51 protein-coding genes, 1 tRNA gene and 1 riboswitch (2 of these 53 running past the window's edge) are annotated in these 56,496 nt (G+C 71.5%); of the genes, 18 read left to right on the top strand and 34 right to left on the bottom strand.

The genetic code is table 11. From position 1 onward, the window contains the following. The 3 genes from ACFWV8_RS15045 to ACFWV8_RS15035 form a co-directional block, all read left to right on the top strand. On the top strand, positions 1–632 hold the 3' portion of the coding sequence (locus ACFWV8_RS15045; RefSeq protein ID WP_384201153.1) for an HpcH/HpaI aldolase/citrate lyase family protein. It extends 532 nt beyond the left edge of the window; 632 of the gene's 1,164 nt are visible here — the last part of the coding sequence; its start codon lies beyond the left edge, outside the window; the stop codon is at positions 630–632. A gap of 110 nt (positions 633–742) precedes the next feature. After that, the gene (locus ACFWV8_RS15040) at positions 743–3,274 is read left to right on the top strand and encodes a phosphoribosyltransferase (RefSeq protein ID WP_384201150.1); all 2,532 of its coding nucleotides are present in this window, start codon (positions 743–745) and stop codon (positions 3,272–3,274) included. Then, positions 3,271–4,104 (top strand): HAD family hydrolase, encoded by an 834-nt coding sequence (locus ACFWV8_RS15035; RefSeq protein ID WP_384201147.1) that lies wholly within the window; start codon positions 3,271–3,273, stop codon positions 4,102–4,104. Before ACFWV8_RS15040 ends, ACFWV8_RS15035 begins: the two co-directional genes overlap by 4 nt. On the opposite strand, the gene ACFWV8_RS15030 is transcribed toward ACFWV8_RS15035, so the two are convergent. From ACFWV8_RS15030 to ACFWV8_RS15010, 5 genes are all read right to left on the bottom strand, one after another. After that, the gene (locus ACFWV8_RS15030) at positions 4,073–4,699 is read right to left on the bottom strand and encodes a DedA family protein (RefSeq protein WP_384201212.1); all 627 of its coding nucleotides are present in this window, start codon (positions 4,697–4,699) and stop codon (positions 4,073–4,075) included. The genes ACFWV8_RS15035 and ACFWV8_RS15030 overlap by 32 nt on opposite strands. Before the next feature lie 94 nt (positions 4,700–4,793). Next, positions 4,794–5,021 carry a zinc ribbon domain-containing protein gene (locus ACFWV8_RS15025; protein ID WP_329388254.1) on the bottom strand — a complete coding sequence of 76 codons (228 nt, stop codon included), beginning with the start codon at positions 5,019–5,021 and terminating at the stop codon, positions 4,794–4,796. A 9-nt stretch (positions 5,022–5,030) separates the two neighbouring features. After that, complete coding sequence (locus ACFWV8_RS15020; protein WP_384201143.1) at positions 5,031–5,657, bottom strand: DUF4383 domain-containing protein; 627 nt, start codon at positions 5,655–5,657, stop codon at positions 5,031–5,033. A 173-nt stretch (positions 5,658–5,830) separates the two neighbouring features. Beyond that, on the bottom strand, positions 5,831–7,126 hold the full coding sequence (locus ACFWV8_RS15015; RefSeq protein WP_384201209.1) for a hypothetical protein: 1,296 nt from the start codon (positions 7,124–7,126) through the stop codon (positions 5,831–5,833). Positions 7,127–7,270: 144 nt separating this feature from the next. Then, the gene (locus ACFWV8_RS15010; RefSeq protein WP_384201140.1) at positions 7,271–8,074 is read right to left on the bottom strand and encodes a DUF4097 family beta strand repeat-containing protein; all 804 of its coding nucleotides are present in this window, start codon (positions 8,072–8,074) and stop codon (positions 7,271–7,273) included. Between the two features lie 180 nt (positions 8,075–8,254). On the opposite strand from ACFWV8_RS15010, the gene ACFWV8_RS15005 reads away from it, so the two are divergent. From ACFWV8_RS15005 to ACFWV8_RS14990, 4 genes are all read left to right on the top strand, one after another. Beyond that, positions 8,255–8,329: transfer RNA gene (locus ACFWV8_RS15005), tRNA-Val, on the top strand. Positions 8,330–8,557: 228 nt separating this feature from the next. Continuing rightward, complete coding sequence (locus ACFWV8_RS15000) at positions 8,558–10,039, top strand: alkaline phosphatase family protein (RefSeq protein ID WP_384201137.1); 1,482 nt, start codon at positions 8,558–8,560, stop codon at positions 10,037–10,039. A 216-nt stretch (positions 10,040–10,255) separates the two neighbouring features. Beyond that, on the top strand, positions 10,256–11,731 hold the full coding sequence (locus ACFWV8_RS14995; protein WP_384201134.1) for a hypothetical protein: 1,476 nt from the start codon (positions 10,256–10,258) through the stop codon (positions 11,729–11,731). 52 nt (positions 11,732–11,783) lie between these two features. Then, a complete protein-coding gene (locus ACFWV8_RS14990; RefSeq protein WP_384201131.1) occupies positions 11,784–12,239 on the top strand; it encodes a winged helix-turn-helix transcriptional regulator in 456 nt (151 codons plus the stop codon). On the opposite strand, the gene ACFWV8_RS14985 is transcribed toward ACFWV8_RS14990, so the two are convergent. Then, the gene (locus ACFWV8_RS14985; protein ID WP_384201129.1) at positions 12,236–12,700 is read right to left on the bottom strand and encodes a PaaI family thioesterase; all 465 of its coding nucleotides are present in this window, start codon (positions 12,698–12,700) and stop codon (positions 12,236–12,238) included. The two genes, ACFWV8_RS14990 and ACFWV8_RS14985, sit on opposite strands and share 4 nt — an antisense overlap. Before the next feature lie 77 nt (positions 12,701–12,777). On the opposite strand from ACFWV8_RS14985, the gene ACFWV8_RS14980 reads away from it, so the two are divergent. Continuing rightward, the gene (locus ACFWV8_RS14980; protein ID WP_384201126.1) at positions 12,778–13,002 is read left to right on the top strand and encodes a DUF2277 domain-containing protein; all 225 of its coding nucleotides are present in this window, start codon (positions 12,778–12,780) and stop codon (positions 13,000–13,002) included. Between the two features lie 20 nt (positions 13,003–13,022). On the opposite strand, the gene ACFWV8_RS14975 is transcribed toward ACFWV8_RS14980, so the two are convergent. From ACFWV8_RS14975 to ACFWV8_RS14950, 6 genes are all read right to left on the bottom strand, one after another. Continuing rightward, complete coding sequence (locus ACFWV8_RS14975; protein WP_384201123.1) at positions 13,023–13,685, bottom strand: DedA family protein; 663 nt, start codon at positions 13,683–13,685, stop codon at positions 13,023–13,025. A 349-nt stretch (positions 13,686–14,034) separates the two neighbouring features. Then, positions 14,035–14,472 (bottom strand): DoxX family protein, encoded by a 438-nt coding sequence (locus ACFWV8_RS14970; protein ID WP_329388271.1) that lies wholly within the window; start codon positions 14,470–14,472, stop codon positions 14,035–14,037. 288 nt (positions 14,473–14,760) lie between these two features. Next, positions 14,761–16,470 (bottom strand): alkaline phosphatase D family protein, encoded by a 1,710-nt coding sequence (locus ACFWV8_RS14965; RefSeq protein WP_384201121.1) that lies wholly within the window; start codon positions 16,468–16,470, stop codon positions 14,761–14,763. 140 nt (positions 16,471–16,610) lie between these two features. Beyond that, complete coding sequence (locus ACFWV8_RS14960) at positions 16,611–17,276, bottom strand: HNH endonuclease family protein (RefSeq protein WP_384201119.1); 666 nt, start codon at positions 17,274–17,276, stop codon at positions 16,611–16,613. A 652-nt stretch (positions 17,277–17,928) separates the two neighbouring features. Next, positions 17,929–18,609: an HAD-IA family hydrolase gene (locus ACFWV8_RS14955; RefSeq protein ID WP_384201117.1), complete on the bottom strand. Its 681-nt coding sequence runs from the start codon at positions 18,607–18,609 to the stop codon at positions 17,929–17,931. A 158-nt stretch (positions 18,610–18,767) separates the two neighbouring features. Continuing rightward, positions 18,768–19,748 carry a peptidoglycan-binding protein gene (locus tag ACFWV8_RS14950; protein WP_384201114.1) on the bottom strand — a complete coding sequence of 327 codons (981 nt, stop codon included), beginning with the start codon at positions 19,746–19,748 and terminating at the stop codon, positions 18,768–18,770. Between the two features lie 167 nt (positions 19,749–19,915). Between ACFWV8_RS14950 and ACFWV8_RS14945 the strand changes: the two genes are divergently transcribed. Next, positions 19,916–21,964, top strand: a complete 2,049-nt coding sequence (locus ACFWV8_RS14945) for a DHA2 family efflux MFS transporter permease subunit (RefSeq protein ID WP_384201112.1) — start codon at positions 19,916–19,918, stop codon at positions 21,962–21,964. A gap of 75 nt (positions 21,965–22,039) precedes the next feature. Further along, on the top strand, positions 22,040–23,173 hold the full coding sequence (locus tag ACFWV8_RS14940; protein ID WP_384201110.1) for a serpin family protein: 1,134 nt from the start codon (positions 22,040–22,042) through the stop codon (positions 23,171–23,173). A gap of 215 nt (positions 23,174–23,388) precedes the next feature. Here ACFWV8_RS14940 and ACFWV8_RS14935 read toward each other — a convergent pair whose 3' ends face one another. Beyond that, a complete protein-coding gene (locus ACFWV8_RS14935) occupies positions 23,389–24,513 on the bottom strand; it encodes a DUF2330 domain-containing protein (RefSeq protein ID WP_384201206.1) in 1,125 nt (374 codons plus the stop codon). Positions 24,514–24,847: 334 nt separating this feature from the next. Here ACFWV8_RS14935 and ACFWV8_RS14930 point away from each other — a divergent pair, with 334 nt between their 5' ends. Next, complete coding sequence (locus ACFWV8_RS14930) at positions 24,848–26,911, top strand: bifunctional glycosyltransferase 87/phosphatase PAP2 family protein (protein WP_384201108.1); 2,064 nt, start codon at positions 24,848–24,850, stop codon at positions 26,909–26,911. Positions 26,912–26,942: 31 nt separating this feature from the next. Continuing rightward, positions 26,943–27,422 carry a GNAT family N-acetyltransferase gene (locus ACFWV8_RS14925; protein WP_384201106.1) on the top strand — a complete coding sequence of 160 codons (480 nt, stop codon included), beginning with the start codon at positions 26,943–26,945 and terminating at the stop codon, positions 27,420–27,422. Here ACFWV8_RS14925 and ACFWV8_RS14920 read toward each other — a convergent pair. From ACFWV8_RS14920 to ACFWV8_RS14900, 5 genes are all read right to left on the bottom strand, one after another. Continuing rightward, entirely contained in the window at positions 27,355–28,275 is a 921-nt protein-coding gene (locus tag ACFWV8_RS14920; protein WP_384201104.1) for an ECF transporter S component, read from the bottom strand. The genes ACFWV8_RS14925 and ACFWV8_RS14920 overlap by 68 nt on opposite strands. Continuing rightward, positions 28,272–29,984 carry an ABC transporter ATP-binding protein gene (locus ACFWV8_RS14915; protein WP_384201102.1) on the bottom strand — a complete coding sequence of 571 codons (1,713 nt, stop codon included), beginning with the start codon at positions 29,982–29,984 and terminating at the stop codon, positions 28,272–28,274. Before ACFWV8_RS14915 ends, ACFWV8_RS14920 begins: the two co-directional genes overlap by 4 nt. Further along, positions 29,981–31,051 carry an energy-coupling factor transporter transmembrane protein EcfT gene (locus ACFWV8_RS14910; RefSeq protein ID WP_384201203.1) on the bottom strand — a complete coding sequence of 357 codons (1,071 nt, stop codon included), beginning with the start codon at positions 31,049–31,051 and terminating at the stop codon, positions 29,981–29,983. Before ACFWV8_RS14910 ends, ACFWV8_RS14915 begins: the two co-directional genes overlap by 4 nt. 508 nt (positions 31,052–31,559) lie before the next feature. After that, positions 31,560–32,213 (bottom strand): SCO2322 family protein, encoded by a 654-nt coding sequence (locus ACFWV8_RS14905; RefSeq protein ID WP_384201100.1) that lies wholly within the window; start codon positions 32,211–32,213, stop codon positions 31,560–31,562. Further along, positions 32,210–33,523 carry a prenyltransferase/squalene oxidase repeat-containing protein gene (locus ACFWV8_RS14900; protein WP_384201098.1) on the bottom strand — a complete coding sequence of 438 codons (1,314 nt, stop codon included), beginning with the start codon at positions 33,521–33,523 and terminating at the stop codon, positions 32,210–32,212. The genes ACFWV8_RS14905 and ACFWV8_RS14900 overlap by 4 nt, the downstream gene beginning before the upstream one ends. 160 nt (positions 33,524–33,683) lie before the next feature. Next, positions 33,684–33,756, bottom strand: a riboswitch (cobalamin riboswitch). A gap of 401 nt (positions 33,757–34,157) precedes the next feature. Here ACFWV8_RS14900 and ACFWV8_RS14895 point away from each other — a divergent pair. From ACFWV8_RS14895 to ACFWV8_RS14885, 3 genes are read left to right on the top strand one after another with little or no spacing between them, the layout of a single operon-like run. Beyond that, complete coding sequence (locus ACFWV8_RS14895; protein ID WP_384201096.1) at positions 34,158–35,480, top strand: glycosyltransferase family 4 protein; 1,323 nt, start codon at positions 34,158–34,160, stop codon at positions 35,478–35,480. A gap of 50 nt (positions 35,481–35,530) precedes the next feature. Next, the gene (locus tag ACFWV8_RS14890; RefSeq protein ID WP_384201094.1) at positions 35,531–36,265 is read left to right on the top strand and encodes a methyltransferase domain-containing protein; all 735 of its coding nucleotides are present in this window, start codon (positions 35,531–35,533) and stop codon (positions 36,263–36,265) included. 2 nt (positions 36,266–36,267) lie between these two features. After that, positions 36,268–37,356: a prenyltransferase/squalene oxidase repeat-containing protein gene (locus ACFWV8_RS14885; protein ID WP_384201200.1), complete on the top strand. Its 1,089-nt coding sequence runs from the start codon at positions 36,268–36,270 to the stop codon at positions 37,354–37,356. A 37-nt stretch (positions 37,357–37,393) separates the two neighbouring features. On the opposite strand, the gene ACFWV8_RS14880 is transcribed toward ACFWV8_RS14885, so the two are convergent. The 6 genes from ACFWV8_RS14880 to ACFWV8_RS14855 form a co-directional block, all read right to left on the bottom strand. Beyond that, on the bottom strand, positions 37,394–37,687 hold the full coding sequence (locus ACFWV8_RS14880) for a hypothetical protein (RefSeq protein ID WP_384201092.1): 294 nt from the start codon (positions 37,685–37,687) through the stop codon (positions 37,394–37,396). A 116-nt stretch (positions 37,688–37,803) separates the two neighbouring features. Further along, positions 37,804–38,649 carry a hypothetical protein gene (locus ACFWV8_RS14875; RefSeq protein WP_384201090.1) on the bottom strand — a complete coding sequence of 282 codons (846 nt, stop codon included), beginning with the start codon at positions 38,647–38,649 and terminating at the stop codon, positions 37,804–37,806. Between the two features lie 299 nt (positions 38,650–38,948). Further along, entirely contained in the window at positions 38,949–39,941 is a 993-nt protein-coding gene (locus tag ACFWV8_RS14870; protein ID WP_384201088.1) for an N-acetylmuramoyl-L-alanine amidase, read from the bottom strand. Positions 39,942–39,972: 31 nt separating this feature from the next. Further along, the gene (locus ACFWV8_RS14865; protein ID WP_384201086.1) at positions 39,973–40,662 is read right to left on the bottom strand and encodes a class I SAM-dependent methyltransferase; all 690 of its coding nucleotides are present in this window, start codon (positions 40,660–40,662) and stop codon (positions 39,973–39,975) included. Positions 40,663–40,794: 132 nt separating this feature from the next. Continuing rightward, a complete protein-coding gene (locus tag ACFWV8_RS14860) occupies positions 40,795–42,573 on the bottom strand; it encodes an MFS transporter (protein WP_384201084.1) in 1,779 nt (592 codons plus the stop codon). 480 nt (positions 42,574–43,053) lie between these two features. Then, complete coding sequence (locus ACFWV8_RS14855) at positions 43,054–43,671, bottom strand: TetR/AcrR family transcriptional regulator C-terminal domain-containing protein (RefSeq protein WP_384201082.1); 618 nt, start codon at positions 43,669–43,671, stop codon at positions 43,054–43,056. A 67-nt stretch (positions 43,672–43,738) separates the two neighbouring features. Between ACFWV8_RS14855 and ACFWV8_RS14850 the strand changes: the two genes are divergently transcribed. Together ACFWV8_RS14850 and ACFWV8_RS14845 are read left to right on the top strand one after the other, a co-directional pair. Then, positions 43,739–45,001, top strand: coding sequence for a beta-ketoacyl-[acyl-carrier-protein] synthase family protein (locus ACFWV8_RS14850; protein ID WP_384201081.1), 1,263 nt, complete (start codon positions 43,739–43,741; stop codon positions 44,999–45,001). Between the two features lie 390 nt (positions 45,002–45,391). Continuing rightward, the gene (locus ACFWV8_RS14845) at positions 45,392–46,354 is read left to right on the top strand and encodes a GlxA family transcriptional regulator (protein ID WP_384201079.1); all 963 of its coding nucleotides are present in this window, start codon (positions 45,392–45,394) and stop codon (positions 46,352–46,354) included. Between the two features lie 21 nt (positions 46,355–46,375). Here ACFWV8_RS14845 and ACFWV8_RS14840 read toward each other — a convergent pair whose 3' ends face one another. The 10 genes from ACFWV8_RS14840 to ACFWV8_RS14795 form a co-directional block, all read right to left on the bottom strand. After that, on the bottom strand, positions 46,376–47,113 hold the full coding sequence (locus tag ACFWV8_RS14840; protein ID WP_384201077.1) for a D-Ala-D-Ala carboxypeptidase family metallohydrolase: 738 nt from the start codon (positions 47,111–47,113) through the stop codon (positions 46,376–46,378). A 207-nt stretch (positions 47,114–47,320) separates the two neighbouring features. Beyond that, on the bottom strand, positions 47,321–48,016 hold the full coding sequence (gene def, locus ACFWV8_RS14835; RefSeq protein WP_384201075.1) for a peptide deformylase: 696 nt from the start codon (positions 48,014–48,016) through the stop codon (positions 47,321–47,323). Positions 48,017–48,216: 200 nt separating this feature from the next. Next, a complete protein-coding gene (locus ACFWV8_RS14830; RefSeq protein ID WP_384201073.1) occupies positions 48,217–49,221 on the bottom strand; it encodes a tetratricopeptide repeat protein in 1,005 nt (334 codons plus the stop codon). A 106-nt stretch (positions 49,222–49,327) separates the two neighbouring features. Next, a complete protein-coding gene (locus ACFWV8_RS14825; RefSeq protein ID WP_384201071.1) occupies positions 49,328–50,632 on the bottom strand; it encodes an HD-GYP domain-containing protein in 1,305 nt (434 codons plus the stop codon). Continuing rightward, positions 50,629–52,287, bottom strand: coding sequence for an HD-GYP domain-containing protein (locus tag ACFWV8_RS14820; RefSeq protein ID WP_384201069.1), 1,659 nt, complete (start codon positions 52,285–52,287; stop codon positions 50,629–50,631). The genes ACFWV8_RS14825 and ACFWV8_RS14820 overlap by 4 nt, the downstream gene beginning before the upstream one ends. 264 nt (positions 52,288–52,551) lie before the next feature. Further along, complete coding sequence (gene rsrA, locus ACFWV8_RS14815; protein ID WP_189105560.1) at positions 52,552–52,872, bottom strand: mycothiol system anti-sigma-R factor; 321 nt, start codon at positions 52,870–52,872, stop codon at positions 52,552–52,554. Next, positions 52,869–53,528, bottom strand: a complete 660-nt coding sequence (locus ACFWV8_RS14810) for a sigma-70 family RNA polymerase sigma factor (RefSeq protein ID WP_023538783.1) — start codon at positions 53,526–53,528, stop codon at positions 52,869–52,871. Before ACFWV8_RS14810 ends, rsrA begins: the two co-directional genes overlap by 4 nt. A 277-nt stretch (positions 53,529–53,805) precedes the next feature. Then, entirely contained in the window at positions 53,806–54,474 is a 669-nt protein-coding gene (locus ACFWV8_RS14805) for an alpha/beta family hydrolase (RefSeq protein WP_384201066.1), read from the bottom strand. 77 nt (positions 54,475–54,551) lie between these two features. Next, the gene (locus ACFWV8_RS14800) at positions 54,552–55,367 is read right to left on the bottom strand and encodes an SOS response-associated peptidase (protein WP_384201064.1); all 816 of its coding nucleotides are present in this window, start codon (positions 55,365–55,367) and stop codon (positions 54,552–54,554) included. 184 nt (positions 55,368–55,551) lie between these two features. Then, on the bottom strand, positions 55,552–56,067 hold the full coding sequence (locus ACFWV8_RS14795) for a lytic polysaccharide monooxygenase auxiliary activity family 9 protein (RefSeq protein WP_384201062.1): 516 nt from the start codon (positions 56,065–56,067) through the stop codon (positions 55,552–55,554). 348 nt (positions 56,068–56,415) lie between these two features. Here ACFWV8_RS14795 and ACFWV8_RS14790 point away from each other — a divergent pair, with 348 nt between their 5' ends. Then, positions 56,416–56,496, top strand: the 5' end (the start) of a protein-coding gene (locus ACFWV8_RS14790; protein ID WP_384201060.1) for a M50 family metallopeptidase. 657 nt of this gene lie beyond the right edge of the window; only the first 81 of its 738 coding nucleotides appear in the window; its start codon is at positions 56,416–56,418; its stop codon lies beyond the right edge, outside the window.

Here is a 56,496-nt window from a genome sequence, read left to right as displayed (position 1 = left end):
CCGGCATCGCGCGTACGGTCGACAAGTACCGGGACCGGGTGCTGGCGCTGCGGCTCGGCGTCACGGACTTCTGCTCCGCGTACGGGCTCCGCCGCTCGCCCGATATGACCGCGTACGACGTACGCGTCATCTCCGCCGTCATCGCCGACGTGGTGAACGTCCTCGGCCGCTCCGACGGCACCGGCTTCACGATCACCGGCCCGGTCTGGGAGTACTTCCGGGTCCACGAGCGGATGTTCAAGCCGCAGCTGCGCCAGAGCCCCTTCCTCGCGGGACGGGCCGAGGAACTGCGCACGGCGCTCATCGAGCACGACCTCGACGGGCTGCTGCGCGAGATCCAGCTGGACCAGGCCAACGGTCTGGTGGGCAAGACCTGCATTCATCCCTCGCATGTCATGCCCGTGCACGCGCTGTCGGTGGTCAGTCACGAGGAGTTCAGCGACGCCCAGGACATCCTGCGGCCGGAGCGGGGCGGGGGAGGAGTGCTGCGTTCCTCGTACACGAACAAGATGAACGAGGTGAAGCCCCACCGCGCATGGGCAGAACGAACCATGCGGCGCGCCGAGGTGTTCGGCGTCGCGAAGGCGGACATCGGCTTCGTGGAGCTGCTGGCCGCCGGGCTGGTGGCGTGAGCGGGCGGGGCGGCGCGGCGCCGAGGAACGACGGACCGGTCGACGGGCCCGCTGATGGACCGGAAGGGCCGGTCGACGTAGGGACCGAGAAGGCAGAGGAGAACGGCAACGTGACGTGGTCGGGGTCGTGGGTCGCCGAACGGCTCGGCATAGAGCTCGTCGGCGGGGACGAACTGCGTGAGCTGCTGGGCGTGGCCCTGCGGCGCAACCCCAAGCGCGCCCATCTCCTCGTCTCGAACGTCCTCGGCAAACACGTCCCCCAGCGGCCGTCCGTCGTCCACGGCGCCGGTGTCGCCCTCGGCGAACGCGTACGGGACCTGCTGGGCGACGCCGTGGAGGAGACCGTGATCCTCGGTTACGCGGAGACCGCGACCGGTCTCGGACACTCGGTGGCCGACGGGGTGGCGGATGCCCCATATCTGCACTCCACCCGGCGCCCGGTGCCGGGAGTCGCCTCCGCGGGCGGTTTCGAGGAGTCCCACTCGCACGCCACCTCGCATCTGCTGCTGCCGGAGCGGCCCGATCTGCTGGCGGGGGACGGCCCGCTGGTCCTCGTGGACGACGAGTTCTCCACCGGGAACACGGTTCTCAACACGATTCGCGCGCTGCACGCCCGCTATCCGCGCCGGTGGTACGTGATCGTGGCTCTCGTCGACATGCGCTCGGCCGCCGACCAGGGGCGGCTCGCGGAATTCGCCCAGGACATCGGCGCCCGGGTCGACCTGGTGGCGATGGCATCGGGCACGGTCAGCCTCCCGGAGGGCGTCCTGGCACGGGGCCAGGCACTGGTCGCGGAGCACGACTCCGCTCCGGGGACGGCTCAGAGGGCTCCTGACCCGACGGCGGACGCGGCGGACGGCGACGTCGTGCGCGTGCCGCTCGGCTGGCCCGCCGGGCTGCCCGACGGCGGGCGGCACGGCTTCACGCCCGCCCACCGCGCCCGTCTGGAGGCCGCCGCGCCCGGCATGGCCGCCGCGCTCACCCGTGACATCGGCGACGCCCGGCGCGTCCTCGTCCTCGGCTTCGAGGAGCTGATGTACGCGCCCCTGCGCCTCGCACTGGAGCTGGAGCGGTCTCTCCCCAGCACCGAGGTCCGCTACTCGACCACGACGCGCTCGCCCGTACTCGCCGTGGACGACCCCGGCTACGCGATACGCAGCCGCCTCGTCTTCCCGGCCCACGACACCGCGGCCTTCCCGGCCGGCGCCGACGACGGCGCGGGCGACCGGTACGCCTACAACGTGGCCGGCGGTGGCTTCGACGCCGTCGTCGCGGTCGTCGACTCCCTGGGCGACTCCCCGGAGCTGCACGCCCCCGGCGGTCTGCTCGCACAGCTCGCGGCCCATGTCCCGCGTGTCCTGCTCGCCGTCGTTCCCACGTACCTTCCCGCCCTCCCGCCCGCCGACGACCTTCCGTACGCCGCCGCCCTTCCGCACGTCCCCGACCGGCAGGAATCCCCCATGCTGCCCGACCCCCTGCGTGGCCCCGCCTTCTCCTCGTACGCCGCGGACGACGTCGGCTGGCTCCTCCAGGACCTCTCCGACGTGGAACTGGAAGCCCCGACCGAGGAGCGCGAAGAGGCGATCCAGAGCGGCGGCGCGCACTACGCGGAGTCCCTGCCCGTCGAGTACCAGCCGAGCGCCGAGTATCAGGAACTCTTCCGGTCCGCGCTCGCGGCCTCCGCCGCCCGTATAGCCCGCGCGGTCGGCACCGTCACCGAGACCGTGCTGGCCGAGCACCCGCAGCGCTACGCGGACCCCGCCTCGCGAGAAGCCACGCAGGCCCTGCCCGTCCTGGTCTCCCTCGCCCGCGCGGGCACACCCGTGGGTGTCCTGATGCGCCGCTGGGCCCAGCACCGGCACGGCCTGGATCTGCCGCACTACGCCATCTCCATCGTGCGCGGCCGGGGCATCGACACCAACGCCGTCCGCTGGCTCGCGGCCCACCACGACCCGGCCGACATCGTCTTCGTCGACGGCTGGACCGGCAAGGGCGCCATCACCCGCGAACTGGCCGACGCGCTGGCCGAGTTCGGCGACTTCCACCCGGAGATCGCGGTGCTCGCCGACCCCGGCGGCTGCGTGCGGACCTACGGCACCCGTGAGGACTTCCTCATCCCCTCCGCCTGCCTCAACTCCACCGTCTCCGGCCTCATCTCCCGCACCGTCCTGCGCGCCGACCTCGTCGGCCCGTACGACTTCCACGGTGCGAAGCACTACCGCGAACTCGCCGGCGCCGATGTGTCCGGCTACTTCCTGGACGCCGTGGCCGCCCGCTTCGACGATGTCGCCGACGCGGTGGACACCGAGGCCAAGGAACTTCTCTCCACCGACCGGGCACCCACCTGGGAAGGCTGGGCCGCCGTCGAGCGGATCAGTGAGGAGTACGGCATCCACGACGTGAACCTCGTCAAACCCGGCGTCGGCGAGACCACCCGCGTCCTGCTGCGCCGCGTCCCCTGGAAGATCCTCGCCAAGCGCGGCGCGGGAGCCGACCTCGATCATGTCCGGCTGCTCGCCGCGCAGCGCGGCGTACCGGTGGAAGAGGTCGACGGACTGCCCTACACCTGCGTAGGGCTGATCCACCCCCGCTACACGCGCGGCGCCACCGGCGCGGACGGTACGGCGGTGGCGACCTCGTGAACGCGCCCACCCCTTCACCGGCGCTGGTCGCCAGCGACCTCGACCGCACCCTCATCTACTCGGCCGCCGCGCTCCAACTGGCCGTGCCGGACGCCGAGGCCCCGCGTCTGCTCTGCGTCGAGATCTACGAGGGCCGGCCCCTGTCGTACCTGACGGAGACGGCCGCCGGGCTGCTGGAGAACCTCGCGGCCACCTCGGTCTTCGTCCCCACCACGACCCGCACTCGCGAGCAGTACTTCCGCATCCATCTGCCGGGCCCCGCCCCGGAGTTCGCGATCTGCGCCAACGGCGGGCACCTCCTGGTCGACGGCGAGTCCGACCCCGCGTGGCAGACCCAGGTGAAGGAACACCTCGCCGCGAGCTGCGCACCGCTCGCGGAGGTCAGACGACACCTCCTCGCCGCCGCCGACCAAGCGTGGCTGCTCAAGGAGCGCATCGCCGAGGACCTGTTCGCCTACCTCGTGGTCGACCGCGCGCTGCTGCCCGACGGCTGGGTGAAGGAGCTCTCCGAATGGGCGGACGGCCGTGGCTGGACGGTCTCCCTCCAGGGCCGCAAGATCTACGCCGTACCGCGTCCGCTGACCAAGTCCGCCGCGATGCGCGAGGTCGCCCGCCGCACCGGCGCGGCCCTGACCCTCGCGGCCGGCGACTCCCTCCTCGACGCGGACCTGCTGCTCTCCGCGGACCAGGGCTGGCGCCCCGGCCACGGTGAGCTGGCGGACACCGGCTGGAACGCCCCGCACGTGGAGACGCTGACGGAGACGGGGGTGGCGGCGGGGGAGGAGATCCTGCGGCGGCTCACTCGCGCCGCTTCTCGTTCCGGGACCTGATCAGCCGTCTGATCACGAAGGCCACGAGCGCGAGCGCGACGACGCCCAGGACCAGCTGCGAGTACGTGGCGACATGCCCGCTCACCTTTTTCCAGTTCTCGCCGAGCGCGTAACCGGCCATGATGAACGCGGTGTTCCAGATCGCGCTGCCGAGTGCGGTCAGGCCCACGAAGGTGGGCAGCGGCATTCTCTCCACGCCCGCGGGCACGGAGACGAGGCTGCGGAAGACGGGCACCATCCGGCCGAGGAGGACGGCCTTCCTGCCGTGCCGGCCGAACCAGTCATCGGCCCTCTCCAGGTCCCGCCTCTTCACCAGCGGGACCTTGGACGCGAGAGTGACTGTTCTGTCCCGGCCGAGCCACGCGCCCAGCCAGTACAGGACGAGCGCGCCCACGACCGAGCCCGCCGTCGTCCACAGCACCGCCGCGGCCAGATTCAGCTTTCCGGCGCCGGCCGAGAAGCCCGCCAGCGGCAGGATGACCTCGCTGGGCAGCGGAGGGAACACGCTCTCCAGGGCGATCGCCAGTCCCGCGCCCGGGGCTCCGAGCGTGTCCATCAGGGTGTTGACCCACTGCTCGGGGCTGCTCGCGATCATCACTCCCACGTCGGACGGCTCCTCGGGCACGCTGATCGAGGCGGCCTCGCCGGGCGGGGACGGACCGCCTCAGCGCCTGGGCGCGGTCGGAGAGCTACGAGCAGCAGCCCCCACCGCAGCAGCCTCCGCCACCCGCGGAGGGGCCGGGTGCGGCGGCGGCCGGTGAGCCCTTCGCCGAGCCGCCGACCGCGACGGTGGACAGCAGCTTCACCGTGTCCTGGTGGCCGGCGGGGCAGGTGGCCGACGCCGATGACTCGGCCATGGGACGGCTGAGTTCGAAGGTGGTGTCGCAAGGACGGCAGCGGTACTCGTAACGAGGCATGGGGCCAGGTTAGCCGGATGGCCGGTGCCCGCCCTGCCGGTGGGAGGTCACGGCACGGTGGGCGTGGACCGCGCGCTTCCCGGCGGCGTCCCGGGCGCGCCGCTCGTGCTCGACCTGGGTCGGATGGCGGGCCCGCCAGTAGGGATTGTCGTGCGGCAGACTGCCGCTGACTCTCCCGAACATGCCGAAGAACATGAGCAGCACGCCCACCACAAAGCTGAACAGCACGTTCTGGATGCGGAAGGCGAGGGGGTTGAATCCGCTGTCGATCAGCGCGAGATTCACGAAGCCGCTGAGGATGAACAACAGGCCGAGGATCATGTTCAGGGTCGATGCGAAGTTCTTGCCGATCAGCATGCCGACGAAGAGCAGGACGCCGACGCAGATGGACAGGACGCTCAGCGCGCCGTTGGTGTTCAGACCGGCGGTGGTGTGGCTGCCGGTGCCGAAGACACCGATCTGGTTGACCAGCCCGAGGATGCCGAACACGAGCAGCACCAGACCGATCAGTCCCGCGCCGATCCGGTAGACCGTGCTCAGGCGGTGGTCGACGGGCAGATGTTCGTCGAGCCTGACCCGCCGCTTCCGCTTCCGCTGCCCTGTGGGCGGGCGGGAAAGGGTCCCGTGACCGGACATGTGCGGCCCCCTTCAGCCATGCGTGCCGGCGTGCGTGCCGGTGTCCCTGCGTATTTCAAGGATCGGCCCGGCGGGACGAGGGGACAAATCGGGCGGTTGTGGGGGTGGTGGCTGGGTGGACCCGCGTAGGAGCAGGCCGGGCACGCGTACGACGGGACCGGCGTGGGCGCCGCTCAGGCCCCCGCGCCCCGCTCGTCCCGGATCTCGCCGACGACACGGGATGCCGTGTTCCGTACCGCTTCCATCTCCGTCAGGAAGTGCCACCAGTCGGGATGCCGCCCCTCCAGCCCGGCCACCGCCCGGTCCAGCCGCACCACGGCGTCGTCCAGCGGGCGCGCGTGCCGGGGATCGGGCGTGTTGCGGCCGGCCATCGCGAGCCGTTGCGCGTCCCGTACGGCGAACCGCGTCCGGTCGATCTCCTGCTGCGGGTCCTTCGACACGGCGTTGAGCCGCCGCAGCCGGTCACCGGCGGCCGACACGGCCTCGTCAGTGGAGTTCAGCAGCGCCCGTACCGTGCTGAGCAGGGCCGTAGCGTCCGGCCACCGCTGCTCCTCGCGCGCCTTGGCGGCCTCCTTCAGCTTCTCCTCCGCCTGGTGCACGGAGGTCCCCGCCTGCTCGGGCACGGACTGGAGGTCCTGCCAGCAGGCGGCGCTGAACCGGCGCCTCAGCTCGCTCAGAACCGGCTCCACCGTGCCCGCGCGCGTCGTCAGGGCCTGTGCGCGCGTGCGCAGCGACACCAGCCGCCGGTCGATCTCCGCCGCGCGCTCGGGCAGCTGCTCGGCCTCGGCCCGTACGGCCTCGGCGTCCCGCAGCACCCGGTCGGCGCGCTGAATGGTCTCGGCCACGCCGTGCCGGCCGGCGCCCTGGTTGAGCTTGGTCAGCTCCGGGCCGAGCGTGGCCAGCCGCGCGGCGAGGTCGTCGGCGCGCAGACCTGAGCCGCGTACCGCGTCGAGGGCGTTGCTCGCCGCGAGCAGCGTCTGCCGCGCCCGCTCCACGGCGGGCGCCAGCCGCGCGAGCTGGGTCTCCGCCTTGTCGAGCAGCGGGCCGAGCCCGCGCTCGAAGCGGTCGAGTTCGCCCTTGACCCGTACGAGCTCGTCCTTGGCCTTGGTCAGTTCCGTACGGGCCGTCGACGCGACGGACGGTTCCAGGTCGTCCCGGTCCAGGTCGTGCGCGTCGACGGCGCTGATGTAGCCGCTGCTGGCCTCGTCGATCCGCCGTCCCAGCGCCGCGAACTCGTCCGCGACCCGGCGGGCACCCGGCGAGGTGTCCACCGCGGTGATCGTTTCTATCGAGATGCGCAGGTCACGCTGGGCGGTGTCCAGCTCGTAGAAAGCGGCGGCGGCGGCGTCCTTCGCGGCCTGCGCGCCCGCGCGCTGATTCTCGCCGCGCCCGCCGAACCAGCGCCGTGTCCCCCCGCCGGCGAAAGCCCCCGGCAGGGCCGCGACAAGCAAGGGCACCGGCAGCAGCATCAGGGTGAGGACATCACGGCCGCCACCCGCCCTCGCTCGTGCGTGCGGCTGCGCCCGTGTCGTCGCCGTCACATCCCTCTCCCGTGCCGATTACGCCCTGCCCAATTCATTCTCCCACCAGGTAGGGACGAACACACGGGTTGGTTAGTTCGCGCTTCGGACTGTGACTTTGCCGTTGTCGCTGCGGGCCTTCACCATGTGGGCGCTGCTGTCGTCCGTCGGTACGTCCACGTCGACGCGCCCGTTGTCGGTCTTGGCGGTCACGGCGTACGCGGTGCCGGACCCCGGCAGGTCGATGGTGACGGACCCGTTGTCAGTGGAGGTGTCCACGGTGTCCGGTACGGAGGTGAGCTCAAGGCGCACCGCCCCGTTGTCCGACCGGGCGCGCACGGACTTGGACGAGACGCCCTCCGCGGTCACCTTGCCGTTGTCGCTGGACAGATCCAGCTTGCCGCTGGAGTTCCGTACCTCGACCGACCCGTTGTCGGAGCGGAGGTCGAGCTCGGTGTCGAACCCGTCGGCGCGGACCCGGCCGTTGTCGTTCCGCAGCATCACGGCCATGCCGCGCGGCACCTTCACCGTGTGCCGGGACACGCAGTTGTTCACCACCGCCTCGCACTTCAGCTTGAGCGTGAGGGTGCCGTCCTCCAGCTTCCATACGGAGTCGGGCCCCGAACCGAGAAACACCCATCCGTCGACCTGCCGGGTCACCTCGATGTCCTTCACGTCGGCCGGCGCCAGATCGATCGACGAGTTGTCCGCCTCGATGGTCAGCGTCTTCCCGCTGTACGCGAACGACCGCTTCTCCACGGGCGCCTCATCGGCATCGGCGCTCCCGCACCCACCGACGACGACCACGGCGAGCACGGCGCCCCCGGCGACGACGAGGGTGCGGCCACGGCGGGCGGAGCGGTTACGGCGGGTGTCGGGCGTACGGGATGTGTCCACGGCTATCGGTCCCCCAAGACGTTCCTGCGAATGTCCCTCCACGGTACGAATCCCCCCGCCCCCACTCGATCCGGCCGGCCACCGTCTCGTTGGGGGGGGTATCCCCCCACCAACGGCGGCCCGGCCTGGGAAGGCGTTGGGAGCGGGGGCTCCGCGCCATGTACGCTGTTGCCTCATCCAGGGTGCGTAGCTCAGGGGTAGAGCGCTGCTCTTACAAAGCAGATGTCGGCGGTTCGAAACCGTCCGCGCCCACCATGGCTGACCTGCACACGAGCCCCTCACCGAGATCGGTGAGGGGCTCTTCGGCGATCATTCAGGAGAACTCGGTGGGCACGCCCGGACCTGACGAACGGGTCCGCGGTTCGGTCCGGTGAGCTCCGTCCGGTATCCAAGGTTCAGCGGGAATTCCTCATAGGCCGATCTTGTGTTGGTGGCCGGCGCCTAGCGTCGGTCCGCCAATCGCATCGAGGTGAGGGGTTTCTGATGACGGATCCGACGTTTACCCGGCGCCGGTTGCTGGGGGCGAGTGCCGCCGCCGCGGGGGGTTCGGCGCTGGGGCTGATGGCGCCCAACGTCGAGAAGGCGCTGGCGACTTCCAGACCCGGCAAGAAGCCGTCGGTCCGCGACATCGAGCACGTTGTGCTGCTCATGCAGGAGAACCGCAGTTTCGACCAGTACTTCGGAAGCATGTCCGGTGTGGCGGGTTTCTCGGATCCGCATGCCATTCAGCTGCCGACCGGGCGGAACGTATTCCACCAGCCCACCGACATCAACAGCGACGGCTATCTGCTGCCGTGGCACATGGACAGCCGTACGACATCGGCGGCGAAGATACCGAGCCCTGGCGACTACTCGTGGCAGGTCTCGCACGCCGCGTGGAACGGCGGAAAGATCGACTCGTGGATGTCGGCCAATTCCCGGTACGCGCAGACGGGTGCCGACATCTCACTCGTCATGGGTTACTACGAAGAGCGGGACATCCCGTTCCACCGGGCGCTCGCCGACGCGTTCACGATCTGCGACCGCTACCACTGCTCGATGCTCTCCTCGACCACGCCGAACCGCGTCATGTGGGAGAGCGGCACCATCGATCCCAACGGTGAGAACGGGGGGCCCGTTCTCATCAACAACATGAAGGTGAACACCTGGCCCACGTACGCCGAGATGCTCACCGAGGCGGATGTGAGCTGGAAGTTCTACTGGGTCGACGGCGGCATGCGCAGCCAGACCTCGTACTGGAAGGCGTTCCGGGAAGCCCCCACCTCCTCGCCGCTCTACATCAACTCGCAGAAAAGCCAGCTCGGTCAGTTCGAGTACGACGCGCTCCACGACCGGCTGCCGACCGTGAGCTGGCTCTTCCCCGGCCCCGGGCAGGACGAGCACCCCAACTCCAGCAGTCCGGCGGCCGGGGCGCAGTTCATCGCGGGTGCCATCGACGCGATCGCCGCGAACCCCGACGTGTGGGCCAAGACCGTGTTCATCCTGGTCTGGGACGAGCACGGCGGCGGTTTCGACCACGTGGTGCCGCCCGTACCGCCGGCCGGCACCCCCGACGAGTTCGTGACCAAGACATCGCCGGGCGGCGTCAACGGCGGCGGCCTGCCCATCGGCGCCGGGTTCCGGGTGCCCTGCATCATCGTCTCGCCGTGGACGGCGGGCGGCTGGGTGTGCAGTGAACCCTTCGATCACACGTCCAACCTCCGCTTCCTGGAGGCCGTGACCGGCGTCGAGTGCACGAACATCAGCGCCTGGCGCAGGCGGACCTTCGGCGACCTCACCTCGGCCTTCCGCTTCCACCACAGGCCCGCGGAGCCGCCGACGATGCCCGACACGACCGGTGCGCTGAACCTGGCCAAGTACGAGGTGGCGAACCTGCCCGCACCGACGGCGCCCACGACGGGTCAGGTCCCGCCGAGGCAGGCCCCGGGCCGGCGCCCTGCCACGCCCCGGCGGCCGCACCACTGAGCCCTTGTCCGTGCCCGCCCTGTCCGTGCCCGCCCTGTCCGTGGCCGCCCTGCCGGCCGGTCCGCTGGGAGGATCCGCCCGGTCGGCGGGGCGGGTGACCGATGGCAGGATGATGCGAGAATGGGGCGAGTTGGGCTGAAGTGCCGTGTTGTGCGGAGTTTATCCGCACCGGTGGTCGACCACCGGCCCCGACAGGCGACACGGGGAGTGCCACGCGTGCGGACAGACGTCAGGCCGGTCGTCGCTCATGCCCTTCCCACGGACCCCGGCGGTCTCCGCGAGCGCGGTGGAGTCGGCGCGGTCTGCGCGGGGTTCGTGGTCGTCGCCGGCGTCCTCGTGCCCCTCGGGCTGCCGCTGGGGTGGGACGAGATCGTCTACGCCAGCAGATTCGGCCCGTACGGCCCCGGCGTCCCGTTCAGCGCGCCGCGTACGCGCGGAGTGCCCCTGCTGCTCGCGCCCGTCGCCTCGTGGACCGATTCCGTCGTCCTTCTACGGCTCTGGATGACCGCGCTCGCGGGCGGCGCGCTCTATCTCGGGTTCCGGCCGTGGGTGGGGGTGATGAGGGCACTGCGGCGGCCGGCGGGGGCAGCGGTGGCCGCGGCGCTGTACGGGAGCCTGTGGTTCGCGCTGTTCTACGCCAACTCCGCGATGCCCAACCACTACACGGCGATGGGCGCCCTCGCCGCCACCGGGTGTTTTCTGCGGCGCGATCCCGGCCGTGCCGCGTACGCCGGGCTGGCCGCCGGGCTGGCCGTCGTCACGCTGATAAGGCCCAACGACGGTGCCGCCGTGGCCCTTCCGTTCTCCGCCGCCGCGCTGCTGGTGCCCGCCTGGCGCGGCCGGGGGCGGCTCGTGGCGGTAGCGGCGGGTGTCGCGGCGGGGGCGGTGCCGTGGGTCGTGGAGGCGTGGCTGCGGTTCGGCGGTGTGGCACGGCGGCTCGGCGAGGCCAGTGACACCCAGGGCGGTATGCGCCCCGTCCTCTCGCTGAAGGCTCATCTCACCGCCCTGGACGGCCCGTTGCTCTGCCGGCCCTGTACGGACGACACGATGGCCCTCGGCGCCGCCGCGTGGTGGCTGCTGCTCCCGCTGCTCGTCGCGCTCGGGCTGTGGACCACGCGCCGCGCCGGGCTCGCGACCGCACCGCTCCGGCTCGCGGTCGCCGTGGGGGCGTCGGCCGCGCTCCCGTACCTCTTCCTCGTCCCCTACGCGGCGCCCCGTTTCCTCCTGCCCGGCTACGCCCTGCTGGTGCTGCCGGCGGCCGTCGGTCTGCTCGCCGTCGCCGACCGGGCGCGCGGGCGGGCGCGCGCCTCCCGCCAGGTCAGGGTCGCGCTCGCCGTCGTACTGCTGGGGCACGCCGCCGTCCAGATCGCGCAGGTACGCACACACGTGAGCGTCCAGGAACGGGCGCGCGCCGACTGGCAGCGGATCAGCGCCGTACTGCGCGAGGGCGGTGTACGGCCGCCGTGTCTGATCAAGGGGAACAGCCTGGCGATCCCCGTCGCGTACACCGCGGGCTGCGCGTCCGCCGCGATGGCCGACCCGGCTCCCGCCACGGCGGTGATCCTGCGGCGCGCCGATCCGCCGCACTGGGCCAGGGAGTGGCCGCGCCGGCCGGTGCCGGACACGTACAACCCTGGCTGGTCCGTCGCCGTACGGCCCGAAACAGGCGTACGCCGTGATGCCCGGCCCTGAGCGCGCCGCCGTGCGTCCTCGGACCGGTTCCCGCGGCTCCTACACTCGGCGCATGCGGTGGAACGAGATCGGTGAGGTCGACTGTTCGGTCGCGCGCGCACTGTCGGTGGTGGGCGACCGCTGGACGCTGCTCGTGCTGCGCGACGCGTTCCTCGGCGTACGGCGGTTCGAGGACTTCCGCGCGAACACGGGCGCCTCGCGGCCCCTGCTGACCGAGCGGCTGGCCACGCTGGTGGAGCACGGGGTGCTGCGGCGGGTGCGGTACCAGGAGCGGCCGGAGCGCTACGAGTACCGGCTCACCGAGAAGGGCGTCGGCCTCTACCCCGTGATTGTCTCGCTCCTCGCCTGGGGCGACCGGTGGATGGCGGGCGACGACGGCCCGCCCGTACGGCTCCACCACGAGACGTGCGGCCACCGGATGACGCCCGAGCTGGCCTGCCCCGACTGCGGCGGCACGATCGACCCTCGGGACGTACGCCCGACGCTCAGGTCCGAGCTCAACTCCTAAGCGGCAGGGCCTACTTCGGGGCGCAGGATCATGCAGGTCGTCGTGGCGTGGGCGATCAGCTTGCCGCGTTCGTCCATGACCTTGCCCTCCGCCGTCGCCGTACGCCGGCCCACGTGGATCGTCGTGCCGACCGCCGTGAGCCGTCCCGCGTCCACGGCGACCGTACGGATGTAGTTCACCTTCAGCTCCAGCGTCGTGAAACCGAGACCCGCCGGGAGCGTCGTGTGCACGGCGCAGCCCAGGGCCGAGTCGAGCAGCGTCGCCGCGATGCCGCCGTGCACCGTGCCCAGCGGGTTGGCGAAGTCGGGCTTGGTGCTGAGCGACAGGACGACGCGGCCCTCCTCCAGCTCGTCGAAGGTCATACCGAGGAGCCGTCCGATGGAGGGCAGGTCGGTGGGCTGCTTCGACGCCCAGCGGAGCAGTTCGAGGCCGGTCATCGAGGTGAAGTCGACAGTCGTCATGCGGGCGAAGCTATCAGTTCTGATTCTGAACCCACCATGGGCGGCGATCTGTCATAGGGATCGGCGACACTGGACGTATGTGCCGCAGTATCAAGACTCTCCGTCCGCCCGTCATCCCCGAAGAGGCCACCGAGGAGGAGATCAGGGCCGCCGCCCTCCAGTACGTACGCAAGGTCTCCGGCTTCCGCGCGCCCGCCGCCCACAACCGTGAGGTGTTCGACCGGGCCGTCGACGAGATCGCCGCCTCGACGATGCGGCTGCTCGACGGCATCGAGGTACGAGGCGCGGCGACCCGCAGTTGAGTCCCGTCCCGCAGGCGTCTCTAGACGGCCGACGCTTGGACCCGCGCCCGCGCCCGCGCCGGGCGTCGCACGATGTACGCGGCCACCGTCCCGGCCGCGAACAGCGCCAGTACGGACACCGCGACGCCGAACCAGCTGGAGCCCAGCCACTGGCCGCCGAAGTAGCCGAGGCTCACGCTGTAGCCCGTCCACGCCACCGCCGCCAGCGCCGACCAGGGCAGGAACTCCTTCATCTTGCGGTGCGCGGCGCCCGCGCTCAGCGAGACGACCGAGCGGCCCGCCGGTACGAAGCGCGCGATCACGACGAGGATCCCGCCGCCGGTGAGTGACGCGCCGAGACGCTCCTGCGCGGTGGTCAGCCGGCGTGAGCGCGCGATCGCGCGGGCCAGCCGGTCGCCGCCGCGCCAGGCGAGGCGGTACATGACGAAGTCACCGATCACGGACGCGACGGCCGCGCACACCATCAGTACGAGCAGCGAAGGCACTTCCTGCGGCACATGCGCCACGTGCGACACCTTGCCGGCCGCGCCGACGACGGCCGACGAGCCCGCTGCCGCCGTGGCCGTCGTGATCACCAGCACGCCGCTGGGCAGCACGGGCAGGAACACATCCAGGAGCACGGAGAACGCCACAACGGCGTAGATCCATGGGCTGCCGGTCAGCGCGCCCAGACTCTCCAGCACTTTCACATTCCCCGTTTCCGTAACGAGGCCGAAATCTCCCGGACTCGTATTCCCCCTGACCCCCTGACCGCCGATTCCCTTGCGCCTGGGCGAAATGGGAGTGGCTGTCAGCCGTACAGCGTACGCCTGCGTGGTGGACCACCTTCCCACGGGGCGGGTGTTGTCCACCTCCTGTTTGCCGGTTGGCCGAGATCGGGAAATGGCCGAATGTCATGTGTCCGGCCGAGTCTGCCGGACGCGAGAGCGCCCGGACCCCGTGGAAACGGGATCCGGGCGCCTGTGTCGCTGCCGAGCGGTCGAGCGGGTTAAGCGGTCGAGCTGTGCGCTTGTCGAGCGGTCGGGCCGTCCGTCAGGCCGGCACCGCCGTCCGCTGATCCCGGGGCTCCGGCTCGCGTGTGCCGCGCGTGCCGATGAACCGGTCCAGCGAGAGCGCGCCGGGGCCGACGAAGACGATCAGCAGGAAGGCCCAGCAGAAGATCGCCGCGGCCTCACCGCCGTTCTCCATGGGGAACAGCCCGTCGGGCTGGTGGACGTTGAAGTACGCGTACGCCATGGAACCGGAGGCCACGAACGCGGCGATCCGGGTTCCCAGGCCGAGGAGGACCAGGCTGCCTCCCACGAGTTGGATGACGGCGGCGTACCAGCCGGGCCAGGTGCCGGCGTCGACGGTGTCCTTGCCGAGGACGCCGAAGAGTGTCGCGGCGCCGTGGCAGGCGAAGAGCAGTCCGATCACCATTCGGAAGAGCCCGAGGGCGTACGGCTGCGCATGGTTGAGGCGTGTGGACATGGGGGGTGAAGCTCCTTCGGTTCGGGACGTAACCGACGAGAGCCTTCACGTTAGGCAGCCCTAAGGAATGCTTGCAAGTTCAACATTCGGCCGACGGGTGCATCTCGGCCCCGCGGCCGTTCTCCGTGGCGAATTCCAGTCGTACCTTCTGACCTGCGCCTATGTGGGACCTTGTCGCGACTGCGACGGAGGTCCCATTAGGTATGGCATGAGCAGACCAATGATCGGTACGGCGGAACCGGACTCATAGGTGCAGATGCGAGTAAACGCGGGGAAATCGGGGCGTAATTACGGCTCCCGGACCAGTTCCCGTTCGTCGACGGTGACGAGCCGCGCCACCGCGTCCGCTCCGTTCTCTCCGCTCTCCCGCGCCTGCGCCTGATCCAGGGTCAGACGCGCCGCGCGTCCCCGCAACGTCAGCGTCATGAGCTGATTACCGAACCAGGGGCCGCCGGTCTTCCCCCAGGTGACGGACGGGGCGGCCACCCGGCCGTGCCGGGCGAACGCGCGGCCCAGACGCCGCCCGATCCCGCTCCAGCCGAACCGGAAACCGAGGCGGATCGAGAGCGGGATGGAGTTGTGCACGGGGGAGCAGGTGAGCTGGACGACCCGCGACCGCGGCTGCGACCGCCCCTCGCGCCAGGCCGGTTCGGCGACGTACGCATGATGCACGTCGCCCGACAGTACGCAGACGGTCGCCGGGGCTTCGGCGCCGCTGCCCACCTCGGCGATCAGCCGCGCCAGCTTCTCGAACGACGCCGGGAACGCCGCCCAGTGCTCCAGGTCCGCCATCCGCCGCACGCTCTCGCCGAAGCGCGCCCACCGCTTGCCGCGCACGCCTCCGGCCAGAGCGGCGTTCCAGCCCTCCGCGTCATGGATCAGGGGCGGCAGGAGCCAGGGCAGGGACGTGCCGATGAGGAGATGGTCGCGGTCGCCGGGGTCGGTGAGCGCCTGGTCGCGCAGCCACTGGGCCTCGTCCACGTCGAGCATCTCCCGGTGCCCCTCCGCCAGGACGCGGGCCGCCCGGGAGTCGACCATCAGCAGCCTCGTACGGCCGAAGTCGCGGCGGTAACTCCAGCGCACACAGGCCGGATCGGCGTCGGCCTGGGCGGCGAACTCCCGTAGCCGGGCGGTGCCGTCGGCCTCCGCGCGTACCTCGGCGTACAGCTTGTCCGTGGCCAGTTCGGCGGGGGAGAGATTGCCGAGGTGCTGATAGACCCAGTACGACATCAGGCCGCTGAGGATGCGCTCCCGCCACCACGGCTTGGTACGCATCTCGGCCACCCATGACGCGCTGGTGTTCCAGTCGTCTATGACGTCGTGGTCGTCGAAGATCATGCAGCTCGGGACGGTGGAGAGCAGCCAGCGGACCTGGGGGTCGCTCCACGACTCGTCGTAGAGGTGGGTGTACTCCTCGTAGTCGGCGACCTCCGCGCCGGGCGGCTCGGCGAGATCGCGGCGCGCGGCGAGCCATCGGCGGGTGGCCTTCGACGTCTCGTCGGCGTACACCTGATCGCCGAGCAGGAGCAGTACGTCGGGGCGTACGGCTCCGGGGTCGGCCGTCAGGCTCGCGGCGAGGGTATGCAGGGCGTCCGGGCCGACGGGGTCCGGCTCACCGACGGGGGCGGAGGCCCAGCGGCAGGAGCCGAAGGAGACGCGGAGCTCGGCCCGTGAGGACGGTCCGGGTGGTGCGGCGGGTCCTTCGGCGGCCGGGGAACGGATCACGCTCGGGGGGAACGTGGAGTTCTCCGGCGGCCACACCCGTACGTCGTCCAGCAGCACCTCGTACGCGACCTCGGTGCCGGGGGTCAGCCCGGTCACGGGGATCAGCGCGTAGTGGTGTCCTGCGATCAGGAATGTACGCGACGAGCCGTACGCGCCGCCGTCGCAGCGGACCTCAGCCGTGCACGGCCGGTCCGTCTCTACCCAGATCGTGGCTGTGCCGGCCGACTCCCCGTCGACATAGCGCAGCAGTGGTCCCAGGCGCAGCCCGGTCATGGTGCCTCCTCCGTCGCCCCGTACGGTACGGAACGTCGGAGGGGGCGGGCCAGGTTCCGGCCTGTGAAAGGCGGCACGACCGGTCGCGCGGAGCGGTCGCGCGACCGGTCAGAGGTGGCTGTTCAGCGGCGGTTCGCTGGTCAGCAGCCGTTGAGGACGCTCTGCAGCTTGCTCTTCTCGGCAGAGTCGACGGACAGGCCGTAGGCGTGCTTCACGTCCACCCACATACGGGCGTACATGCAGTGGTACGCGGCGCGCGGCGGCATCCACTCGGCCGGGTCGCGGTCGCTCTTGGACTGGTTGACGTTGTCCGTGACCGCGATCAGCTGCGGGTTGCCGAGGTCGTTGGCGAAGGCCTGCCGCTGCGCGGTCGACCAGCCGCTGGCGCCCGAGGTCCACGCCTCGGCGAGCGGCACCATGTGGTCGATGTCCACGTCGCTGGCGGCGCTCCAGGTGGCGCCGTCGTACTCGGAGTACCAACTGCCGCTGGTGGCCGCGCAGCTGGAGTTCTGCTGCACGTTCGACCCGTCGCGCTTGAGGACGGTCTCGCGGGTGTCGCACGCGCCGGACTGGGTGATCCAGTGCGGGAACAGGTCACGGCTGTAGCCGCTGGTGGAGCCCTCGGCCCGGACGGTCAGCTGCCCGAGGTAGGTGCGGGCGGTGGAGGCGGCGATGGGGGTGGGCGGGGATGCCTGGGCGGGCGTGGGCGCGACGAGCAGCGCGGTGGCCGAGACCAGGGCGGCGGATGCGGCGATGACGGCTATTCGGCCGGCGGGACGGCCTTGACGCGCGTAGATACCTGACATGCGAACTCCCTTGTCGTGGGGGGACTCTGACCGCTCGGAACGAACTTGGGGGGTGGACCCGAGCGCCCATGGTGTCGGTGCCGGATTGCTGCGAGGTGGGCACCAGGTAACAGCGTGACGACATGGGCACGTCACATCAAGAGGCGCGGGGTGGCCTGTTGACGGGGCGGGCGGCTTTCCCCCCAATCCCGCCCCTTCCCGAAACCGGGGGGCCTGCCCCCGGACCCCCTGGCGCCCGGGGCGGGCGGGGCGGGCGTGTGCGCGGGTGCTCGCGGGCGCCTTGCTCCGCGGGGCGCGGCTTCGCGTACGAGGCGTGCCTGGCGGCGTAGTTGGCGCCAGGCACGGCGCGGGCCCGCCACTGCCCGCCAGCCCCCGGCGGGGGCTCGGTGCTCAGCTTGCGGGGCGTCAGGAACGCGGCCCGTTCGTGTCCGGGGGCCGTTGCGTGGGAGCGGGTGCGCCAACCCGCGGCGCGTGGGCCTCGGTTCAAGGGGACGGGCGTGCGCCCGTAGCCGTAGTCGGCGTGCTCAACGGTCAGCTTGCAGGGCGTCAGAAACGCGCGCCCCCGGGCATTTCCAGCCCGCCCGCCCCCAGTACGCCAAGGGGGTCCGGGGGCAGGCCCCCCGGTTTCGGGAAGGGGCGGGGTGGGGGAAAGTCAGACGCCCACCCGGATACGGATCGTCCCGTCCGGCAGCCCCGTCACCCGTACATCCGTCAAGTCCCGCGTATGCGCCGTCGGCGACAGTGACACCGCCCTCGGCCCCACCCCCAGCACCCGCATCCCCGCCGCCCGCGCCGCCGCGATGCCCGCCTCGGAGTCCTCCAGCGCCAAGCAGTCCGCCGGGTCCACACCCAACTCCGCCGCCGCCTTCAGGAAGCCCTCCGGGTCGGGCTTGCTCGCCGAGACCTGTTCCGCCGTGATCCGGAGCGCGGGCATCGGGAGGCCCGACGCCGTCATACGGGCCGTGGCGAGCGCCTCGTCCGCCGACGTCACCAACGCGTGCGGCAGCCCGGCGACGGCCGCCATGAACGCGGGCGCGCCCGCCACGGGGACCACCCCGTCAAGGTCCGCCGTCTCCTGCGCCAGCAGCACGCGGTTGTCCGCGTAGTTCTGCTCCATCGGCCGGTCCGGCAGCAGTACCGCCATCGTCAGATAGCCCTGGCGGCCGTGGACGACCTTCAGGGCCTCATCCGGGTCCAGGCCGTGCTCGACCGCCCAGCCGCGCCAGCAGCGTTCCACGACGGCGTCGGAGTTGACGAGGGTCCCGTCCATGTCGAGCAGCAGCGCGCGGGCGGTCAGGACGGACGTCGTCGTGGTCGGGACGTTGGCCGGCATCGGCGGACTCCAGGCGCGGGAGGGGGTGAGCACAGGCAAGAGCGGCTCCCGCCCGCCGGTCAGGGATACGGACGGGAACCGCTTTGTTCAACGACTATACAAAATAACGGCGGGATCACGCCACCCCCACCTCCCATGACGGGCCCCGTCACCATCCGTCAGTCCCGCCCCCAGCCATCACCATGACCCGGCCGGCCCCCACCGCCACCGTCGCCACCCTGCTCCCGGCCTTTCCCACTGGTCTCCGCCTCCAGCGCGCGCCGGGTGTTCTCGCCGTACACCCCGCTCGGGTCGCCCTCGATGCTCTTGTACGACTGGTAGATGCGGACCGCCCCCTCGACCCGTTCGCCGAACTGGCCGTCATACCCGCCGTTGTAGAGCCAGACCTCCGACAGCCTGCGCTGAAGCTCCTCGACCTCCGCCCCGCTGTCCCCGCGCCGCAGAGCCGCCCCGGCGCCCGAGTCCTGCGTCCCCGCGCCGCCCTGCTGCGGCGGATTCGCCGGGGGCCGGCCCGTGGCGGCGGGCTTCGTGCTCGGTGCCGGCGGCCCGCCCTCGGCGGACTCCGGCGCGCCCGACGAAGCCGAAGCGGGGGCGGACGCGGACGCCGAACCGGACGCGGACGACGACTTCGAAGCGGACGCGGACGCGGAGGCCGGCGCGGACTCCGACTCCGACGGATCCGGCCGCGCACTCGCCGTCGGCAGCCCCGAGTTCAGGTCGGACGTCGCCTCGTCACTCCCGTCGTCCCCCGTGAAGAGCCCGCCGGCGAACGACGCCGTCCCGATCACCGCCACGGCCGCCGCCGCCAGCGCCACCATCGCGAACGTCCTGCGCCCGCCCTTCCGCTCCGGATCACCCGTCGGACGCGGCCCGGTCGTGCGCAGGCCCGGCAGCACCAGCCGCATCGTCTCGGCCGGGTCGTTGCCCTCCGACCGGTCGCCGAACTCCGGCGGAGGCGGCGGCGGGATGGACGGTACGGCCCCGTCCGGTTCCCGCAGCGGTACGTACGGCCGTATCCGCAGCGGGTCGAAGTCCTCGGCCGCCGCTATCGCCGCCCGTTCGGAGCAGTCGCAGCCGGCGCCCGGTCGCCCGTACGCGTCCCGCGGCGTACCGCACTCGGGACAGAGCTGTCCGGTCAATGTGGATCCCCTCCCTTGCACTGTGAGCGATTATGCAGCCCGCCCCCGCGCCGCCACCGAGCGACCGGCGACCGACCCGCCCGCCCACCGCCTCCGTAAGGACATAACAGGCTATAAACGAGCAGAACGATCAGTATGGGCGCAGGCTCAGACCCGAGGAGATGCCGATGGCTCAGGAAGCGAGCACGCCGCCCACGACTCCCCAACCGGGAGAGGGCCAGAGCCGGCGGACCATTTTCGTGTCCATCGGCGCCCTGCTGCTCGGCCTGCTGCTCGCCGCGCTCGACCAGACCATCGTCTCCACCGCGCTGCCCACCATCGCCAGCGACCTCGGCGGCCTCGACCATCTCTCCTGGGTCGTCACCGCGTATCTGCTCGCCTCGACCGCCGCCACCCCCCTGTGGGGCAAGCTCGGTGACCAGTACGGCCGCAAACGGCTCTTCCAGACGGCGATCGTCATCTTCCTCATCGGCTCCGCCCTCTGCGGCGCCTCCCAGGACCTGCTCCAGCTCATCATCTTCCGCGCCCTCCAGGGACTCGGCGGCGGTGGGCTCATCGTGCTGTCCATGGCGATCGTCGGCGACATCGTCTCGCCGCGTGAGCGAGGCAAGTACCAGGGCCTGTTCGGCGCCGTGTTCGGCGCCACGAGTGTTCTCGGGCCGCTGCTCGGCGGGGTGTTCACCCAGCACCTGAGCTGGCGCTGGGTCTTCTACATCAACCTGCCGATCGGCATCGTCGCGCTGGCCGTCATCGCCACCGTCCTGCACATCCCGGTGCGCTCCACCAAGCACACCATCGACTACCTCGGCACCTTCCTCATCGCCTCCGTCGCCACCTGCCTGGTCCTCGTCGCCTCGCTCGGCGGCACCACCTGGGCCTGGGGCTCGGGCCAGATCATCGGCCTCGCCGTCCTCGCCGTGATCCTGCTGGTCTTCTTCATCCGGGTCGAGCGGCGGGCCGCAGAACCCGTACTGCCCCTGCGTCTGTTCACCATCAGGACCTTCTCGCTCGTCTCCGTCATCAGCTTCGTCGTCGGCTTCGCCATGTTCGGCGCCATGACGTATCTGCCGACGTTCCTCCAGGTCGTGCAGGGCGTGTCCCCCACCCTGTCCGGTGTGCACATGCTGCCGATGGTGTTCGGGCTGCTGATCACGTCCACCGTGTCCGGGCAGATCGTCAGCCGTACGGGCCGCTGGCGGGTCTTCCCGATCGCCGGCACCGGCGTCACCGCGGTCGGACTGCTCCTGCTCCACCAGCTCGAAGTGAACAGCGGCACCTGGGAGATGAGCGCGTACTTCTTCGTCTTCGGCGCGGGTCTCGGCCTCGTCATGCAGGTGCTCGTGCTGGTCGTGCAGAACTCCGTCGGATACGAGGACCTGGGCGTCGCCACCTCCGGCGCGACCTTCTTCCGCTCCATCGGCGCGTCGTTCGGTGTCGCCATCTTCGGCACGATCTTCACCAACCTGCTGAACAACAAGCTCACCGACGCCCTCGCCGGACAGCGGCTCCCGCCCGGCGTGAGCCCGGGGGAACTCGCCGCCGACCCGCGCTCCGTGGGCACGCTGCCGCCCGCGATCCGCTCCGGGGTGCTCGACTCGTACTCGACGTCCATCACCGATGTCTTCCTCTTCGCCGTGCCCGTCGTCCTCCTGGCCTTCGCCGTGTCCTGGTTCCTGAAGGAGGACAAGCTGCGCGGCTCGGTGACCGCTCCCGAGGCCACCCAGACCCTGGCCCCCAACCCGGTCGAGCGCTCCTCGCACGAGGAGGTCGCCCGCGCGCTGTCGGTGCTCGGCAGCCGCGACGGGCGACGGCGGATCTACGAGGAGATCACCGAGCGGGCGGGTTACGACCTGCTCCCGGCGGCCAGTTGGATGGTGCTGCGGATCAGGCGGCACGGGGTGGTCGAGCCCGCGCGTCTCGCCGAGGCCACGCCCGTACCGCTGACGGTCATCAACGACGCGTCCCGGCAGATCGAGGAGCGCGGGCTGGCCCGCCGCGACGGCCCGGGACTTGTGCTCACCGAGCACGGCGCGGAGGTGGCGGAGGTGCTGGCGAAGTCCCGGGAGGAGTCGCTGGCCAGGATGCTGGGCGACTGGTGGGGGCCGGACCGGCCGACCGATCTGGTGCAGCTGGTACGGGAGTTGAGCGACGAGTTGTGCGGATCGAGGTCGGAGCGGCCCAAGAGCCCGGAGCGGCGCGGGGATCACTCGGTCTGAGCAGCCGCCCTTGTTCCCTGTCCCTGGAGTGGCGCCCCGCGCCCGGCGGGGGGTTCCGCGTCGTACGCTCGGCGCATGGGACAGCCGACAGGACTGACGACATTTGCCGGGCCGATGCAGGCACTCGCCGAGCGGTGGCTTCGCGTACGGGGCGAGGGCGAACACGGCGGCGTGGACGGCGACTTCGTCTGTTCGCCTACCGGGCTGTGGCTGGCACTCGGCGCGGTGACCGCCGGGGCGCGGGGGCAGACGGCAGGTGAGCTGGAGACGCTGCTGGGGCTCGGTGGTACGGGATCCGGCACGGCGGGGGCCGTGACCGACACCGCCCGCACACTCGCCAGGACCGGGCAACTCGGTGTCGCCACCCGGGTCTGGAGCCGCGTCCCGGTCTACCGCGCGTACCGCGAGGCGCTGCCCGACATCGGCTTCGGGCACATGGACCCCGCCGAGATCGACGCCTGGGTACGGGAGGCGACCGGCGGGCTGATCGAGAAGCTGCCGGGGGAAGTCAGTGAGAAGACGCTGCTCGCGCTCGTCAACGTCCTCGCGCTGAAGGCGCGTTGGCAGCTGCCTTTCGAGGCGAGGGACACCGCGGACCTGCCCTTCACGGACGCCGCCGGGACGGTCCACGCCGTACCGACCATGCGGCAGCAGCTCGGAGCGGGCTCAGGGTGGACCGTGGACGGCACGCACGTGGTCGAACTGCGCTGCGAGGGCGGCGAGTCCGCGCTGCGGGTGCGGTTCGTACTCGGCGCGGAGGGGACGAGGGCGGCGGACGTCCTGCCCGCCGCGTGGGCGCCCGAGTCGCGCCGCGCCCGGATCGACACCGAGCGGATCAACCTCTTCCTGCCACGGCTCGAACTCCGTACGACGCTGGAGATCACCCCCCAACTGCCCGCGCTCGGAGTGACGTACGCGACGACCGACCTCGCCGACTTCTCCGGGCTCTCGCCGGAACCCCTCAAGATCGAGAAGGTGGTGCAGGAGGCGGTGGTGAAGGTCGCCGAACTGGGCGTCGAGGCGGCGGCGGTAACGGCGATCATGATGCGAGCGGCGGGCATGGCCCGCCCGCCGCGCGTGGTGCCGATCGCCTTCGACCGCCCGTTCGGCGTGGTGGTCCTGGACGCCACGGCCGAGGTCCCGCTGTTCACCGGCTGGCAGGCAAGTGCCCCTCGGGGGCCGGAAGTCGGGGTGGCACGGGAGTGGTGACGGTGTGAGGGGGGCGGGGTCGCAGGAGGGGGGTGTTCGGACACTCAGGCTGATTTGTGTCGCGTGAACAAGAACGTCCCGTCGGGTCCAACGAGCCTGGCACGCGCCGTAAATCACGCCGTCCGGACATACCCCTCCGGAGGCCCCGCCCCCCGCCCCCGACAACGGACCGCAACCCAACAGCCCGCCAACCGCCGGACGGCACCCCGCCCCGTTCACACCACCCGGCGGCGTACCCGGAGCACGGCCGCGCCCACCACCAGCAGTACCAGCACCACGAACGCCGCGCCCACCGCCGCCAGCCACGCCGGGACTCCCGCGAACATGCGCAGTTCGTCCTCGTAGTACACCTGCTGGTACGTCGTGTCCGACGCCGTCGCGCGCAACTCGTGGTCCGCGTCTATGCGTTCGGGCTGGGAGAAGTACTGGTCGATCGCCGTCAGGAACAGCGGCTTCTCCTCCGCCTTCCCGTCCGTCAGTTCCCCCAGCGCCGGTGCGTCCGCCGACGAGACCCGGCCCGCGAAGCGCACCTCCGGCGCGTCCCCGCCGATCGCGTCGCGTGGTTCCATCCGGTGATCCGCCAGCACGTACAGGCCCAGCGACTGCGGCTCGTCCGCCAGCCGGGAGAGGCGCATCGGGTAGATCAGCCGGTCGCTCTCGAAGCTCAGCCGCAGCGGGTCGAGCGTCCCGCCCAGGGCCGCGCCCTTCTCCTCCGGGGCCAGCCGCACCGCGACGTACTCCCACTCCTGGTCCACGTACGGCTGGAGCCCCGACGCGAGGTCGGCCGGCAGATCGAAGCCGTTCGCGTCGAGCCAGTCCCGCAGCGCGTCCGGGTCCGTCGCCGTCAGGCGGGCCACGTCGAAGTCGCCGAGCCTCTCGCGGCCCACGACACCCACCTCGGGCGCACCGTCGACCGGGGGCGGCGCGCCGGCCGAGGCCCCCTCGCCACCCGAGGAGAACGGCCAGTCGCCGTCGCGGGGCCAGAAGTAGTACCGCGTACGTTCCACCGGCGCCGTGAGATCGTCCAGTTCGCCGAAGAGGTCCGGATCGCCCAGCTCCACATCCGCGCGGCTCGGCACCGGCATGATCCACGCGGCCTCCGGCGCGTCGCCGTTGACCGTGAAACGCATCACGATCTGTTCCGTGGCGCCGTCCCAACGGACCACCGACGTCTCCCTGTCGACGCCCATCGAGGACTGCCGGGCCGGCACCATCGCGCCACAGCCGCACGCGTACGCCGGTGCGATCAGCGACCCGAGCTGCGTCAGCAGCAGCGCGCACACCACGAGCAACGCCCGCCGGGCCGTCAGCGTCCCTCGTGCGGCCCGTAGACCCCGTATCTCCCGCACCCGTCGCATCCCCCGTACCCCCGCTTCATCGCGCCGTCCACCCGTGGCGGCGCCCAACGCCTCAGACGGCCCGGCCGCGGGTCCGGTTCCTGCCGCGCCGTCCCGATGGCCCAGCTCCGGCGCTCTCCCCGGGGTGTTCCGGCATTGCGGTGGGCCGACAGCGGCGTCATCAGTGCTTTCATCGGCATTTGGACAAAACAGGGATGACACTCAGGCGAAGAGGGGGTTGCCTGAGTCTCCACAGTGGGGGAATGCGAGGCTCATGACCCAGGGTCGAGGGTTGGAAACGGAGGGTCGGCGCGGCGTGGCGAATGCGGAGCAGGGTGTGCGAGGCAGTACGGCGGCAGGCAGTGGATTCGGGACCGCGCGAGCGGTCCTGTGGGCTCTCGCGGCCGGTCTCGCGGTGCGGCAGACGGTGGCCGTCCTACGACTGCCCCCCGGCGAGCGGCTGCTCGATCTGGAGACCTGGACCGGGGAGAACGGCGTACTGCATGTGTCGGGCTCGCTGTACGAGAGCGGGAAGTTCACCGGCACCCCCTTCGCCGGACTGGTGCTCAAGCCACTCGGCCGAGCCGCCGAACAGGCCCTCGGTGTCGCCTGGACGCTCGGCACTCTGCTGCTCGTCGTGGCCCTCGGTCTGGTCGCGGCGCGCGCTCTGCCCGGCACGGTGTCGCGTCGTACGCGACTGCTCGCCGCGCCCGTCGCGATCAGCCTGCTCATGCTGTCCCTGCCCGTCCGCAACAGCTTCCATCTCGGCCAGACAAGCATAATCCCGGTCCTTCTGGTGCTGGTGGCCTTCTTCGTCGTACGCGGCGAACGGGGCGAACCCGGCCCCGGCATCCTCATCGGGCTCGGCGCCGCGCTCCAGCCCGCCGTGCTGCTGTTCGCCCCGCTGCTCTGGCTGACCGGCCGCAGACGCCAGGCGCTCACCACCGTCGGCACGTTCGCGGTCTGTACGGCACTGGCGTGGGCCGCGCTGCCGAGCGACACCTGGACGTATGTCACGCGCCATCTCGCGGGCGCGGGCCTCGGGGAGAGCGCGGACAGCATCGCCAACCAGTCCCTGCACGGTGCGTTGCTGCGGCTCGGTCTCGAAGGGCCCCTGGAGATCGCGCTGTTCGTGGTGCTCGCCGCGGCCGTCTGCTTCTTCGGGCTGCGCCGCGCGGCGCGTTACGCCCTGGACGGGCAACTGCTGCTGGCCGTCGCGATCACCGGCTGCGTGGTCATCGCCGTCTCGCCCACCGCCTGGCAGCACCAACTGCTCTGGCTGCTGCTCGCCCTCGTCGGCCGGGTCGGCCGGCGGGCGAGCGACCGGCCCGTGTGGGCGGCGGTCGTGGTGATAGTGATGACGCTGCCGGGCAAGATGATGCTGCCCAACATGACGGTCCTGCACCCCGTACGGGACAACGTGCTGCTGATCGCGGCGGTGGCCGCCGCCTGCTTCGTGCCCTTCCTCAGCCGTACGTCGCCGTACTTCGACCGGCCGATCCAGACCGTGTACGCGAGACCCGTCGCGGCGCGGTGGAGCCGAATCCCGCTCGCGCCGTTCTGGCGCCGGCTCGTCAGCCGGCCCAACCTGCTGCTCGAACTGCTCGCCATCCGCGTCGGCTACTCCGGCTACCAGCAGATCCGCGCCGCCGCCGACGGCGGGCGCCAGGCCGCCGAGTCGCACGCGGACCAGATCCTCTCCATCGAGCGGGCGCTCGGCATCGACATCGAACGGTGGGCCAATCACGCGGTGGTGAAGGTGAGTTGGGCGGAGGACTTCCTCAACTTCTACTACACGTCCTTCCACTTCCTCGTACCGCTCAGCATCCTCGCCGTCCTGTACGTGCGCCGGCCCGCCGACTACCGCTGGGCGCGCGCCTCGCTCGCCTTCGCCACGCTCCTCGCGCTGCTGGGCTTCTGGTTCTACCCGCTGGCGCCGCCACGGCTCATGCCGGGGCTTGACTTCATCGACACGGTGCACGGCCCGCAGGACTTCGCGAATCCGGACTACGGCGCGCTGACGAGCGTCACCAATCAGTACGCCGCGATGCCGTCGCTGCACTTCGGCTGGTCGCTGTGGTGCGGGGTCGTGATCGTGATGCTCGCGCCCAGGATGTGGATGAAACTCCTGGGCCTGGTGCACCCGCTGATCACGGTCTCCGCGATCGTCGCCACGGCCAACCACTGGGTGCTGGACGCGGCGGGCGGGGCGCTGGTCGTGGGCACCGGCTTCGGGCTGACGTACGTTCTGTCGGGGCCGCGCCGGCTGCGCAGGGCCGAGTCGATGCTGGAGCTGACGCCCGGGGTCGAGGTGGGGCGGAAGCCGGCGGACACGAAGGGCTCGGGCGCCATGACCGCACCGGATGCGCGGGACGGGAACCCGAAGTCGGCCGCGCGGTAATTCACTTGATCCGGAGTTCTATCGTTTTCGTATGACGACGACGCTCCGGCTGGAGAAGATCACGCCCGGTAACTTCGACGCAGCGATCGGTGTGCGGGTCCGCCCCGACCAGGAGCGTCTCGTCGCCCCGGTGGTGAAGTCCCTCGCCGAGGCATACGTCCACCCCGACACGGCCTGGCCACGTCTCATCCTCGACGGGGACCGGGCCGTGGGCTTTCTGATGGCCTTCTTCGACGCCGACTTCGCGGACGACGGCAAGGGCGAGGACATTCGCTCGGGGCTGTGGCGCCTCAACATCGCGGCCGGTGAACAGGGGCGTGGTTACGGCCGCTTCGCGGTCCACGCCGTCGCGGCCGAGATCCGCCGCCGTGGCGGTACCCGTCTGACCGCCACCTGGCACCCCGGCGATGACGGGCCCGAACGCTTCTATCTGGGGCTCGGGTTCAGGCTGACGGGGGAGACGAGCGGGGACGAGACGGTGGGGGAACTGGAGTTGGCTCCTGGAACGTGACGTCCGCGTCGAACGTGACGTGGGGGTCGAAGGTGACGTCCGCGTCGAACGCGGCCCGCCGTGTCGCCCGGCGCAGCGCCTTGAGGACCGTGGCGCCGATCGTCAGTGTCAGTACGACGGTGAGCACCGCCCGTCCCAGGTCCCAGCCGAAGGACGTCGCCGCGCAGTACGCGAGGAAGCGCACCAGATTCTCGTGGACCGGGTCGCCCGGCCGGAACGAGATCCCGGACGAGAGCCCGCCGATGTACGTCCAGCCCTGGAGGTTCATGATCGTGCCGTACGCGAAGGCGGCGAGGGCCCCGTACCCGGCGAGCATCAGCGACTCCCCGCGCCCGCGCAGCCGGTCCGGGCCAGGCAGCAGCCCCGCGCCCATCGTGAACCAGCCCATCGACAGCATCTGGAACGGCATCCACGGCCCGACGCCGCCGGTCAGCAGCGCGGACGCGAACATCGTGACCGAGCCGAGTACGAAGCCGAAGCCGGGCCCCAGCACCCGGCCGCTCAGCACCATCAGGAAGAACATCGGCTCCAGACCGGCCGTCCCCGCGCCCAGCGGACGCAGCGCGGCGCCGACGGCGGCGAGCACGCCGAGCATCGCGACCGCCTTGGCGTCGAGACCGGAGTCGGCGATCGTGGCGACGACGACGGCGACCAGGAGCGGGAGCAGTATGGCGAAGAGCCAGGGCGCGTCCTGGGAGTGGGCGAGCCCGGAGGCGGAGTCGGCGAGCAGCGGCCAGCCGAAGGCGATCACACCGATCGCGCTGACGAGGGTGAGGGCGGCCACGGAACGGGGACCGAGGCGGACGGCACGGGCCTGGGGGGTGGGCCGGGTGTCGGGCGGTGTGCCGCTCATGCCGGTTCCTCCGCCCCACCCGTCGCCAACGCGTGCCGGACCTGAGTGACCGTCAGCCACTCCTGCGGGGCCATGATCTTCGCGACCTGCGGTGCGAACGCCGGTGAGGAGACGACCACTTGGGGCGTCGGCCCGTCCGCGACGATCTCGCCGTCGGCCAGGATCACGACCCGGCGCGCGAGTTCGGCGGCGAGCTCCACGTCGTGGGTGGCCAGCACGATCGCGTGTCCATCGGCGGCGAGCGCGCGCAGCACGTCCACGAGACGGGCCTTCGCCGCGTAGTCCAGACCGCGCGTCGGCTCGTCCAGGAGCAGCAGGGGCGGCCGGCCCGTCAGCACGATCGCCAGCGCCAGGGCCAGCCGCTGCCCCTCCGACAGGTCCCGCGGGTGCGTCGCGTCTGGTACGTGCGGGAGAAGCTCGTCCACCAGCGCGCGGCAACTGCCGGGCGCGGCGCCCGCGTCGTCGTCCGCCGCCACGCACTCGGCGGCGACCGTGTCCGCGTACAGCAGGTCGCGCGGCTCCTGGGGGACGAGCCCGACCTGGCGGATCAGCTCGCGCGGATGCGTACGGTGCGGGGTGCGCCCGCCGACGGTGACGGAGCCCGACGAGGGCTCGACCATGCCGACGAGGGCGGCGAGCAGGGTGGATTTACCCGCGCCGTTACGGCCCATGAGCGCGATGGTCTCGCCGGGTGTGACGGCGAGGTCGATACCGCGCAGTGCCTCGATCCGTCCGCGAAGGACGGACAGGTGGGTGACGGCCGTGACGTCGGTGGCCGACGTGGGTTGCGGGCGGCGGTGGAGCAGGCGGGTGAGCGCGGTACGGGCAGTGGCGGGCCGGGGGGTCGGTACGGCGGGTGGGGACGCCGGGGCGTCGGCCAACGGGGGCACCGTTGTCGCGAGTTGGGCGCGCAGGTCGCTCGCGCGGCGGCGGGCGTCGCGTACGGACAGCGGCAGCGGGTCCCAGCCGGCGAGCCTGCCGAGCGCCACCACGGGTGGGAAGACGGGGGAGACGGCCATGATCCGTTCCGGCTCACCGACGACGGGCCGCTCGCCAGGCCCGGGGAGGAGGACGACCTGGTCCGCGTAGTGCACGACCCGCTCCAGCCGGTGCTCGGCCATCAGCACCGTCGTGCCCAGGTCGTGCACGAGCCGTTGCAGCACGGCCAGCACCTCCTCGGCCGCCGCCGGGTCGAGCGCGGACGTCGGCTCGTCCAGGACCAGCACCTTGGGGTGGGGAGTGAGCACCGAACCGATCGCGACACGCTGCCGCTGGCCGCCGGAGAGGGTGGCGAGCGGGCGGTCGCGCAGCTCGGCCAGGCCGAGCAGGTCCAGGACCTCCTCGACGCGGCGCCGCATCACGTCGGAGGGCAGGCCCAACGACTCCATTCCGTAGGCCAGTTCGTCCTCGACCGTGTCGGTGACGAAGTGGGCGAGGGGGTCCTGGCCCACCGTGCCGACGAGATCGGCGAGTTCGCGGGGCTTGTGGGTGCGGGTGTCGCGGCCGTCCACGGTGACCCGGCCGCGCAGTGTGCCGCCGGTGAAGTGCGGGACGAGCCCGGACACCGCGCCGAGGAGGGTGGACTTGCCGACCCCGGAGGGGCCGACGAGCAGCACCAACTCGCCCTCGGGGAAGGTGAGATCGACCCCCTGGAGGGCGGGGGCCGGGGCGTCGGCGTAGGTCACCGACACCTGCTCGAACCGGATCACCGGGTCTTCTCCTTGTCCGTGAGGGCCGGCCGGGGCGCGACGAAGGCGGGCAGCAGGCCGAGCAGGATGCCCGCGGCGGGCCAGAGCGGCAGACCGGGTGCCACGAGCGGTACGACGCCGGGGTGCAGGCCCGCCGGGTCGTACGCGCCCGCCCGGATCATCAGCAGGGCGACGGCCGCGCCGGACCCCGCGACCAGCCAGGCCCGGACGCCCCACAGGTCGGGGCGGTAGCGCGTACGGACCGAACGGCGCCCGCCGAGCCGCAGACCGGCGACGGCGGCGACGACGCCGATGCCGAGGAGGGGGAGGCCGTAGGTGGCGCCTTCGGCGGCGAGGAGCCCGTACGTGCCGGCGCAGACGCCGAGCAGACCCCCGAGGGTCAGGACGGTGGTGGTGTGGCGAACGGCGGGAGGTACGGCGGCCGTTCGGCCGTACCCCCGCGCGTCCATCGACGCGGCGACGGCGACGGACCGCTCCAACGCGCCCTCCAGGACGGGCAGTCCGATCTGGAGGACGGCCTTCAGGCCGCCGGTCGACCGGCCGCGCAGTCTGCGGGCGGTGCGCAGCCGCAGGACGTCGCCGACCATGTTCGGCGCGAAGGTCATGGCGACGACGACGGCGACACCCGCCTCGTACAGGGCGCCGGGGAGGGACTTGAGCAGTCTGGCCGGGTTCGCGAGCGCGTTCGCCGCGCCGACGCAGATCAGGAGCGTGGCGAGCTTGGCACCGTCGTACAGCGCGAACACCAGCTGCTCGGCCGTCACGCGGCCCCCGATCCGGATGCCCTTCGCCCAGCCGGGCAGGGGCAGTTCGGGCAGGGTGACGATGAGGTGCGAGCCGGGGACGGGCGAGCCGAGGAAGGCGGAGAAGGCGAGCCGGACGAGGATGACGGCGAGCCCGAGCTTGACGAAGGCCCCGTACGACCGCGCCCACGGCGCGTCGGTCCGCCGCGCGGCGACGACGTACCCGGCGACCCCGACGAGCAGCCCGAGCAACAACGGATTACTGGTCCGCGAAGCCCCCACCCCCAGCCCCAACGCCCACACCCACCACGCTCCGGCATGCAGGGCGTTGCTACGACTGACCTGCGGCGCGCGAAGGACCGAGGCCCCACGGAACGCCGCCCCCCGCCTGCCCGGCCGGGCGCCTGCGCGGTCGCCCCTGTCGCGACCGGTGCGGTCGATGTCCGCGCCCGTGCGGTCGAGGGCGTCCCGCCCTGCGTTGGCCGGCCCGCCGCCCGTGTGTTCACCGGCGTCCCACCCCGGGCGGTTGTTGTGTTGGCTCCCGCCGCCGTATTTGTCGCGCCCTGCGCGGTTGGGAGCGCCGCTCTCGTGGTCGCCCCTGTCGGGGCCGGTGTGGCCGGTGTCCGCGCCCGTGCGGTCGCCGGTGTCCCGCCCTGGGTGGTTGTTTTGCCGACTCCCGCCGCCGTGTTCGTCGCGCGCTGCGCGGGTGGGCGCGCGGCTCGCACCGCCGTCTTCGTCCCGCGCCGCGTCGGCCGACGCACCGCCTGTGCGGTCGCCGGCGTCCCCGCCCCGACCCGCGCCGCACGGCGCCCCGCCCCCGGCGGGCGGGACGTCAGGCGCGGCGACGGTGGGCCTGCCAGGTGGCGGCTGCCGCTAGGGCGAGGACTGCCGCCGCTCCGGTCAGGATGCCGAGCGTCGGGGTGGGGTCGTCGGTGGTCTCCTTGGGGGAAGCCGTTGGGGTTGGGGCTTCATCCGCCGAAATCTGGTCGCCGCAGCCCGACTTGGGGTAGCCGGTGATTCCGCACAGCAGCGCCGCGCTGTTGTAGCGCAGTGGCTTCGCCACCGCCGCCAGCGCGTCCGCGCTCGTCGCGTTCTCGTCCACCCGTGCGCACTCGGCCAGTGGCGCCGGCGGCCTCTCGCCGTTCGGGGCGTCCGCCACCGTGCCCGGGTCGACCACCACCGCGACGCGCTTGCCGCCGGGCTTCGCGGGCGCGGACCCGCACACCGTCGCGAAGTCCGGGGCCTCGCGGGGCTTCGCCGCGTCCTGGCTGTCCGCGCTGACCGCGAAGCGGAAACCGTTCACCGTGCCGTCCGCAGGGCGGGCCGTCGCCGGGCCCTGCGTGGCGTACGTCCATGTCGCGCCGTCGTTCTCCCAGAAGGACCAGTAGCGGTAACCCGCCGCGTGCGCCGTCCCCGTACCCGGCACCGCCAGCACCACGGCGACGAGCAACAGGCCCCGTATCACGGGCGAGGCGGCACCTCTCATGACCGGCGCCGCCTCGCCCGTACGACGAACACCGCCCAGATCGCCAGCGCGGCGACCAGCCCGACGGCGATCGTCCACAGGTTCCCGGACATGCTGCTTCTCTCTTCCTTCTGGTCCGCCAGGACCTTCTGCTGCTCGGCCGTCGTCAACGGCTTGGGCCCGATCCACTTGGGCGCGGGCCCCGTCGCGTTGAGGGCCTTGACCAGGTCGGTGCCGCCGAACTCGCGCGGGTCGGTGCTCGTCGTATGCGCGGCGAAGATCAACTGGGCATACGCGGCAGGGCCGTTCTCCTTCGCCCACGCCGCCGAGTTCTTCTCCAGCCACTTCATCGCGCCCGCCGCCTGCTTGCCGTACCCGGCGGTCGTCAGCGCGACGACGGCGTCCGCCGTGTTGCCGTGGTCCGGCAGCGGCGCCGAGTCCGCGGCGCCGGGCATCGGCGGCTGGTCCAGGTGCCCCGTCCTGGCGAGCGCCTTCGCCAGATACGCCGCGCCGTTGCGCGCCGCACGCTCCGGCGTGCGCGGGTGCAGGTCCTGGCAGACGGGCGCGGCCCCGGGCTCGACGCCCGTCGTGACCATCCGCTTCCCGACCCCGCCGAGCAGAGCGGCGGCGGTGGCATCGGCGTTGGGGAGAAGCGCGCCGGACTTGTCCGGCTGGTACGCGAACGCGCCCGCGCCCTCCTTCGCGTCGCAGGGAATCGCGAAGCTCATCAGCGCCTGGTACGGGGACCTGCCCTCCGTCGACAACCTCTTGCCCACCGGGGCGCCACCCGCGGCCAGCGCTCCTATCACCAGCGCCGTGGAGTTGGCGTCGCTGGGGGCACCCGCGCTGTAGCCCCAGCCGCCGTCCTTGTTCTGCGCGGAGGCCAGCCAGCTGATGCCGTTGTTCATCGCGTCGGGGTGCGTGGTGAGCGCGGCCAGCATCTGCACGGCGGCGGCGGTCGAGTTGGTGTCGACGACCGTCTTCGCGTCGCACGGCTTCGTGGGATCGGGGCGGTACGCCGGGAACGCGCCGCTGTCGCACTGCTGGCCGAGCAGCCAGTTGACGGCGGAGTCGGCGGGCATGACGTTCACGGCCCGCTGCGCCAGCATGGCGAGCGACTGCCGCCAGACGCCGTCGTACGTCGGGTCTCCCGTGCCGTACATCCCGGTGGGGAGCTTCACCGGCGGCGCGGCGGGCGCCCGCCCGCCGGCGGCAGAGGCGTCGTCGGCCGGGGCGCCGAAGGCCATGGAGGGGACGGCGGCCACGCACAGGACGGCGGCTGCGGCGAACGCTGCCGCGCTGCGCGCCGCGCGGCGGCGAACGGTGTTCATGGCGGGTGGGGCCTCTCCTGCGGGAACGCGGATACACGGGTACGCGGGGTACGCGAGAACCGGGCAGGCGCACAGCGGCACCAGGCTCCGGCTCCGTATGCCTCGACGGTGCCGGCCACCGGGGGTTTCCGGTGGCACGAGCCGGTCACGACCGCGTCCGGGGTGTTCCGACTCGCCGCCGGTGAGGGCGGCTCACGGTTGCGGGTCAGCGCCGGATTCGCACCGGCTTCCCCCCGTACGGGCATGATGACGACCCGCTCACTCTACCGGCCACCTTTCCGGACGGCCCGGACGCCGTCGCCGCCTCTCCCGCCCCGCCGGGGACTCTCCCGCCACCGCCCCGTCGCCGTTTTCGTCCCCAAATCGCCGTACGGGCCGGACGAACCCGCCCGACGACCGCTCCACGGACGCCATCTGACGGACCGTCAGCGACCGGATCACCCCCAGCTCGCCCCGACCGCCCCACCCGCCCCGGTCGTGGTGCGAATCACCCCTGGACGCCCCTCTTCACGGCGCCGCCTGCCGGTAGATTCGAGGCTCGCGATGCCCTTCCGTCCACCCGACGGGAACTTGTTCCGGATTGACGCGAGCGGTTACGCTCCGGCGAAAGTGAAGTGAGAAGTGAGGGCCGAGAGTGACCGCTGAGGCCGTAGAGGCGGGTGCCCCCGCGGGGCCCGCGGGCACCTCCGGCGCGGCGGACGGCGACCGGCCGCTGCGCATAGCGCTCCTCACCTACAAGGGCAACCCCTTCTGCGGCGGCCAGGGCGTCTACGTACGACATCTCTCACGCGAGCTGGCCCGTCTCGGCCACCATGTCGAGGTCATCGGCGCCCAGCCCTACCCCGTACTCGACGAGGGCGTCCCGCTCACCGAACTCGGCAGTCTCGACCTCTACCGGCAGCCCGACCCGTTCCGGACGCCGGGACGCGGCGAGTACCGCGACTGGATCGACGCCATCGAAGTCGCCACCATGTGGACCGGCGGTTTTCCCGAGCCACTGACCTTCTCGCTGCGGGCCCGCCGCCATCTGGCCGCCCGCCGGGGCGAGTTCGACGTCGTGCACGACAACCAGACACTCGGCTACGGGCTCCTCGGCGACCTCGGCGCACCCCTGGTCACCACCATCCACCACCCCATCACCGTCGACCGGCAGTTGGAGATCGACGCCGCCGCCGGACGGCTCGCCCGCGCCTCCGTACGCCGCTGGTACGCCTTCACCCGCATGCAGAAGCGCGTCGCGCGCCGGCTGCCGTCGGTCGTCACGGTCTCCGGGAGCTCGAAGCAGGAGATCACCGACCATCTCGGGGTACGGCACGACCGCATCAAGGTCGTGCACATAGGCGCCGACACACGGCTGTTCTCGCCGGACCCCGCCGTTCCCGAGATCCCGGGCCGGATCGTCACCACCTCCAGTGCCGACGTACCGCTCAAGGGCCTCGTCCATCTTGTCGAGGCGCTGGCCAAGCTCCGTACGGGGAATCCCCGGGCGCATCTCGTGGTCGTCGGCAAGCGCGCCGAGGACGGGCCCGTCCACCGGGCCATCGAGACACACGGGCTCGGCGACGCCGTCCAGTTCGTCAAGGGCATCTCCGACACCGAACTGGTCGACCTCGTACGCGGCGCGCAGATCGCCTGCGTACCGTCCCTGTACGAGGGTTTCTCCCTGCCCGCCGCGGAGGCCATGGCCACCGGCACCCCGCTGGTCGCCACCACCGGCGGCGCGATCCCCGAGGTCTCGGGTGCCGACGGCGAGACCTGTCTGGCCGTGCCGCCCGGCGACGCTGACGCGCTCGCAGGCGCGCTCAACAGGCTGCTGAACGACCGGGAGTTGCGCGAGCGCCTTGGCGCCGCGGGGCGCGAGCGGGTGCTGCGCCGGTTCACCTGGGCGCGCGCCGCCGAGGGCACCGCCGAGCTGTACCGCGCGGCCGTCGCCGCCCGCGCGGGGGCGGCCCGCTGATCCCGCGACTCCCTCCACCCCCCATCCCCGACCCGCGAAAGCAGGAACTCGTGCTGACCGTGGACTTCTCCCGTTTCCCGCTCGCCGCCGGCGACCGGGTGCTCGATCTGGGGTGCGGCGCGGGCCGGCACGCCTTCGAGTGCTACCGGCGCGGCGCCCAGGTCGTGGCCCTCGACCGGAACGGTGCGGAGATCCGCGAGGTCGCCACCTGGTTCGCCGCGATGAAGGAGGCCGGGGAGGCGCCGCCCGGCGCCACCGCCACCGCGATGGAGGGGGACGCGCTCAACCTCCCCTTCCCCGACGAGTCCTTCGACGTCGTGATCATCTCCGAGGTCATGGAGCACATCCCCGACGACAAGGGTGTGCTCGCGGAGATGGTCCGCGTTCTGCGGCCAGGCGGCCGGATCGCCGTGACCGTGCCGCGTTACGGCCCCGAGAAGGTCTGCTGGACGCTCTCCGACGCGTACCACGAGGTCGAGGGCGGCCATATCCGGATCTACAAGGCCGACGAACTCCTCGGCAGGATGCGGGAGGCCGGACTCCGGCCGTACGGCACCCATCACGCGCACGCCCTGCACTCGCCCTACTGGTGGCTCAAGTGCGCCTTCGGCGTGGACAACGACCAGGTGCTGCCCGTGCGCGCGTATCACAAACTGCTCGTCTGGGACATCATGAAGAAGCCGTTCGCGACGCGCTTCGCCGAGCAACTGCTCAATCCGGTCGTCGGCAAGAGCTTCGTCGCCTACGCCACCAAGCCGCACCTGCCGACGGCGGCGGGCAAGTGACCTTGCCAGGTCGTGGCCCCGACCGCACCGAACATCTCGTCCTGCCCGGTGTCCTGACGGCGGATCAGGCCGCCGAGACCGTCGCGGGCATCCTCGCCGTCCAGCGCCCCGACGGCGCCATCCCATGGTTTCGCGGCCACCATCTCGACCCGTGGGACCACACCGAGGCCGCCATGGCGCTCGACGCGTCCGGTGAACACGAGGCGGCGGCGCGCGCGTACGAGTGGCTGGCCCGGCATCAGAACGAGGACGGGTCCTGGTACGCCGCCTACCACGACGGCGACTGGGCCCGGCCGACCGATTCGAGCCGCGAAACCAACTTCTGCGCCTATCCCGCCGTCGGGGTCTGGCACCACTATCTGGCCACCGGCGACGAAACGTTCCTCGACCGGATGTGGCCCGTGGTGCACTCCGCCGTCGAGTTCGTCCTGGAACTCCAGCGGCCCGGCGGGCAGATCGGCTGGAAGCGCGAGGCCGACGGCACCGCCGTCCACGACGCGCTGCTCACCGGCAGTTCGTCCGTGCACCAGGCGCTGCGGTGCGCGCTCGCCATCGCCGAGGAGCGTGAAGAGGCGCAGCCCGACTGGGAGTTGGCCGCCGGATCGCTCGCGCACGCGATCCGCGAGCACCCCGAACGGTTCCTGGACAAGAGCCGCTACTCGATGGACTGGTACTACCCGGTCCTCGGTGGCGCGATGACCGGGACACAGGCGAAGGCCCGTATCGAGGAAGGCTGGGACCAGTTCGTCGTCCCCGGACTCGGGGTGCGCTGTGTGCTGCCCAACCCGTGGGTCACCGGTGGCGAGAGCTGTGAACTCGCCATGGCGCTCTGGGTGGTGGGCGAGTCCGACCGCGCGCTCGACGTACTCCAGTCCATCAGGCATCTGCGTGCGGACGACGGAATGTACTGGACGGGGTATGTCTTCGAGGGCAAGAAGGCCTTCTGGCCCGAGGAGTTGACCAGCTGGACGGCGGCATCACTGCTGCTGGCCGTGGCCGCGCTCGGAGGAGACGAGGCGACCACGGCGGTCTTCAGCGGTGAGAGGCTGCCGTCCGGGCTGGAGCCGGACTGCTGCGAACGGGTGGGCTGAGTCCGCCTTCTGACGCTGTGTCACTGCGGACCCTGCGTCAGATGCGGCGCAGCCGGCCGGCCAGCCCGTGGCCGATGAGCAGGTACACCACGGCCGCGAGACCGTAACCGGACACCACCCGCGCCCATGCCTCGTCGAAGGTGAACAGGTCGTAGGACCAGCCGGCGAGCCAGCGCGCCGCGTCCTGGACGAAGTTCACCAGGTCGTTGGCGCGGTTGGCCTCCAGCAGGTACATCAGAATCCACAGGCCCAGGATGAAGGCCATGACATCCGCGATCACGATGAGGACCGTGGCTGCCGCGCTGCTTCCACTGCGTTGACGTGTAGCCATGACGACCGTGTTGCCGCTCCGGGGCGGGTGAAACCCCTGTACACCGAAGGCCCCCCGCCCGGAAGGGCGAGGGGCCGTGACGCTGCGGTGGAACGAGTGCGGGCGCTGCCCGGCGCTCAGCCGCGCTGGATGCCGGTCGTGTCCTGGAGCAGACCGCGACGCCCGTCCTGCGTCTGGGCGATCAGACCGGGACCGCGCTGCTCGACGGCCAAGTACCAGGTACCGGGCGCGAGTTCGGCGATCGGGGACGGCGAGCCGTCCTCACCGTACAGGGGACGGGCCACCGGCACGGCGAACCAGAACGGCTCGAAGTTACCGGCGGGCGCGCCGCCCTGCTTCGGGCCCGGGGCCCCCGGCTGCCCGCCCTGCGAGGGCTGACCCGGACCGGGCTGCCCCGGCTGGGCACCACCGAACGCGGGCTGCGGCTGACCCGGCTGGCCACCGTACGGCTGCTGCTGGGCGCCCGGGTAGCCGTAACCCTGGTTGGGCTGGCCCGGCTGGCCGTACGGCGACGCGACCTGCGGCGGCCTCGGGGCTCCGACGAGGGGGCCCTTGAGTGCGGGGACGAGCGGGGTGGCGACCGCGCCCGCGGCGAGCACGATCGTGGAGAGCAGGCCCAGGATCATGCCGGCGCCCGCGTTGTCCGCGTCGATGATGTTCCAGAACGCGGTCCACAGGGCGAAGACGGTCAGGGCGACGCCGAACTGGCCGAGGTCCAGACCGGCCACCTTGCGGCCTGGCATGGCGCGTCCGACGACGATGAGAGCAGCGCCGATGATGCCGGCGATGAACATGCTCATCAGAAGGCCGAGTGCGTCCCAGGCGTTCGCACTGTCGAAGCCCGAACAGTCGATACCTTGCGGGCAGTCGATGCTGGACAGGTCGAGGAACGAGGCGATGAACAGCACCACCGCTGCTCCGATCACCACGCCATCGCCTCGTGTGAGGGAGCGGATGTTCACGTGAAAAGTCCTTCGTAGATCGTCTCGTCGGGGCGGTCGCCACCGGCGCGAGGGCGACGGTGCGGAGTGCGAAGCTCGGGGGCGGCTCCCTATCGTACGGATGAATCTATCGTCTGCCCGAGCGGGTCGTCTTCTTGGTTCCGGGCCACCTCATGAGGGGACCACAACAGGCCCTCCAACGGTTGCGGGAGAGCGCGGCGAAGAATGGACAGCGGTCTTTTCGTTGTGAATCCGTTGCCGTTTCCGGCTGTTCGGGCTGCGTTCCCCGACCTGTGACGCCTACTGTTCCTGGCGTACGGCTATCGCTTGAGGAAAGAGCTGATGCCGTCGGCCATTCCCTGCGCGGCCTTCTGGCGCCAGTTGGCGCTCGTCAGCAGGGCGATGTCCTTGGAGTCGCGCATGTTGCCGCACTCGATGAACACCTTCGGCACGGTGGAGAGATTCAGTCCGCCGAGGTCGTCGCGGACATCAAGTCCCGTGTCGTCACCGAGGTAATTGGAGGGGGCGCTTCCGGTCGTGCGTACGAAATTGCCCGCGACGCGTTCGCCGAGATCGCGCGACGGGGCCACGATCTTTGTGGTGTCGGCTCCGCCCGACTTCACCAGTGCGGGGAGGATGACATGGAAGCCCCGGTTGCCGACGGCCGAGCCGTCCGCGTGGATGGAGATGACGGCATCGGCCTTGGCCTTGTTGCCGATTTCCGCGCGCTCGTCCACACACGGTCCCCACGGGCGGTCGTTGTCGTGAGTGAGTTTCACCGTCGCGCCCTCTTTACGGAGGAGAGTGCGGAGGCGCTGTGAAACATCGGCGGTGAATTCGGCTTCCGTGTAACCGGAGTTGCCCGAGGTGCCCGTGGTGTCGCATTCCTTGCGGTTGGTTCCGATGTCCACCAGCTTGTTGATCTCGGTGGTGTGCTTGAAGTTGCCCGGGTTGTGCCCGGGGTCGATGACGACGACGCGCCCCGCGAGCGGGCCCTCGCCGGGAGCGGGCCTGGCGTCGCCCGGAGCCCCGTCGTCGCCCCGCGCCGGCTTCGACGGCGCGGACGACCCCGGCGACTCGGAGAGGCCCTGCCCCGGCTCGGAGCCGGGCGAACCGGGGCTGTCGTCCGAGCCGTCGGCGGGGGACGACGCGCTCGCGCTCCGCGCCGGACCCCCCTCGTCGGACCCGCCCGTGGCCTGCCAGATCAGCCACCCGGCGAAGGCGCCGGGCACCAGGGCCGCGAGCGCGACGGTCAGCGTGGTCCGCGAGGTCCGGCGGCGGGGGGCGGGGGAGTGGCTTTCGTCGTACGACACGCGGCGATGCTAGTGCGTGGAGGACGGAGCGTCAGGTTCCGGTGCCGGTACGTCGCAGAACACGCAGCGAGTCGTACGTCCGGACCTCGGTGAAGGCGCCGGACGCCAGCGCCCGCAGCCACACCCGGTACGGGGCTTGGCCGCCGTCCGCCGGGTCCGGGAACACGTCGTGGACTACCAGCAGCCCGCCATCGGCCAGATGGGGCGCCCAGCCCTCGTAGTCGCCGTTCGCGTGCTCGTCGGTGTGACCGCCGTCGATGAACACCAGACCCAGCGGGCCGCCCCAGACGGCGGCAACCTGCGGGGAGCGGCCCACGATCGCCACGACATGGTCTTCGAGACCGGCCGCGTGGAGCGTGCGGCGGAACGACGGCAGGGTGTCCATCCGGCCGACCTCGGGGTCGACGACCGCCGGGTCGTGGTACTCCCAGCCGGGCTGCTGCTCCTCGCTGCCGCGGTGGTGGTCGACGGTGAGGGCCGTGACACCGGCGGCGCGGGCGGCGTCGGCGAGCAGGATCGTGGAACGGCCGCAGTACGTGCCGACCTCCAGCAGCGGCAGCCCGAGGGCGGCGGCCTCGGTGGCGGCGGCGTACAGCGCGAGGCCCTCACCGGTCGGCATGAAGCCCTTGGCGCCCTCGAAGGCCGCGAGAACGCCGGGGGAGGGGGCGGGGGCCGGGACACGGGCCGGGGTCGGGTCGTACGGGGCGGTCCCGGCGGTCATGGGTGCTCCTCCTGCGTTCTGTGCGGGCTGCGGTCGCCCATGCTGCCGTACGCCCTCCCGTACGCCGACACGCGCCCTGCGAGCCGGACACGGGCCCGGTGACCGGACACAGGCCCGGTGTCTCGACACGCGCTACGACCGGACGGCCGCCCGGGGCGCCAGGACCAGGTCGACATCCACCGGAAGCGCGTGGCCGTGATACGTCGCCGGGTGGGCGTGGGACGCGTACCCCGTCGCCGAACCCGCCAGTACGTACCGCCCGGCGGCAGGGGCCGCGAGCGCGTATCTGCCCTCGTCGTCCGCCGTGGTCAGGCCCGCTTGGTGGCCACGGGGGTCGATCAGCGTGACGTTCGCCCGTGCGACGGGCGCGCCGTCGGCGTCGAGCACCCGGCCGCGGAAGCCCGCGACGGCGGCGGCGGAACCACCGGCCGCCTCGGCGTCACCCTCGCTGCTGGCCCGCAACTCCGTGCGGGCCGAGGCCTTGTGGGACGGCAGGAGCATCGCCAGGGCCAGACCGCCGAGCGCGGCGGCGGTGGCGATCACGAACGAGATGCGGAAGCCGTGCAGGCTGGGCACCGCCGTGGGACCCGTACCGATCGCCGTACGCGCCAGGACCATGCCGATCACGGCGCTGGAGACGGACGTACCGATCGAACGCGCCAGCGTGTTCAGCCCGTTGGCCGCGCCGGTCTCCGACGGGTCGACGGCCCCCACGATCAGGGCGGGCAGCGACGAGTACGCGAGGCCGATGCCCGCGCCGAGGATCATCGAGATGACGACGGTCTGCCAGGCGGCGCTCATCATGAGCAGCCCGGCGACGTAGCCGATCGCGATGACGGCCATGCCGGTCATCAGCGAGGTCTTCGGACCGCGCCGTGCCGAGAGCCGGGCGTAGACCGGGGCCACGAGCATCATCGTCAGTCCGAGCGGGGCGACGCACAGGCCCGCGACGACCATGGACTGGCCGAGTCCGTAGCCGGTGGACGTCGGAAGCTGGAGCAGCTGCGGGAGGATCAGCGAGACCGCGTAGAACGCGACGCCGACCATCACCGAGACGAGGTTGGTGACCAGCACCTCACGGCGCGCGCTGGTGCGGAGGTCGACGAGCGGGGCCTTGAGCCGCAGCTCCATGTAGCCCCACAGCCCGAGGACCACGACGGCGATGCCGAAGAGCCCGAGCGTCGTGCCCGAGGTCCAGCCCCACGTACTGCCCTTGGTGACCGGCAGCAGCAGGGCGACGAGGCCCGCGGAGAGCCCGAGCGCGCCGAACCAGTCGAATTTGCCGCCGGCCCGCACGGAGCTTTCCGGGACGGTGAGGACGGTCAGCAGCATCGACAGCACGCCGAGGCCGGCCGCGCCGAAGAAAAGGGTGTGCCAGTCGGCGTGCTGGGCGACGAACGCGGCGCCGGGCAGGGCGAGACCGCCGCCCACCCCGATCGACGAACTCATCAGGGCCATCGCCGAGGGGAGCTTCTCGCGGGGCAGTTCGTCACGCATGATGCCGATGCCCAGGGGGATCGCGCCCATCGCGAAGCCCTGGAGGGCACGGCCTACGATCATGACCGTCAGATCGTCGGTGAACGCGCAGATCAGCGAGCCGACGACCATGACGGCCAGACTCGCGAGCAGCATCCGCCGCTTGCCGTACAGATCGCCCAGCCGCCCCATGATCGGGGTGGACACCGCACCGGCGAGGAGGGTCGCGGTGATGACCCACGTCGCGTTGTCGGGCGAGGTACGGAGCAGGGCCGGCAGGTCCTTGATGATCGGGACGAGCAGGGTCTGCATGACGGCGACGGTGATGCCGGCGAAGGCGAGTATGGGGACGACGCCGCCGGTCCCCCGCTTACGCGAAGCGGCCCCGGGGAGGGGGCCGGAACCGGTGTGGTGGTCGGGCGTCGCTTGTGGCATAGGTGGAGCCTCCGGGCAGGCGAAGAGTGGACAAGGCCAGCAAAAAGGATGCTTGAGGCCACTAAGTAGATGGAAGCTGAACGCTTCCGGGTCCTCCCCGTATTCCTGGCGCCGCCCCCTATTCCCGGCCCGGCAGGATTCTGACGCGGTCCGGCTCGCGGCGCCAGGTCGGGTGCGACACCAGGTCCGGTCACGGCACTAGGGGGTGTCTTCAAAGTCCCGCCTGGCCCGCGACGCCTGGCACGCGCGCTCGCGGCGTTGTCGGAGTCGCTCAAGTACGTCCAGTACGAGAGCGATCCTCCGCCTTGCGATCGCACGCACCAGCCGCCGCAGGCCCCGCCTTGCAGGCGGACGGCGCTACTTTGAAGACACCCCCTAGCCGCAGCAGTGGAGTTCGTCGGCGACGGCGAACATGCCGACCGCGACAAGGCCACCGTTGGGCGGGAACCGCGCACGTCGTCGCCGGCCTGTTCGACTGAGCTAACCGGGATCGGGTTCGTCGTGGATGGTCAACGCTCCGGCGAGGTCGAGTTCGGCGACGGTGCCATGTGCCCCGGCGCGGACGAGCAGCACCGCACCGAGCGCGGTGCTCCAGAACGTCCTGGCTTCCACATTGAGCGGTCGACGGGCCCTCCAGCCGCGACTGTCGATGAGCTGGCTCACGAAGCGCTCGGATTGCCTGAACAGCAACTGGAGGTGCTGGTCGACCACGGGGGCGAGTTCGGGCTTGGAGATCCCGGCGGCGAGTGCTCGCGTGACTGACGGAAGCGAGGGCATCGCCAGTACCGCGCGGGCGATGTTGCGCCGAAATGTCGCGGCGTCGGGGGCTTGGCGACCGATGCGCTCAATCCGTCGGGCGTCGTGCAGCAAGCCGAGAAAGGCGGCGTGCACGAGAAGCGAGTCCTTGGAGCCGAAGTGGTAGGTGACCTGATTGGGGAAGACGCCTGCCGCGTTCGCGATCTCCACGACGCTCACCTCGGCGCCGGACCGTTCCATGCAGAGCCGTGCGGTTGCCTCGATCAGCCGGTGCCTCGTCGCGCGACCGCGGTCCCGCGACCGGGCCGACGTTGATCGAGCTTCGGTTCGCTTCTTCTCCACACCAGAATTGTATGTGATACAACAGGGAAGTTCTCACTTGTATCGCATACAAGAAAGGTTGAGGGGCATGCACCGGACTGAAGTCGTCGTGACCGGACTCGGCGCGATCACACCACTCGGGGCAGACGTGGCGTCCACCTGGGACGCCCTGCTTGCCGGCGAGTCCGGCATCCGCGGCGGCGTCCTGCGTGGCCACGAAGATGCCGGCCTTCCCGACACCGCCGCGGGGACGATGGCGATCGACCCCGCCGAGTTGCTGCCGCCGGTGCGGGCCAGGCGGCTCGACCGCTCGCAGCAGGCGGCCTTGGTCGCGGCGGCCGAAGCCTGGGCCGATACCGGCGCCCCAGAGGTGGACCAGGACCGGCTCGCGGCAGTGATCGGCACGGGCATCGGGGGCGTGCGGACGCTGCTGAGGGAAGACGACGTACTGGAGGCGGCCGGGACGCGGCGCGTCTCGCCACGCACGGTCCCGATGCTCATGCCCAACGCGGCGGCGGCGCTGATCAGTATCGAATACGGTGCACGGGCAGGTGTCTACACGCCCGTCTCGGCGTGCTCTTCCGGTGCCGAGGCGATCGCCCTGGGTGCCCGGCTCATCCGTGCCGGTGAGGCGGACGTGGTCATCGCGGGCGGGACCGAGGCCGCGATCACGCCGATCACCGTTGCCGGCTTCGCCCAGGCACAAGCACTGTCGCGGCATACCGTCGAACCCGCGTCCGCATCCCGGCCGTTCGCCGCGGACCGCAGCGGATTCGTCCTCAGTGAAGGTGCGGCTGTCGTGGTGCTGGAGAGCACCGAGCATGCCGGCGCCCGGGGCGCGCGCGTCCACGCGGTGCTCGCCGGCGCCGGCATCGCCGCCGACGCTCACCACATCACGGCGCCCGCCGCCGACGGCTCCGGTCAGGTCTCGGCCATGCGGAAGGCCCTCGCGCAAGCCGGTTTTGCTCCCGAGCAGATCAGCCACATCAATGCCCATGCCACCGGGACTCCGGTCGGCGACGTCGCCGAGGCGCACGCGATCGGGGAAGTCTTCGGCCGCGCCACCGTGACAGCCCCCAAGGCGGCGCTCGGTCATCTCTTCGGCGCAGCCGGCGCGATCGAAGCGCTCATCGGCGTCCTCAGCGTGGAGCACGGCGTCATCCCGCCGACCCGTAACCTCACCGCGGCCGGCGTCGCTCCCGACATCGATCTCGATGTCGTCACTGAGCGGCGAGACGTCCCCCAGGAGGCCGTGCTCAGCAATTCATTCGGCTTCGGTGGGCAGAACGTCTCGCTCATCGTCACCGGCGCACGGCACCATGCGTCCCGAACGGCCTCGACGACACCATGACCCACGCGAACGCACCGTTGTCCATGGAGGGTCGCCGTCGATTGATCGAGCGTTGCAAGACTCGTCCGGTTACGCATGTCGCCGTAGAGATGGGGAAATCCTGCTGTGGTACGCGGTCGGGGGCGGCTGCCGCCGTGCTGGTGCATACGTGGGTAGGCGGGTGGTCGGTGGCTCCGGAGCGCCGTCCGGGTGTTCCGCGCGGCGCAGTTGGCGGTCGATGGCGCGGTCACGGAGGTGTCCGATGAGACCGGGAAGGGCGAGAAGGACGAAAAGGGCGAGTACGACGAGGTAACCACTGATTGAGTTCATGCCCCCACTGTCGTCGCTCCAAGAAACAAAGAGCAGTGGCAGGACTGTCATGAACCACCGAATTACTGCCACACTGGTGCCATGCTCAAGAACGTGGCCGTCGTCCTGCTCGACGGAGTCCACCCCTTCGAACTCGGCGTGCTCTGTGAGGTCTTCGGCCTCGACCGCAGCGCGCAGGGCCTGCCCGTCTACGACTTCGCCGTCGTCTCGGCCGAGGGCCCCGTGCTCCGTACGCACGCCGGGTTCACGATCTCCGTACCGCACGGGCTCGACCGGCTGGATGCCGCCGATCTGATCTGTGTGCCGGCCGGGGACACGTACGTCGTCCGGGACTATCCGCCGGAGCTGCTGGACGCGTTGCGTCGGGCCGTACACCGGGGCGCGCGCGTGCTCAGCGTCTGCGCGGGCGTGTTCACCCTCGGCGCCGCCGGGCTGCTCGACGGGCGCCGCTGCGCCACCCACTGGATGCACTCCGCCGAGCTTGCGGAGGCGTACCCGCTGGCCGACGTCCAGCCCGACGTGCTGTACGTGGACGACGGCCCGGTGGTCACCTCCGCCGGTACGGCCGCGGGCATCGACGCCTGCCTCCATGTCGTACGCCAGGAGCACGGCCCCGAGGTCGCCAACGCCATCGCCCGCCGCATGGTGGTGCCGCCGCACCGCGACGGCGGTCAGGCGCAGTTCATCGAGCGCCCGCTGCCCACCGCGTGCGACACGGTGGGCGGGGTGCTGGCCTGGATGGAGCGGCATCTGGACCGCGAGATGACCGTCGAACAGCTCGCGGAGCGCGCCCACATGTCACCCCGCACGTTCGCGCGCCGGTTCCAGCAGGAGACGGGGACCACTCCGTACCGCTGGCTGCTGCGCCAACGCGTGCTGCTGGCACAGGAGTTGCTGGAGGGGACGGCCGAGACGGTCGACGCGATAGCCGGCCGGTCCGGCTTCGGGAACGCGGCGGGGCTGCGCCACCACTTCATGCGGACGCTCGGGACGACCCCGAACGCGTACCGGCGTACGTTCAGGGGCCCCACGCGCGCCGCGTGAGGCCCCCGGGGGCGCAGGACCCTAGACGCCGCAGCTCGGCGCGGACCAGAAGCGGCCCGACCGGTGGTCGACATGGGCGTGGTCGTTGTGGTCCGGGTACCCCGGGCCGAGGATCCCGTTGAAGCCGTGGTTGCGCGCGTTCTGGGCCAGGCCGCACAGCGTGTGCGGACCGGACCCGATGTCGGCGGCGTCACCGTACAGATGGCGGCTGTTGGAAGCCCCGCCCACCGCCGCGTTGCACGCCTGCGAGCGGAATCCGCTGGTGACACGGAGCGGCTGGTCACCCATCGCGTGCCGCATCGCCTCCAGCTTCCACATGGTGCGCAGGGCGTTGGACTTGGCGGTCGCCGCGCTCACCGCGCCACCGGCCCAGGTGGAGTTGCAGGTGTTCAGCTCGGCGTACGTGAAGTGGATCGGCGTGCAGTCGTCGTCCTGGAGCTCGTAGATCTTGTTGAAGGTGTTCTGGCCCGCGACGCCGTCGGCGGCCAGCCCGTACGCGGACTGGAAGCGCTTGACCGCGGAGGCGGTCGCCGGTCCGAACTCGCCGTCGATGACGAGCGGGGCGGCGTTGCCCACATGGCCGGCCACCCGGATCTGGAGCTGGGTCACGGCCGCGCCGCTGGACCCCTGGGAGAGGGTGCCGGACCAGGTGTAGCAGCCGTCCGCCTGCGCCGGGCCGGCGGTGACGACCGCCCCGGCCACCGCGAACGACAGGGTCATGACAGCGCTGAGCAGAATGCGTGCGGTTCGTCTGAGCATCGGGTCTCCAGATTCGAGATTCGAGGCGAGATGTACCGCAGAGGGTGGCGTACGGGTCGACGCGCGTCAACCCGCCCCCGACCAGGGACAGTTGTCGGACCAATGGCGCCGGGACCCACGCTTCACCGGCAGTCCACCGCGACGCCGAAGGCCCCGCTCCCAGAGATCGGGAACGGGGCCGGGAGCTGGTCCCAGGGCTGGTGCCGCTCAGGCGTTCGGCACGACCTCGTAGCGCGGCGTGCCCTCTTCCATCTGCCGCAGCGCGTCCTTGCGGTCGCGCTTCGAGAGCCGGTCGATGTAGAGGTATCCGTACAGATGATCCGTCTCGTGCTGGAGGCAGCGCGCGAAGTAGCCCGTGCCGCGCACCTTGATCGGCCTGCCCTGGAGATCCTGGCCCCGCACCACCGCGTAGCCGGGGCGCGCCAGCTCCGCGTACGCCGTCGGCACGGAGAGGCAGCCCTCGTTGCCGTCCTCCAAGTTGCGGTCCTCGGGCGGGAGTTCGTCCAGCACCGGGTTGCACACGACGCCCACGTGGCGCACGCCGTCGTCGTCGGGGCAGTCGTACACGAAGACCTTCAGGTCCACGCCGATCTGGTTGGCGGCCAGGCCCACGCCCTCCGCCGTCCGCTGACTGGCGAACATGTCGTCCACGAGCGCGGCGAGCTTGTCGTCGAACTCGGTGACGTCCGCGCACTCCTTGTGCAGGACCGGATTGCCGACGACGGTGATCGGCCGCGACGTGCCGCGCTCGCGGTAGGCGAGCTCACGCGCTTCCGCGTCCTCGGAGTCGACGACGAAACCCTCGTCGTCGACAATCCCCTCGCCGCCCGCGACGAACCCGTCCCCCCGCTCCGCCTGGGAGGTCCCGCCCTCGGTCATCTGGTCCGTCTCCTGCTGCGCCATGTCCGCAGTACGCCTTCCTCGGTACCCGCTGCTGCCTGAACACCGCTGCCCGCGCGATGTGCCCGTACAGCCTACGGCCCGCGGTCGCGTCACCGGCTCGATGCCCGGGAACCGGCCCGCATCTCAGCCCCCGCCACCCCCGCCGCCCCGCCGCCCCTGTCGTCCGTCACGCGCGCCGCCGGGCACGCGCCTCTACGGTCTCAGCAGACCTCTTCGAGGTCCCGCCACTCACGTGTGTCCGGGCTGTCGGCGACCCAGCCGTCCAGCAGGCCGCGGACCAGCCCGGGAGGCGCGGCTATCCCGCACTCGCGCTCAGGCACCCACAGCTCGCCCTCCGTGCGATGGCCGAGCGGCCCCGGATGCCCCGGCTCGCTGTGGTCGTGCGGATCCAGGTGCTCGCCGTCGCCCTCGGCGCTCGGCATCCGGCTCTCCGAGCAGGCCCGGCACAGCAGCCGTACGGAGGACGACCAGTCCTCGGCGGCGAAGCCCGCGTCGGCCGCCAGCCGCTCCAGGGCGTCCCGGTCGGACTCGGTCGCCGCCTCCAGCAGCACCACCCACGTCGGCACCGGGGACGGCGCCCAGAGCTCGATCTCGTCGAAGACCGGGAAGGCTCGCGCGGTGCCGTTCGAACCGGCGGCGGTCGTACGCTCACCGTTCGGCACGCCGTCGTGCAGGACGACCTCGCCCCAGCGGCGCCCCGAGGACGGCAGCGGGATGGACAGGATCTCTATCCTGGCCGGGTCGAGCCTGCGGCCCCAGACGACCTCGGCCTCGCCCTCGGGCGAGAGCCGGACGGCCGCGCTGCCCAGCTCCATACCGACGGGCTCGCCGGTCGCCGCGGCCGTGTACTGATTGCCGGGCACCTTCAGCCCGTACGCCTGCCAGGCCCGCCGGGCCAGCGGCCAGTCCTGGAGCGCGGTGGCCGCGATGCCCACGTTCCACCAGTCGGGTGCCCCGGCCTCCTTGTCGAGCAGCGCGACGGCGCGCAGCCCGGCGGCCCGTGCCTGCTCCCAGTCGTGCCGGAACTTGTGCAGAAGAGCCAGGTTGAACCAGGACTCGGAGAGCCAGGGCTCCAGATCCGCCGCCCGGGTGAGCAGCGCGCCCGCGTCCTCGTACCGTCCGTCGCCGATCAGCGTGAACGCGCGGTCGGTGGCCTGCCGCCACGAGGCGGAGGGCCGATGCCGTACCTTCCCGAAGATCTTCACGATTCCCGCCTGCCGGTCGCTCGGGGCTGTGCCCCCGGGACACCCCTCTTGGACTCCTCTTCGCATCCAACCATGCCCGGTCGGACGCTCGCTCCTTACCCATGGGTTACCCAGCACGACCAGGGGTCAGACCACCGCGTGACAGGACGCGCGCCAGGGATTCGACCACCTCGGGCTGGTAGTCGTGGCCGGTGCCGAGGCGCAGCCGCTCCAGGGCGCTGAGCGGCCCCGTCGCCCCTCCGGGGCTCCCGGGGCCCGCCCCGGCGAGATCGTCGTACGCGTTGACGGCGCGGACGATCCGGGCCGGGAGGGGCTGTTCGCGGTAGGGATCGGCCTGCCGCTCCACGACGACGGCGACCGCCGACGGGACCCCGGTCTGGCGTACGACGGCCCCGCCGAGCAGCGCGATCCGCCGCTGCTCGGTGACCGGCAGCAGGGCGGTCGCGCCGTCGGGCACGGGGTCGACGAGCGACAGCTGGCCGATGTCGTGCATCAGCGCCGCGTACTCCAGGACGGTCAGCTCGGCCCCGGAGAGGCCCAGCTCCCGGCCGACCGCGCGGCTGAGCTCGGCGACCCTGCGGGCATGGCCGTGGCGGGTGTATCCGGCGATCTCGGTGGCGCGGGCGAGCGAGGCGATGGTCTGCCCGTAGGTCGTACGGACCGCCGCGTACCGCCGGAACGACAGCTGCGTCAGCAGCAGCGGCACGCAGAAGACGGGCAGCGCCCAGAGCCCGGCCACGGCGACGCCGAGGGCCATCACCGCGCCGGTCGCGCAGACGGCCGAGCCGATGCCGATGAGGGCGCGCAGTTCGTCGCGGAGCAGCGGTCCGTACGGATGGCTTGTGCGGGCGCGCAGCATCAGCGCGGCGAGGACCGCGTCGCACAGGGCGGTCAGGATCGGCAGGAGAAGGATCAGGAGGGCGTAGTACGGGCCTTCGCCGACCCGCTTGCCCAACTCGCCGGAGGCGACGAGCGGTTGGAAGCAGACGGCGGCGAAGGCGACGGTGAGCACGCGGCGGGTCACATGGTCGAGCACGGGACCCCGGCCGCGCGCGAGATGGGGTACGGCTCCGACGAGGACCGCCGCGACGACGACGGCGACGGTCTGGAGGACGCCGTGCTCCACGGGGCGGCCCGCGCTCTGCCCGAGCATGGCGTACGCGAGGGCTCCGGCGGCCCCGAGGGGCGCGGGCTCGCGCTCGCCGGGGAGGGCGCCCCTGCGGACGAGTTCGCCGACGGCTATGAGGACGCCGAAGGCGAGGGCGTTGCGGGGCTCGGTGATTCCGCGCCAGAGGGTGGACCAGAGACCGAGCCCGCCGAGCGCGAGCGCGGCGCCGTGGACGGCGAGGAGGGTGAGGGAGCGGCGCGGGGGTAAGGCGTTGGGGCCGGCGGGGGCCGGCGGGGCGGTCATCCGCCGCCGCCGGGGGTGCCCGAACGGTCAGGGGCCTCCGCCGGCCGCGTAGGCGGGACGTTTTTGCAGCCGTCAGCGGTCCCTCTCGCGGGCGTCGCGGGATGCGACGCCGCCACCGCCGGCGTCCTCGGGTACAGATCCGACGGCTTCTGGGCCGCCGATGGCGCAAGCGTCCTCCCCGACAGGCCCGACGGCTTCCCGGCCGCAGGCGACGCGGAAAGCGGCTGCGCCGCCACCGCGGGCGCCCTCGGGGGCGGCTCCGGCGGCTCCGACGGCTCCTGGGGCGCGGCCGGTACGGCGTGCGCCTCGTCCGAGGTGACATCCGTCTGCCAGCCGTACCGGTCGAGCGCGCTGACGAGCGCCCCCACCATCCGCGGGTCGAACTGGCTGCCCGCGCACCGCCGCAGCTCCGCCAGCGCCGTCGCCACGGGCCGCGCACGCCGGTAGGACCGGGTGGATGTCATCGCGTCGAAGGCGTCCGCGACGGCGACGACGCGTGCGAACTCGGGGATCTCGGCGCCCGCCAGGCCATAGGGATAGCCGCTGCCGTCCAGCCGTTCGTGGTGGTGCAGGATCGCCAGCCTGGCCTCCCCTAGGAAACCGATGCCGCGCACGATCTCGTGGCCGTACTCGGGGTGCAGCTCGATGACGCGCCGCTCCTCGGGGGTCAGCGGGCCGTCCTTGCGCAGCACGCGCGTGGGGACACCGAGCTTGCCCACGTCGTGCAGGATTCCGGCGAACCGGAGGACCTCCAGGCGCTCGTGGTCCATCCCCAGCTCGCCGGCGATCATCGCCGACGCCCGCCCGACGCGTTCGCTGTGGCCGCGTGTGTACCGGTCCTTGATGTCGACGGCTTGCACGAGTGCCCTGATGGTCGCCTGGTGCGCGGCGCGTTCGCGGTGGTACTGCGCGAAGACCCAGCAGGAGATGTAGACCGGCAGCAGTACGAAGAGCGCGGAGGGCGGGCCGTACGGGCTGCGCCAGAGCACCGCCATCATCAGACCCGCCAGGGCGTGCGCGCCGTACGGCCCGAGGGAACGCGCCAGCAGGCCGCGCCAGGCCGTGCGGACGGACTGGCGTTCGGCGGTCACGAAGATGCCGCCGTCGAGCGCGCTCAGGACCAGACAGAAGGCGAGCGCCCCGGCCCCCGCGGGCAGCAGGGCGTACGGGAAGTCCGGGACGCCGGGGCTGCCGTGGCCGGAGTGCGCGGTGCCGCCGAGCGCGGCCGGGCCCGCGAGGAGCCGGTGCGCCAAGGAGGCGGCCCAGGTGGCGATGGCGAGCTGAGCGGCGCGCCATACGCGGCGGACCCCGGCCGGCCGCCGCGTTACCCGGCCGCGGAGCCCGCCGGGAACGGCCACGAGGGCCGCCGCGGCGGGCGGCAGCAGGAACGCCGCGGCGAGCAGCACGGGAAAGAACGATCCGGCGACGACGGGCACCGAGCCGCGTACCGGCCTCCTGAGAAGGCGGAAGCGGGCGGGGGTCTCGCAGAGGGCGTAGAGCGTGCCCAGGAGCAGCACGGCGGGCCAGAGAGTGTCCGGCCCCGCCGCGGAGAAGGGACGTAACGACGGCAGCGTGAACGCGGGCAGCACGCACGCGAGCGCGGCCAGCACGGCGCAGCAGATGTAGACCCGCGCCGCCACAGGAATGGCCTTCACCGTGCCTTCACCCCGCCCCCACCACTTGGCATCCGGCCCGAAACAAAGCGTCAGGCTAGCGAGTTGGGTGAGGGCTCACGGGCCGGCGGCGGCGATTAGCACCATCGGGTGATGCGCGCGCAAACGCACGCGGGGCGCGCCGCGATGTGCGCGGCGCGCCCCGAAGGCGTGTTCCTGCGGCGAGTGGTACTGCCGGGGCCGCGTACGGGCCCGCGCACCGCGTCAGGCGCGGTACGGCGTCCCGTCGGCCCAGCTGCTCGGCCCCTACTCCCCGGCCGTGGCCGTCCGGTCCGTGTCGACGGCTGTCACATCCCGCTCGGGCACGGTGTGGCCCGCACGGATGAGGTCGATGCGCCCCATGACCTTGGCGCGCAGGTCGGTCGGTACGTCGTCGTGTCCGCAGCACCGCTTGACCAACTTCTTCACGGCCTGTTCGAGTCCGTACTTCTCCAGACACGGCGAGCACTCGTCGAAGTGCTCCTCGAACTTCGTGCAGTCCTTGTCCGGCATCTCCCGGTCGAGATACTCGTAGAGGTGGTCAAGGACCTCTGAGCAATCCGTCTCGTGCGGCTCTCCGCAACTCATGAGCCCGAGCCTTTCCGATCGTCCGACGACTCTCCGGCGCCGGCCGGGGCAAGCCCGCGCTCGCGGGCGTAGTCCTCAAGCATGCCGCGCAGTTGACGCCGGCCACGGTGCAGCCGCGACATCACCGTACCGATGGGTGTCCCCATGATGTCCGCGATCTCCTTGTACGCAAAGCCCTCTACATCGGCGAGATACACCGCGATGCGGAACTCCTCGGGAATCGCCTGGAGCGCTTCCTTCACGTCGGAGTCGGGAAGGTGGTCGAGCGCCTGGGACTCGGCGGAGCGCAGACCGGTCGACATGTGCGACTCGGCGCGCGCCAGCTGCCAGTCCTCGATCTCCTCGGCGGCGCTGCGCTGGGGCTCTCGCTGCTTCTTGCGGTACGAGTTGATGAAGGTGTTGGTGAGGATGCGGTACATCCACGCCTTGAGGTTGGTGCCCTCACGGAATTGGTGGAAGGAGCCGTACGCCTTGGCGTAGGTCTCCTGCACGAGATCCTCGGCATCGGCCGGGTTGCGCGTCATGCGCAGGGCGGCCGAATACATCTGGTCGAGATAGCCGAGTGCGTCCCGCTCGAATCGCGCGTTGCGCTCGGCGGCTGACTCTTCCTTGTGGCCGTCGTCGGTCCCTGTGTCGGTCCCAGTGACCGGACCCACCTCCTCCAACGCTGTGGCAGGCCCGAAGGCGGACCCACTCGAATCGGAGAATAGTCGACCGTGTGCCGGGGCGGGCTTCGTGGGCGCCTCGGCCGACGACCGGGCGTGCGTGGTCCTGGGTGCGGAGAGCACCGTCCACTCCACTTCGGTGGCGTGCGACCGGGCGGGGCAGATGGTCGATCCCATACGACGGACTCCCTTTCCAGGATCTGTATACCGACACCTCGCACAACAGCCGTCACCGACCGCACATTCCCGGGTGGCCGGACACGCCGCGTCAGCGGGCCGACTGTGATGCGATCCACTTCCCGACGCCGTCGGTGATCACGGTCAGGGCCTCTTCCTGACTGAGGGTGGCCCGCTTGGGGACGTTGAAGGAGTGATCTCCGTACGGCACCTCGATCAGCTCGTAACCGCCGTCGGAACGCCCGTCCGGAAGCTGCCCGGGGAACTCGCCGGGCTTCCCGAAGGGGTCGTTCCCGCCCTGGACGACGAGGGTCGGCACCCCGGCGCCGGGCAGTTCGTCGGCGCGGCTCTTCTCGGGCCGGCCCGGCGGGTGCAACGGAAAGCTCAGCGCCAGTACGGCGTGGGCGCCCAGCTCCCGCGCCGTACGGCAGGCCACCCGCGCCCCGGCGCTGCGTCCGCCCGCCACGACGGGCAGACCGGGCTTCGCCAGCGCCGGCCAGAGTGCCCGCCAGCCGGTGTCGAGGGTCTTCGGCGCGGGCGCGAGCTTCTTCCCAGCCACCCGCCAGGGCTGCTCGACCAGGGCCACGGTCACCCCGAGCGGCGGCAGAGCGGCGGCGAGGGCCTGGAGGTCCCGCGCCTCGATGCCGCCGCCCGCGCCGTGGCCGACGGCGAGGACGAGGCGCGCCGCCGTCCCCTTCTTGGGAGGGTGCCAGGTGATACGGGCGTCGCCAGCGGGGGTCTCGACGGTCTCGCTCTGCATGACACCAGGATCACATCGGCGCGTCCTCCTCTGGAGAAGGCGCTCTCAGGACCCGGAAGGCTCAGAGGCTCAGAGGCTCAGAAGAGGGTGCTCTCCTCGGGCGCGGCCAGCTCCTCCAGCAGCTCCGGACCGTTGTTCCGTACGTTGCTGACGGCCGTCGCCACCGGATAGGCCCGCATCAGCCCCTCGGGCGGCGGAGCCAGCAGCTCACGCAGGTCGTCCAGGTCCGTACGCGCCGGATCCAGCCAGGCGTCCCACCGGTCGGGCGTCAGCATCAGCGGCATCCGGGGGTGGATGTCGGCGAGCGAGGACGGTCCCTCGGCCGGGGCCACCCCGAGCGGGCCGGTCTCCGCCTCGGTCGTGATGACCGAGCAGGTCACCCACCAGGCGTTGGGGTGGTCGTCGGGCAGGGTCTTGTCGCGCCAGAACTCGTACAGACCGGCCATGGCCATGACCGACCCGTCGGCCGGGGTGACGAAGTACGGCTGCTTGCGGGGCCGCTTCTTCTTGCCCTTCTCCTCCAGCTGCCGCTCCTCGGCTGCGGTGACCCACTCGTAGTAGCCGTCGGCCGGTATCAGACAGCGCCGGGAGGTGAAGGGGCGCCGGAAGGACGGCTTCTCGTGCACGGTCTCGGCCCGCGCGTTGATCATCCGGGCGCCGCCCTCGGGCGTCTTGGACCAGGAGGGCACGAGCCCCCACTTGAGCGTGCGGAGCTGCCGTACGGGGGCGGGATCGTCGGCGCCCTTCACCGGGCGCTCCAGGACGACGTACACCTCTTTGGTAGGTGCCACGTTCCAGTCGGCGGCGAGGGTCTCATCGGGCTCCCACTTCTCGACCTCGAAGAGACCGACGAGATCCTCCGGCTTCCGGCTCGCCGCGTACCGACCGCACATGCTCAACCACTCCTCGACCTGCCGACGCGACTGCGCCGGGTCACGCTACCGACACGCCACCAACCCTCGCAGATTGTCCGCCGTCGGCGTGGGCCGCTTCGCGGAGAGGGGGCCTGCATGCCTGTCGGGGCCGGGGAGAACCCCGGCCCCGACAGGGACATGTGTCAGCTCGACTCCGCTTCGGTCAGCGGATGTTGACGTCGACGCAGGCGTAGAACGCGTTCGCGGTGTCGTAGACGTTCCAGACGGCCAGGACCTTCTGGTTGCCGCGGATGCTGCCGAAGTTGACGTTGTGGCTCACGGTCGCGCCGGGCTGCGCGCCGCCGTCGTTGAACTCGGCGACCTTGGTGTCGCCGACGAAGTACTGCCAGGTGCTGGTGCGGTGCCGCGCGGTCAGCGTCCAGGTGAACGTCTGGTTGGCGCTGATGTTGGAGCGCTGCCAGCCCTTGTTGTCGTCGTTCAGCTCGGCGAACCGGCCGACGCCGCCGTGGCAGTTCTTCTGACCCTTGGGGCCTTCGACGCTCTGCGGCTCCCACTTGATGTCGCCGCAGGAGACGACGCCGGTCTTGCACTGGTCCTGCCTGCTGGCGGGCGAGTTGATCCAGCCGTGCGCGGAGGCGGTCGGGGCGGGGAGGGTGACGGCGATGATCGGTGCGACCGCCGCGCTCAGAATGAGCGCGAGACGAGTTTTCTTGTGCATGACAACTCCTTCGTGGTGACGCCCGACGGGACCGGCGCCTGGGGCACAGGCGGCCGGGGCCCGTTACGGACTCACTGCGTGTGGGGAACTCGCGAAGGTGCACGAACAGTTGCATCGACAGCCACTGAGATCCGGTGACGGTCCGGTGGAGCGCTGTCGCGGGGCTTACCAGTACTCGAATGTTCTACTAGGTCTAGACCATGGCAGCAGCTCTCGGGTGTCGTCAAGACTTGAACTGCCCTTGACCGCAGGTGGCTTGAATGCCTCTGTCCGCTGTGCGAGGCCCCCGCCCCGCACACAAGTGCCACACTGCGACGACGCACATCCTCCTAAGGAGCCGCCCGAGCGATGATCAGCACCGACTCCAGCGCCCTCGCGGCCGCCTCCATAGCCGATCTGTGGGATCGCGTCTTCGGCACCCAGCCCGTC

It is taken from the genome of Streptomyces sp. NPDC058665, from assembly GCF_042714995.1.
Classification (GTDB): Bacteria; Actinomycetota; Actinomycetes; order Streptomycetales; family Streptomycetaceae; genus Streptomyces.
This window is presented reverse-complemented; position numbering and strand designations above follow the sequence as displayed.

Bases quoted from the DNA above. Each gene is read 5' to 3' on its own strand.
- ACFWV8_RS15025 (WP_329388254.1), bottom strand. From the start codon at position 5,021: ATGCCTCGTTACGAGTACCGCTGCCGTCCTTGCGACACCACCTTCGAA.
- ACFWV8_RS14955 (WP_384201117.1), bottom strand. From the start codon at position 18,609: ATGCCGGCCAACGTCCCGACCACGACGACGTCCGTCCTGACCGCCCGC.
- ACFWV8_RS14850 (WP_384201081.1), top strand. From the start codon at position 43,739: ATGCACCGGACTGAAGTCGTCGTGACCGGACTCGGCGCGATCACACCA.
- ACFWV8_RS14990 (WP_384201131.1), top strand. From the start codon at position 11,784: ATGCGGTGGAACGAGATCGGTGAGGTCGACTGTTCGGTCGCGCGCGCA.
- ACFWV8_RS14965 (WP_384201121.1), bottom strand. From the start codon at position 16,470: ATGACCGGGCTGCGCCTGGGACCACTGCTGCGCTATGTCGACGGGGAG.
- ACFWV8_RS14865 (WP_384201086.1), bottom strand. From the start codon at position 40,662: ATGACCGCCGGGACCGCCCCGTACGACCCGACCCCGGCCCGTGTCCCG.
- ACFWV8_RS14825 (WP_384201071.1), bottom strand. From the start codon at position 50,632: ATGACCGCCCCGCCGGCCCCCGCCGGCCCCAACGCCTTACCCCCGCGC.
- ACFWV8_RS14985 (WP_384201129.1), bottom strand. From the start codon at position 12,700: ATGACGACTGTCGACTTCACCTCGATGACCGGCCTCGAACTGCTCCGC.
- ACFWV8_RS14800 (WP_384201064.1), bottom strand. From the start codon at position 55,367: ATGTGCGGTCGGTACGCGGCGAGCCGGAAGCCGGAGGATCTCGTCGGT.
- ACFWV8_RS14920 (WP_384201104.1), bottom strand. From the start codon at position 28,275: ATGAGCGGCACACCGCCCGACACCCGGCCCACCCCCCAGGCCCGTGCC.
- rsrA (WP_189105560.1), bottom strand. From the start codon at position 52,872: ATGAGTTGCGGAGAGCCGCACGAGACGGATTGCTCAGAGGTCCTTGAC.
- ACFWV8_RS14860 (WP_384201084.1), bottom strand. From the start codon at position 42,573: ATGCCACAAGCGACGCCCGACCACCACACCGGTTCCGGCCCCCTCCCC.
- ACFWV8_RS14925 (WP_384201106.1), top strand. From the start codon at position 26,943: ATGACGACGACGCTCCGGCTGGAGAAGATCACGCCCGGTAACTTCGAC.
- ACFWV8_RS14805 (WP_384201066.1), bottom strand. From the start codon at position 54,474: ATGCAGAGCGAGACCGTCGAGACCCCCGCTGGCGACGCCCGTATCACC.
- ACFWV8_RS15000 (WP_384201137.1), top strand. From the start codon at position 8,558: ATGACGGATCCGACGTTTACCCGGCGCCGGTTGCTGGGGGCGAGTGCC.
- ACFWV8_RS14900 (WP_384201098.1), bottom strand. From the start codon at position 33,523: ATGAACACCGTTCGCCGCCGCGCGGCGCGCAGCGCGGCAGCGTTCGCC.
- ACFWV8_RS14960 (WP_384201119.1), bottom strand. From the start codon at position 17,276: ATGTCAGGTATCTACGCGCGTCAAGGCCGTCCCGCCGGCCGAATAGCC.
- ACFWV8_RS14905 (WP_384201100.1), bottom strand. From the start codon at position 32,213: ATGAGAGGTGCCGCCTCGCCCGTGATACGGGGCCTGTTGCTCGTCGCC.
- ACFWV8_RS14840 (WP_384201077.1), bottom strand. From the start codon at position 47,113: ATGCTCAGACGAACCGCACGCATTCTGCTCAGCGCTGTCATGACCCTG.
- ACFWV8_RS14980 (WP_384201126.1), top strand. From the start codon at position 12,778: ATGTGCCGCAGTATCAAGACTCTCCGTCCGCCCGTCATCCCCGAAGAG.
- ACFWV8_RS14880 (WP_384201092.1), bottom strand. From the start codon at position 37,687: ATGGCTACACGTCAACGCAGTGGAAGCAGCGCGGCAGCCACGGTCCTC.
- ACFWV8_RS14845 (WP_384201079.1), top strand. From the start codon at position 45,392: ATGCTCAAGAACGTGGCCGTCGTCCTGCTCGACGGAGTCCACCCCTTC.
- def (WP_384201075.1), bottom strand. From the start codon at position 48,016: ATGGCGCAGCAGGAGACGGACCAGATGACCGAGGGCGGGACCTCCCAG.
- ACFWV8_RS14970 (WP_329388271.1), bottom strand. From the start codon at position 14,472: ATGTCCACACGCCTCAACCATGCGCAGCCGTACGCCCTCGGGCTCTTC.
- ACFWV8_RS14945 (WP_384201112.1), top strand. From the start codon at position 19,916: ATGGCTCAGGAAGCGAGCACGCCGCCCACGACTCCCCAACCGGGAGAG.
- ACFWV8_RS14940 (WP_384201110.1), top strand. From the start codon at position 22,040: ATGGGACAGCCGACAGGACTGACGACATTTGCCGGGCCGATGCAGGCA.
- ACFWV8_RS14795 (WP_384201062.1), bottom strand. From the start codon at position 56,067: ATGCACAAGAAAACTCGTCTCGCGCTCATTCTGAGCGCGGCGGTCGCA.
- ACFWV8_RS15030 (WP_384201212.1), bottom strand. From the start codon at position 4,699: ATGATCGCGAGCAGCCCCGAGCAGTGGGTCAACACCCTGATGGACACG.
- ACFWV8_RS15020 (WP_384201143.1), bottom strand. From the start codon at position 5,657: ATGTCCGGTCACGGGACCCTTTCCCGCCCGCCCACAGGGCAGCGGAAG.
- ACFWV8_RS15015 (WP_384201209.1), bottom strand. From the start codon at position 7,126: ATGCTGCTGCCGGTGCCCTTGCTTGTCGCGGCCCTGCCGGGGGCTTTC.